The sequence below is a fragment of the Leclercia sp. LTM14 genome, from assembly GCF_023736175.1.
GTDB classification, from domain to species: domain Bacteria; phylum Pseudomonadota; class Gammaproteobacteria; order Enterobacterales; family Enterobacteriaceae; genus Enterobacter; species Enterobacter barmai.
The window spans coordinates 288,358-335,024 of the sequence record NZ_JAIKTT010000004.1 but is presented as its reverse complement, the minus strand read 5'-3'; the positions used below and the strand labels follow the sequence as shown (position 1 = coordinate 335,024).

The following is a 46,667-nucleotide window of genomic DNA, read 5'->3' as shown; positions in this document are numbered from 1 at the left end:
TCAGAGACTTGGTATTCATTTATTGTCTTTCGACATTAAGAATCCATGTCACTTTGAGTGCCCACACAGATTGTCTGATAAATTGTTAAAGAGCAGTGCAACGCGGCTTTCGCTCACCGTTGCGAGGTGGCGTATATTACGCTTTCCTCTTTCAGAGTCAAGCGATTATTTCACGCTTTTCTCCTCAACCGGCCCGGCTGTTTGTGTGAAGTGATTCACATCCGCCGTGTCGATGGAGGCGCATTATAGGGAGTTCTCTTCAGGCCGCAACCCTTAAATGACAGAAAAATGACTGACTGCTGCATTCCCCAGCAAAACCCCGCCTTATACCTGATTACACACAGACTTATCCACAATCACCGTGATATTAGCCGCTGCGCAGGCGGTGAGACGGGGTTCTGAATCATTCGGCGGCTTGCTCTTTTCCTACCAGAACTGTGGTCAGCATAAAGGACAACACCAGTGATATCGCCACGCCTGCCAGGGCGAAGACAAAGTACGGGCCTATATAAGCAGGCAAGCTGAAGATGCTCGACAAGATATAGCCATAAAGACGCACGCCGAAGAAGGCGATGAAGGCAGACGCGAGGGAGCTGGCTACCGTCGCCGCAATGAACGCTTTTTTGTAGCGCGTCAGTACCCCAAAGAGTGCCGGCTCGGTAATGCCCAGCAGCGCAGAGATGGCCGCCGACAGCGTGACGGTCTTCTCCTGACGATTACGGCTCAGGCGCCAGATAGCAAACGTCGCCCCCGCAATCGCCATATTGGCCATAAACATCATCGGCATCAGCATGTCGTAGCCACGGTCGCTGAAGTTCTGCAGGGCGATGGGCGTCATCGCGTGGTGCATCCCGGTCAGGATCGCCACTGGACGGATGGCCCCAACAATGAGCCCGGCAAAACTGGCCGACACACCAAACAGCCCTTCTATAAAGAAGGCGAGTACTTTACCCAGCCAGATGCCGATGGGGCCGATCACCACCAGCGCCGCCAGCGCACCTATAAAGAGGGTGAGCGTGGGCGTAAATACGGTTTTGAGCACATCCGGCATAATGCTGTCGACCCAGCGATGGATATAGCTCAGTGCCAGCACCGAGAAAATCACCGGAATCACGCTCGAAGCATAGTTAAAGACGGATACCGGGATCGCATTCATTAACCAGAGGGCACTCACCGCACCTTCCTGATGTGTCGCCAGCGCTTTCGCCGCTTCTATTAAGGAGGGATACATCAGACAGGCAGCAACCGCTGCGGCGAGATACTCATTCGTTTTAAAAATCTTCGCCGCCGACACCGCAAGAAAGAACGGCAGGAAATAAAAGACGCCGCTGGCGATAAGGTCTATCACCATAACGGTATCGCTTTTTGCCGACACCACCTTAAGCGCGATGAGCCCAGCCAGCAGGCCCTTGATCATCCCAGCCCCGGCAATGGCCGGTACAATCGGACCAAATACGCCCGATACGGTATCCATAAAGAGAGAGACCAGGCTTTTACGCCCCTTTTTTGCCGTTGGTGCATTACTGGCATCCTGACCTAGCACGCTGAGCATTTGATCGTACCAGCTGTTAACCTTGGGGCCGATAATCACCTGAAACTGATCGCTCTGGAGTTGTGCCCCCAGCACACCGGGCACATTTTTGATCGCGTTTTGATCCACTTTATTATCGTCGATTAAATCAAACCGTAGCCGCGTCATGCAGTGCCAGACCTTATTAATATTCCCCTGCCCGCCAACCAGACGAATAATATTATTGATGGCTTCTTGCGTCCCCATAAAGACTCCTGCCGCTATTGTTGTCGTTTTATTGATGCAGTGAGCATAAATAAACCACAACAACAAAACAAACCAATAAAATTTGAAGTCGCTCACAATCAGCCTGCATAAGAGAAACAAAACTGTAGATAATGCAAAATTGGTACGGTTTTTAATTAAAATAAAACCAAATAACTGACCAAAATAAATAATAAAAAAACCATTTACCCGCCAACATTTTTGGGGTGATGATATTCCCATTCTGTATTTCCACAGCGCAGCAAAGGAGTTTCTCGTGACGCCTGTGATTATCAAAAATATCGAGTGTTTTATTATCCGCCCGGACCGACATAACCTGGTAACCGTGCGCGTCACAACGGAGCAAGGGCCTGTCGGACACGGCTGTGCCACCTTCCAGCAGCGTCCTCTGGCAGTTAAAACACTTGTTGATGAGTACCTTAAACCGCTGCTGATCGGCCGGGATGCTAACAACATCGAAGATCTGTGGCAGATGATGAACGTCAACGCCTACTGGCGTAACGGTCCGGTGATGAATAATGCCATCTCCGGCGTAGATATGGCCCTGTGGGATATCAAAGGAAAACTGGCTGGTATGCCGCTGTATCAGCTGCTGGGCGGGAAATCCCGTGATGCGATCCCGGCTTACAGCCACGCCAGCGGCGAGACGCTGGAAGAGCTGTTTGCCTCGGTCGATAAACTGGTGGCGCAGGGTTATCGACATATCCGCTGCCAGCTCGGTTTTTACGGCGGCACACCGTCAGCCCTGCACGCCCCGGAAAATCCAACGGCAGGTGCGTGGTTCGATCAGCATGAATATATGAGCAATACCGTGGAGATGTTCCGCGCCCTGCGCGAGAAATATGGCTGGAAGCTCCAGCTCTTACACGATGTGCACGAGCGCCTGTTCCCCCAGCAGGCGGTGCTGCTGGCCAAACAGCTGGAGCCTTATCAGCCCTATTTTATCGAAGATATTTTGCCGCCCCAGCAGAGCGCCTGGCTGGAACAGGTTCGTCAGCAAAGCTGCGTACCGCTGGCGATGGGGGAGTTATTCAATAATCCGGCGGAGTGGCACGACTTGATCGTAAATCGTCGTATCGACTTTATTCGCTGTCATGTTTCGCAGATCGGCGGTATTACCCCCGCGCTTAAGCTGGCGCATTTATGCCAGGCCTTTGGCGTGCGCCTTGCCTGGCATGGCCCCGGCGATATGACCCCGATCGGCGTGGCGGTAAATACGCACCTGAATATTCATCTGCACAATGCCGCCATTCAGGAGTTTATCCCCCGCTCAGCCACGACCGACAGCGTGTTTCCCGGCGCGCCTGAGGTGAAGGACGGGTTTGTCTACCCGCCGGCCGCACCAGGCATCGGCACCGGCTTTAATGAAGAGCAGGCCCTGGCGTATCCGGTGGTTTATCGCCCGCACGAGTGGACGCAAAGCCGCCTGCCGGACGGCACCATTCATACGCCCTGATTTTGCCGCCAGGCTAAATTATCGCGATTCCAGGGGCTGACGTAAGTGCAGGTGTAGTTGATATCAATGATGTCGCTCACCTCAAATACCCGGCCCCCCTCCAGTATTCCCCGGTTATTGATATGCATTGCCGGCCCGCCTTTTTTGCAGCCCAGCAGCACCGCCTGTTCACGGCTGACGCTGACCGCCCGGTAGGTGGTGAGCATATGGGAAATTACCAGCCCCTTACTTAATAAGTACTGCTGAATAGAGCGCTCAATGACCTGTTGATTAAGATCGGGGAAATCGGCGGCGGGCATGCTGGAAACCTCCAGCTGTACGGGCTGGTCATCGACATAGCGCAGACGACAAAAGTGCCAGATAAAACTCTCTTCATCGATACCGAAGATCTGCTGTACCGCGCGGTCGGGCCGCGTTTTATGCAGGCTGATCATCCGGTAGCGCATCTGGTCGAATCGCTTTTCCGTGATCGAGTTGTAGATCAGCGGGTTATTGCGGGCGTGCTCGTTGATCCAGATACCCGACCCCTGAACTATCCGCACCACGCCAATGCTCACCAGCTTCTCCAGCGCCTGGCGGATAGTGAAACGTGACACGCCATACTCTTCGGCAAGCTGCCTTTCAGGGGGAAGTTTGCGTGGCCCCGCCGTGGTGTCCTGATAGATTTTGCTCAGCAGATCCTGAGTCACAAACTCTTTCTTTTTCATTATTCGGTCCTGAAATCCTTCAACCGTCGCCGGGGTGCGTAAGGGTAACATTTTGCGATCGGTTTATTCAGCATCCCGGCAAACCTTGCGCCAGCAGTTGCGGCCAGACGTTAGCCCAGTCCGAGCCATGTGCCATCCCACCAATCGTTTCTACCCGTGTGCAATTCTCCCCCACCGCCTGCTGAAACCGCCTGGCAACGGCGGGCGGCACGGTAGTGTCATCCCCACCGCTGAAGTGGATCTGCGGCAGACTGCGAAGCGCCGGGGCACTTTCAATGGCGCTCTTAGCCGCGGGCATCGGAGTGACATGATGCAGGGCGTTCACATACGCAACGTCGAGATTCCCCGCCACCGTGCGCAGGGAGCGCACATCGCTCCGCCGTGCCGCCAGCAGCGCGGCAATATTTCCGCCCCCGGAGTAGCCAATCAGATCGATTTTCACCCCGGGATAACGCTGTACAGCCCGGTTAAGCGCCGCGTTCATGGCGTCGATAACCGCAGGTGAGAAGCGCTCCTGAGTCCAGATATTGGCACTGCAACGGGCCGGCAAAGGCGGTCCTATAAACTGACAGGGCCGGGCCAGATAAAGCACGCTGGCGTGTTTATCCGCTGCCGCCAGCTTCAGGCCGACGGGATTACGCGGCGTAGGGTTATCGGATGGCGTGGTGCGGTTTTTCCAGGCAAAGCCATCCCCCTCGATGTAGACATGCAGCGTCTTAACCGGCGGCACGATCCGATGCCAGCCGACAATCGGGTAGGGATCTGAGTCAAATTTTTCACTGGTAAGACCACTATGAGCGGCGATCTGCTGCGCGGCGGTGTTGGGATCGACGGAAATACACCCGCTCAATAATAAAGACAAACTAATCAATAAGGTTCCCTGCAAAAGGTGAGGATATATCCTCATGCCGCCACCAGCCTTAACTCAAATTATAAACATTACAAAAAATGTGGAATTAATTCAGCCTGAAATAATTAAGCATCCCTTATTGTTTTCGGCAACAAATTGTATATTCTGCGCCCGAAGATATCGGATTAATCCGAAGAAATCGCCCCAGCATTTTGCACAACATCGCAACTTATGACGGAATACCATGGAAAAGAAACGCCTTAGCCAGCTGATCTCCCTGCTGGTTGCCTCAAGCGCTGCGCAAGCCTTCGCAACGTCTCCCGAGTTAATTATCGACACGCCGACGAGTAATGTTCAGATCACCGATTCAAAAGAGCTGGTGCACATCACGCAGGCGGGAAGCATTACAGGTACACCTACCACCGCATTAACCCTGAACGCGGACGTTACTGTAACCACACTTACCAATGACGGGATCATTAACGGTAGCGTTGATAACCCATTCTCAGGAAACGACAATATTGTTCAGATTAATGGAACAGTAGGAACGCTTAACAATAACGGCACCATCTCCAGCCTGCGCCAGTACCAAAACGGCAGCGTCGTGGCGGTGGGTGCAACGGGCGTGGTTGATACCTTCACCAACAGCGGCACCCTTGAGAGCATGCCGGGCTCTTACAGCATCTTCGGGTTTAATAACACCGGGACGCTGAGCAATGCCGGGACTATCGGCACCCTGACCAATACCGCAGATGGCAAGATTGTGGGCTATCGCGGCATCAACAATCTGGGCACCATTGATAACCTGACCAACGCTGGCCTGATCTCTTCCGTGAACAATGAGAACGGCATGTACGTTGGGCAGAAAAGCGCCATTTTTAACAGCGGCACGATTGGCACGCTGCATAACACCGGAACCATTGAAGGCGGCACGACCGACTATTACGGCACCTCCGCTATCATTAACCAGGGCGTCATCAACACCCTCGTCAATGACGATAAAATCAACGGCAGCTCCTACGGCATTATCAACTCCGGCACCCTCGGCACCCTTGAAAATAACGGTACCATCACCGCCAATGACACCGCTGTGTACAACAACAGCAGCAATAGCAAGATTGGCACCATCGAGAATAATGGTGAAATCTCAGGTAACTGGAGCGGGATCTACATCTGGAATTACAACAACCAGGGCAACACCGAGATCGTCAACAACGGTCAACTAAGCGGTGGCGGCTATGCCCTGTTTGTAAACGGCAATAACAGCGACACGGTGACCCTCAATAATACCGGCACCGTGACCGGTGATATCTACTCCACCAGCGCGACGCCATTAACCATTAACGGCGGCGCCAACATGGGTACCCTGACCGGCCTCGACGGCGCGACGGGCACTATTACCGCCTCCAACGTGACATTCGGCAGCGGCGCCCTGCTGCTCAACGACAACATCAGTACCTTTAGCAGCATCCCCGAGTATGGCCTGATGTCAGTGCAGATGAGCGACGAAGTGGAAGTGACGCCCGGCATCGTGCTGAACGAAGCCGCGTCCCTGCAGGTGAATAACAGCCTCAACATCCTGGGCGATTACCACCAGAAAGCGGCCGCCACGCTGATCTCCGGCGTCTCCGATCTGGCCGTGGCTGGCGGCGATCTGCTTGCCGACGCGGGCTATGGTCGTCTGAACGTCAGCGGCAACGCCACTATCGACGCGGGCTCCAGCATCAACCTGCTGCGTACCGGCAACACCTATCAGTTCGCCGAAGGGCAGCGTTACGTGGTGATCAATGCCGCAGGCGCCCAGACCGACTATCACGCTGACCAGCTGAACTACAAAGCGCTCGGCTACCGTGGCACTGTTAACGGCACCGTCTATGAAGACGCCCAGAGCAAAGCGCTGGTGTTAACCCTGGGCGCAGAGCCGGTCACTCCCGATCCGGTAGAGCCGCAGCCTGAACCTCAGCCTGAGCCGACACCAGAAGTCACTCCGCCGGTGGTCACAGAGCCGGAAGTCACCCCGCCGGTGGTGACAACGCCAGTGCAGCCGACGCAGCCTGCACCATCACAGCCAGCCCCTGCCCAGCCGGGCAAGCAGGGTTATGCCACTATCCCAAGCGCCACCGCTTCACTCGGCGGCCTGGCGAGCTATTCCGGTATCGCCTCTCCGGAGCTGCTGAACCTGTATAACGCCTCGCTGGCGATTGAAGGTAAAAAAGAGGCGAACCGCGTTGGCGAGCGTCTCTCTACCAGCCAGAACCTCAACACCAGTTCAGCGGCAACCGTTGCCACCTCTACTGCTCAGGCCGTAGTGGGTGCTCACATCGATGCCGTTCGTAACCCGCAAGCCTCCGGCGTCAGCGGGGTAGCAACCGGTGACGACTACGCGAATAACTGGATCGTCTGGGGACAGCCGTTCGGCGGCTATGCCCGTCAGGACAGCAGCGACGACGTGAGCGGTTACTCAGCGAAATTTGGCGGCCTGATCATCGGTGCCGACCGCGCGCTGGGCGACGACTGGCGTCTGGGTGCGGCGCTGAACTACAGCAACACCTCCGTGCACGGTAAAGACAACCTGAGCGGCAACAACTCCACCGCCGACAACTACGGGGTGATTGGTTACGCGGGCTACACCGGAAATCCGTGGTACCTGAACCTTTCCGCGGGCCTGAACCGTCAGAACTACAGCTCGGTTCGCCGGGCAGATTTCACCGGCTTCTCCGGCGCGGCCCACGGCAAGTTCAACGGTCAGTCCGTTACCCTGCAAGGTGAGTTTGGCTACCCGATCGCGCTGCCAGCCGACGTGGTCCTGACTCCGCTGGCGGGCCTGACCTACGGCTATCAGCATGTTGATGGCTACAGCGAAACCGGCGGCAACGGTATGGCGCTGGATGTGAGCAGCACCCACAGCCAGTCGGTCGTGAGCGATATCGGTGCCCGCATCGAGAAGACCTTCGCCACCGGTCTGGGTAACCTGACGCCGTTCGCCCAGGTCTCGTGGATCCACCAGTACGATAACCGTCAGGTCAGCAGCCATGCGACCTACGCCGCCGACGCCATCGGTGAAACCAGCTTTATCACCAAAGGTGCCTCACCGGTGGAAGATATGGCTGGCATCGCCATCGGCAGCACGCTTTACGACGCCAACGACCTGAGCTTCGACGCACGTTACGATCTGCAGGCCGGCGACCGTTACCAGGCGCACACCTTCAGCCTGCGTTTACGCAAGTCGTTCTGATTGTTATAAACGATCAACGGGGCCCACAGCGGCCCCGTTTTTTATGCCCGGCGTAAAATGTTGTGTTTTTCGCCGGGCAGATCGATAGTGTCTGTTTTACTAAACACTTAAATAACATGACACAATCCGCTCTCTCCTCTGCATTAAAGGTCGGCGCGCTGCTTCTGCTGCTGATCCTCATTTATACCGGCCTGTATACCCAGGACCGCATCACCTGGCTAATGGAAGTGACCCCCGTCATCATCATCGTGCCGCTGCTGCTGGCCACTCAACGCCGCTACCCGCTGACGCCCCTGCTCTACTTCCTGATTTTCTGGCACGCCATCATCCTGATGGTGGGCGGAATGTACACCTACGCCAAAGTGCCCGTGGGCTTTGCCGTGCAGGATATGTTCCACCTGAGCCGTAACCCCTACGACAAGCTGGGGCACTTTTTCCAGGGGCTGGTCCCGGCGCTGGCGGCACGGGAGATCCTGGTGCGCGGCGGCTACGTCAGGGGCAATAAGATGACGGGCTTTCTGGTGTGCTGCGTGGCGCTGGCGATCAGTGCCACCTACGAGCTAATCGAATGGTGGGCGGCGCTGGCGATGGGGCAAGGCGCGGATGATTTCCTCGGCACCCAGGGCGATCAGTGGGACACCCAGTCGGATATGTTCTGCGCCCTGCTCGGCGCGCTCACCACGGTGCTGCTGCTGGGAAGATGGCATCAGCGCCAGCTTACGCCTTCAGGCTGATCCCACTCTCTGCCAGCACGCCCATTTCGCAATACATGGCCCCGGCGGCGCTGACGATCGACATCGCCAGCGCTGCCCCGCTTCCCTCGCCGAGACGCAGATCCAGGTAGAGATAGGGGGTTAACCCGAGGTGTTCCAGCGCCCGCTGGGATCCTTTTTCCGCCGAGAAATGCGACGGAATGCAGTAGTTTTTCACCTCGGGCGCAATCTGGCAGGCGGCTATTGCCGCTGCATAGGAGAGAAAACCGTCCAGCACCACCGGCAGACCACAGGATCCGGCCCCGAGGATCACGCCGGTCATCCCCACCAGGTCGTAGCCGCCCACTTTCGCCAGCACGTCGATGCCATCGGCGGAGTTGGGCTGATTGACTTCAATGGCCTGACGCACCATCGCCTCTTTATGCGCCATCCGCTCCGCCGGCAGGTTCGCGCCGATACCCACGACCTCATGGGGATCGCAGCCGCACAGCACGCTGATAATGGCCGACGCGGGCGTGGTGTTGGCCATACCGAGCTCGCCGGTGCCAAATACCGCAATACCCTCTGCCGCACGCGTTGGCACCAGCTGTGCGCTACGCAGCAGCAGGTGCTCCGCCTCAGAGCGGCTCATCGCCGGGCCACGGGCGATGTTGCCGCTCTTGCGCCCCACCTTCAGGCTCAGCATCCCGTCGATGGGCTCGCAGTCGATGCCGATATCTACCGGCAGTACCGAGGCACCGTTACTTTTCGCCAGCACGCAGACCCCGGAGGTGCCTTTGAGCATGTTCAGCGCCTGCAGATGGGTGACCTGCTGCGGGCTGATAGCCACCCCCTCGTCGTAAACGCCATGATCGGCGCACATCACCACGATCTCTTTTTGCAGGTTGTCGAGCCGGGTTAACCCCGGCATCCCCGCCAGCTGGATCGCCAGCGTCTCGAGGCGGCCCAGGCTGTTGAGCGGCTTCACTAAACCATCGATATGCGCCGCTGCCAGCGCCTGCTTGTGCTGATCCAACGGCCGAATGGCGGCCACCAGGTCCTGTATTGTCTGCATGCTTGTTCTCATTCTTCTGCCCGGAAAGGGCTGCGGTCGTTAAAAACGCGTAACACCATAAACCCGTCGCGATTTTCTACCATCGTGTACGCATCCTGCTTAAACGGGAAATGCCATAACGATTCTGTCGGCATGCGCAACCAGTGGGCCAGCAGCAGGCTGAGCACCCCCTGATGCGCCACGATCAGCATATCGCCCGGCTCCTTGCGCAGGGCTAACTCTTCCGCCACCGCCTTCACCCGTTCGGCAAAGTGGGTAAACGGCTCGCCGTCGGTCGGGGTGGCGTTTTGCCAGTCATCTATCCAGCGCTGCCAGGCTTCCGGCTCCTCTTCGGCGATGTCGCTGAAATGGCGCATCTCCCAGCGGCCAAAATCCATCTCGTTCAGCCGGGGGTCGAACCCGGTGATGGGGACGATTAGCTCGGCGGTCTGCTGGGCGCGCGTGAGCTGGCTGGAAAGCACCTGGCTGAAAGCGACTTCCGCCAGCAAACCGGCCACGCGGGTGCTCTGCTCAATGCCGAGCGGGGTCAGGGGAACATCGGTGCTGCCGTAGAACAGGCCGCTTGCGTTAGCGGCGGTCTGCCCGTGACGAACCAGAAAAATTCGCATGCGTTACACCCACAGTAAGGCCAGCAGAAACACCATCTCGGCGGTCTCTGCCAGCGCACCCAGCGTGTCGCCGGTCTGCCCGCCCAGACGACGGCGGATAGAGTGCACCAGCGCGTAGCTCACGACGTAAGTGACCAGGATGGCCGCCAGCCCGTGGATGCCGGCGATCAGCCCCACGGCGATCGCCCCGGCCAGCAGCGTGAGCGCCGTTTTCCGCAAGCCCACCTGGCCGATATAGAGACTGCCCATCCCTTCCCCCTCGCGGGCGTAGCGCTGGCCGTACATCCCCAGCACCAGCACGGCGCGCCCGGCAATGGGGGCGCACACCAGCAGCGAGAACCACTCCTTCAGCGGAAGCTGCGCCAGGGTAAAGACCGCGCAGACCTTAATCAGAATGGAGAAGACCAGCGCCAGGCCGCCAAAGGTGCCGAGCCGACTGTCCTTCATGATCTCGAGCATCCGCTCCCGGGTGCGGGCGGAGAAGATGCCGTCGCAGGTATCGGCCAGCCCGTCCAGATGGAACCCGCCGGTCAGCAGCACCAGCGCCAGCACGTATGCCGCGGCAGCGATGTAGATGCCGCCCCCGGTCTGGTTCACCACCACCGCCACCAGCCCGGCCAGCACGCCAATGATGGCGCCAATCAGCACAAACCACGGCACCCCACGGGCAAGCTGGCGAAACTCCACCCCGTCGGACCATTTTCCGGCACCGGAATACGTGACATCAGGCGCAGCGTCGCCCATAACATCGCTAAGTTCATTTGATTTTCACTCCAATCCCTGAGACCACCAGCCAGACCTCTTCTGCCGCCCGGGCCAGTTTTTGATTCGCTCGTCCGGCGATGTCGACAAAATGCCGCGCCAGACGGTTTTCCGGGGTAATGCTCATCCCCAGTTCGTTAGTGACGATATACACCGGGGCGCGGGTTTGCTGGCAGGCGGCAATCAGGGCGTCGATCTGCTGCTGCAACCCCTTCTCCAGCGCGTCAAAATCCAGCGTATCGGGATCGGCTCCGCCCGAAGCGTCGTACAGCAGGTTCGCCAGCAGAGTGGTGATGCACTCGATCACCACCGCTTCGCCCGGCTGCACCTGCTGGCGGATAACCGCATCCAGATCGCGATAACACTCCAGCGTGCGCCAGTGAGCTGGCCGTTGGGCGCGATGCCGGGCGATACGCGCCGCCATTTCATCATCGGTAACGGTGGAGGTGGCGATATATAACACCTGTGAATACTGGCGGGCGACCAGCCCCTCAACGTGGGCGCTCTTACCGCTGCGCGCCCCACCGGTCACAACAATCATTCCCTGCACTCCTGATGCTCACGCATGATCTGATAAATCTTCGCCATATCAATGTGCTGGCGCATGGTCTGCGCCAGCCGGTCAAACTGCTGTGCTTTATAGCTGGCGTATTGTGGCGCGGATCCGAGAGGAAGTAACCCCTTCCGTGCCCGCAGGCTGTCCACCAGCACGCGGGTGAACGTATCGTTGTCGAACAGGCCGTGCAGATAGGTGCCCCACACCAGCCCGTCGTCGCTCACGGTGCCGTCGGCCACCGCCCCCTCTTTTTGCAGCCACAGCGCCGGTTGCGCGCCCTCGGCTAGCGTGGTTTGCCCCATGTGGATCTCGTAACCCTGAAGCGTCATCCCGGCAAGCGGTGCCAGCCAGCCCGGCAGCGTTGCGGCCATTTGCGCGCTGACCTGGGTGGTGGTTTTATGCGGGGCAAACCGGGTGACGGTATTGAGCAGCCCCAGCCCCGGCATGCGCCCGAGGCCGGATTCGATTTCGTCAATCAGGGTATCGCCCAGCATCTGATACCCGCCGCAGATACCCAGCAGCGGCACGCCGTCGCGGTGTCGTTGCAGCAGGGCGTGGGCCATGGCGCTTTCGCGCAGCCAGTTCAGATCGTGAAGGGTGTTTTTGCTCCCGGGCAGGATCAGCAGGTCGGCGCCCGCCAGTTCTTCAGGCTGGCTGACGTAGCGCACCCGCACATCCGGCTGCGCTGACAGCGCATTAAAATCGGTGAAGTTGGCGATATGGGGTAAGTGCACCACCACGATGTCGATATCGCGATCCTGGGACTGGCGCGCGCTGCCCCGCTGGAGAGCCACGCCGTCCTCCTCTTCCAGGTCGAGATCCAGCCACGGCATCACCCCCAGCACCGGTACGCCGGTGAGGGACTCAATCTGCTGTAACCCGGAATAAAGGAGCGCCACATCGCCGCGAAATTTGTTGATGATGACCCCTTTGACCCGCCAGCGCTCGTGATCCTGCAACAGCGCCAGGGTGCCGTAGATGGCGGCAAACACCCCGCCGCGATCGATATCGGCCACCAGGATCACCGGGCATCCGGCGAGCTCCGCCATTCCCATGTTAGCGATATCCCGATCGCGCAGGTTGATCTCCGCCGGGCTCCCGGCCCCTTCCAGCACCAGGATGTCATACTCCTGCGCCAGGCTCTGATACACCCCGGCGATCTGCTCGCGCAGACGCGGCTTGAAGTCGTGATAGCGGGCGGCATCCATATTGCTTGCCACCTCGCCCATCAGCACCACCTGGGCCTGACTGCCCGCGGCGGGTTTGAGCAGAACGGGGTTCATGCGCACATCCGGCACAATCCCGGCGGCTTCGGCCTGCATGATCTGCGCCCGGCCCATCTCTTTGCCGTCCGGGGTGATCCCGGAGTTGAGCGCCATGTTTTGCGATTTAAAGGGGGCAGTGCGCCAGCCATCCTGATAAAAAATGCGGCACAGGCCCGCGGCCAGCACGCTTTTACCTACGTCGGACGCGGTTCCCTGCAGCATTATTGCCTGGGTCATGCACTCTCCTGTTTATAAAGCCCCGATAGCGCGACGCGTGCGCATCGGCATACTGTTTCACGGCGCGGGCTCACACCTTAAACAACCAACAGGCCGCGAAATGGCCGGGGGCGATCTCCTGCATCGCAGGCACTTCGCGGCGACATACCGGCATCACGTGCGGGCATCGGCTGCAAAACTTACATCCGGGGAGCACCGAGGTTGGGCCTGGGATCTCCCCGCGCAACGTCGCCTGCTCAAGGTTACGAATGCGGGGATCGGGCTGCGGCACCGAGGCCAGCAGCGCCCGGGTATAGGGGTGCGCCGGATGTTGATACAACGCGTTCGCGGGTGCCACCTCCACCAGCTTGCCGAGATACATCACCCCGATGCGGGTCGAGATATGCCGCACCATCGACAGGTCGTGGGCGATAAACAGGTAGGTCAGCCCCAGCTCCTGCTGCAGATCCTGCAAAATGTTCACCACCTGGGCCTGCACGGAAACATCCAGCGCCGACAGCGGCTCATCGCATAATACAAACTCCGGGCGCACCGACAGGGCGCGGGCGATGCTGATCCGCTGGCGCTGGCCGCCGCTGAACTCGTGCGGGAAACGCTGCAAATGTTCCTGCTTGAGCCCCACTTTATAGAGCAGGGTTTCGGTACGCTCCCGCTGCTCCTCCCGGCTGTAGCCGTGGATCTGCATCGGCTCCGCCACCAGCTGCTGCACCGTCATCCCCGGGTTCAGCGAGGAGTAAGGATCCTGGAAGATCGCCTGCATCCGCTTGCGCAGCGGCTTGAGCTGCTTTTCGCTGGCCCTGGCAATCTCCTGCCCGGCAAAGTGGATCTCGCCGGAGGTGATATCAAACAGCCGCAGAATGGCGCGCCCGAGGGTCGATTTACCGCAGCCGGACTCCCCCACCAGGCCAAAGGTCTCGCCCGGCTGGATATCAAAGCTGACGCCATCCACCGCTTTCACCGCCACCCCTTTGCGCAGCAGACCGCCGTTGAGGGTGAAGTGTTTATGCAGATCCCGCACGCTTACCAGCGGGGCGTGTTGTTCACTCATGGCTGAACCTCCTTATCGGCCAGCAGCCAGCAGGCGGCGCGATGCCCCGGATCGGGGCGATAAAACGGGGGCTGACGCTCGCACTGGGGCATCCGCTTCGGACAGCGTTCGGCAAACGGGCAGCCGGGAGGCGGATCCAGCAGCCCCGGCGGCGAGCCTTCAATGGGCGACAGGCGATGGCTGGTCTGCTCCGGGTGCGGCAGCGATGCCAGCAAACCCTGAGTATAGGGATGCGCCGGGCGATAAAAGATATCCTCCACGCTGCCCTCCTCCATCACCAGCCCGCCGTACATTACCACTACGCGGCTGCACACCTGCGCCACCACGCCCAGATCGTGGGTGATCAGCAGGATAGCGGTGTGGGTTTTCTGCTGCAGGCTCTTCAGCAGACGCAGGATCTGCGCCTGAATGGTGACATCCAGCGCAGTGGTGGGCTCATCGGCGATCAGCAGCTGCGGATCGCACGAGAGCGCGATAGCGATCATCACCCGCTGGCGCATGCCGCCGCTGAACTCGTGGGGATATTGTCCGTAGCGGCGCTCCGCTTCGGCGATGCCCACCTGCTCCAGCATGGCGATACTCGCCGCCTTCGCCGCTCTCTTATTTAAGCCTTTATTGCGCATCAGGATCTCGGACATCTGCCTGCCGATGGTCACCACCGGGTTAAGGGCGGTCATCGGATCCTGGAAAATCATCGCGATCTGGTTCCCACGGATCGCACGCATTTGCTCCGGGGTTTTCTGCGCCAGATCGTCATTGTTAAAGCGGATCTGCCCGCCGGTGATGCGCCCGTTGCTGCCCAGAAGCTGAATGATCGACTTGCAGGTGACGCTTTTGCCGCAGCCGGATTCGCCGACAATGCCCACCAGCTCGCCCGGCTTCACGTGGAAGCTCACCCCGCGCACCGCGTGGACATCGCCATCGCGGGTGCGGAAGGTGGTTTGCAGGTTATCGAGTTCGAGTAAGTTACTCATCACGGTTCGCTCCCGGCTCAAAGGCGGTGCGGAACACGTCGCCCAACACGTTAAAGCTGAACATCGTCAGCAGGATCAGAATGCCCGGGAACATCGCCAGCCAGGAGGCCTCGCCGATATACGACTGGGCGTTGTTAAGCATGCTGCCCCAGGACGCGGCAGGCGCCTGCACGCCAAGGCCGAGAAAGCTGAGGGTCGACTCCATCAGAATTGCCGAGGCGATATTCAGCGTAGCGGCGACGATAATGGTCGGCAGCACGCCGGGGATGATGTGGCGCAGGATGATCCGCAGCGGGTGTTCCCCCGAGGCGCGGGCGTAGAGCACATACTCGCGCTCCTTAACCGACAGGGTTTCGGCCCGCACCAGCCGGGACATGTTCATCCACGTCAGCAGGCTGATGATCATGATGATGTTATCCACGCCGGGCTTCAGGTAGGCGTTGAGCACCAGCAGCAGAAAGAAGGCCGGGATCGCCATCAGGATATCCACCGCGCGCATCATCAGGTTATCCAGCCAGCCGCCGAAGTAGCCGCTCAGGGTGCCAACAAGCGTGCCGATCAGGGTGGAGAAGACCATCGCCAGACAGCCCACCATCAGCGAAATCTGCCCGCCGTAGAGGGCGCGGGTGAAGTAGTCGCGTCCGTACTCGTCGGTGCCGAACCAGTGGGCACCATCCGGTGGCAGCGTTCGTGCGCCGAGCGCCATCTGGTCCGGATCGTAAGGACTTAAGCCCGCACAGAGCGCGGCGACGATAAAAATAAAGAGTACAAACAGAGAGAACTGCGCCGGACGATTGCGGCGCAGCTGGTGTCGAACCTGTTGCCAGCGTCTGCTCATCCGGGGTTACCTCAGGGTGCGAATACGGGGATCGGCGAAGCGATAGAGCACATCGGCGATCAGGTTACCGACGATCAGCATCAGCGACGACAGCATGATGATGGCCATGATCAGCGGGTAGTCGAGGGAGGTGATCGACTGGATCCCCAGCAGCCCCATGCCCGGCCACGAGAAGACGCTTTCGGTGACGTAGGCTCCCACCACCAGCTCGCCAAACGACAGGCCGAACAGGGTGATCACCGGCAGCAGCACGTTTTTCAGCACGTGGCGGAACAGGATGCTGGTGCGCGTGGCCCCATAGGCCAGCTGGGTCTGCACGTAGTCGGCGGAGAGCTGGGAGATGGTGTTGGAGCGGATGTAGCGCACGTAGCTGGAGAGGTTATAGAAGGTGAGCGCGATGCACGGCAGCACGCCGTGGCGCACCACGTCCAGCCAGTTATCCTCCATGCCGATGGTGCGCATCCCCATGCTGGGGAACCAGTTGAGCTGCACGGCAAAGACGGTGATCAGCAGAATGCCAAACCAGAAGATCGGCACCGAGATACCAATATAGGCGAACAGGTTCAGAACATGATCCAGCCAGCGGTGCTTAAAGGCTCCGGCCAGCAGCCCCAGCGGAATAGCGAGGATTATCGCCATCAGCAGCGAGGCCCCCATCAGCCCAAGGGTCGCCGGAATACGCTCGGCAATCATCGTCAGCACCGGGCGGTGGTAGATCAGCGAATAGCCGAGATCGCCCTGCAGAATGTTTTTCAGCCACAGAAAATATTGCGTCACCAGCGGCTTATCCAGCCCCAGACTCTGGCGGATTCGCTCGATATCTTCGGGTGCCATGCGCGGTGTGATATAAGCCGCGACCGGATCGCCGGGGGCGAGCTTGACCAGCAGGAACGCCACCAGCGAGATAAAGAACAGCATCGGCACAAGTTGCAGCAACCGACGCGTGAGTAATGTGTTCACGACATGCCCTTACAACGACTTACCCAACAAAAAGCCCCGATCTTCCGACCGGGGCAACAGCTTATTTTTGATAGATTTTCGACAGATCCTGGAACATATACACCGGCTTCGGCTCCGCCTCTTTGGTCCCGCCGAAGCGTTTATCCACCGCGACGGTGGCGTTGGTGTAGGCGATCGGGTAGTAGGTCATGTCGTTGGCCACGGTCTGCTGGATCTGCTCGTAGATCGCCGCCCGTTTGCCGCTGTCGGTTTCCACCGCCCCTTTATCCCACAGGGCATCGAACTGCGGGTTCTTGTAGTGGGCGTAGTTGTAGGCTTCGTTGCTCATAAACAGCGATTTGTAGCCATCCGGCTCGGCACCCATGATGTAGCCGCCGAGGTTCAGCTCCCAGGCGGTGTTGTTCATATCCAGGCTGCGCTGGGACATGGCGTTGGAGTCCAGCGGCATCAGCTCGACGTTAACCCCAATCCCCTTCAGCGCCTGCTGAATATAGAGCGCCTGGCTCTCCTGGGTTTTGTTGGTGTTCACATAGGCCAGACGCAGCTTGAGGTTTTCCGGCGCGCCGGAGGCTTTCAGCAGATCTTTGGCTTTTTGCTGATCGAATTTGTACTGCTCGACGTCGTCAGTCTGGTAAAGCGTATCCGGGGTCAGGAACGAGGTGGCCGGTTTAGCATAGTCCAGCGAGGTGAACGCGGTCTGGGTCAGCTCATCTTTATTAATGGCGTAAGCAATGGCCTGGCGCAGCTCCTTGCTCTTCATCACCGGCACGTTCTGGTTGAAGGTCATATAGGCCAGACGCCCTTCCGGGTAGACCACGAAGTCAAACTTGCCGGTGTTCTTCAGGCGCGACACGTCCTGCGGATCGACCATCTTGAGGTTGATCTCGCCGTTCTGCAGGGCGAGGTTGGCGGAGTTGCTGTCTTTGGCGAAACGATAGGTCACGGAGTCGAGCTTCGCTTTACCGTTCCAGTAATCGTCGAAGCGGGTCAGGGCGTAGTACTGCCCGGCGCGGTACTCTTTAAACTTGAACGGACCGGAACCGACCGGCGCATCGTTTTTGGTGCTCTTTTCCAGATCCGCTTCATTAGCAAAAACGTGCTGCGGGATCGGGTAGATCTGCACCAGGGTGCCGGTAAAGGCGGCGCTCACCTGCGGCAGGGTGAATTTCACGGTGCGATCGTCCACCTTGCTCACCGCCACCGGCTTGCCGCCGAAGGTGAACATGCTGCGGAAGAAGCTATGCTGCTTCTCTTCCAGCAGCTTATTAAAGGTGAATACCACGTCGTCGGCGGTCAGCGGCTGGCCGTCCTGCCACTTCAGATTCGGTTTTAAGGTCAGGGTATAGCTGAGGTTATCGGCGGATGGCGTCAGGCTTTCGGCGAGACCCCATTCGATTTTGCCATCGTTAAAGCTGTAGAGCGGGGAGTATAGCGCCTGCATGATCGTCAGGGTGGTACGGTCGCTGGCATACAGCGGGTTCACCGCTAACGGGTCGCCGGAGGTGATGCCGATAATCAGGGAACCGCCCTCTTTCGGCGCATCGCTTTTGGCGGCTGGCGCCGACGCGGTCTCTTTATTTTTGGCATCATCACAGCCTGCGGCGACCAGCGCCAGGGCGACCAGAACAGCAGATACTAATGGCTTACGCATATCTCACTAACTCCTTGCCTTGAAAGTTTTTTTAACTGCTCATTTTTATTTTTCACAGATATCTGTTTGCGCATCATATTCAGCTTCCGCCGCTTTCGCATTAACAATGAAAATGCGATTTTCGATTAAGCTTATGCGGAATTTATATATATAAGCGCCAGAAGGAATAGTGCATATGCTTATGCGCTCAGTTCGTTAAACCGTTCACGGAACTCCTGCTAAAATGCCTCAACACATCCGCAAAAAGGCAGGTCAACATGTCCGACAATAACTACCAGCCAGCGAAAGTCTGGGAATGGAAGCAGAACCCCAACGGCGGCGCGTTCGCCAGCATCAACCGCCCCATCTCGGGCGCCACGCATGACAAAGAGCTGCCGGTCGGTTCGCATCCGCTGCAGCTTTACTCCCTGGGCACGCCGAACGGCCAGAAGGTAACCATTCTGCTGGAAGAGCTGCTGGCGGCGGGCGTCACCGGCGCAGAATACGACGCATGGCTGATCCGTATCGGCGAGGGGGATCAGTTCTCCAGCGGGTTTGTTGACGTGAACCCGAACTCCAAAATTCCGGCCCTGCGCGACCACTCCACCACGCCGCCAACCCGCGTGTTTGAGTCCGGCAATATCCTGCTCTATCTGGCGGAGAAATTCGGTCACTTCCTGCCAAAAGATCCGGCTGGACGAGTTGAAACCCTGAACTGGCTGTTCTGGCTGCAGGGCTCCGCCCCGTTCCTCGGCGGCGGTTTCGGCCACTTCTATCATTATGCGCCGGTGAAAATTGAGTACGCGATTGACCGCTTCACCATGGAAGCCAAACGCCTGTTCGACGTGCTGGATAAACAGCTGGCGCGGGGTCGTTACGTGGCGGGCGAGGAGTACACTATCGCCGATATCGCCATCTGGCCGTGGTTTGGCAGCGTGGCGCTGGGACAGGTCTACGGCGCGGCGGAGTTCCTGGATGCAGAGAGCTACAAGAACGTTCAGCGCTGGGCGAAGGATATCGCCAGCCGTCCGGCGGTGAAGCGCGGGCGTATCGTCAACCGCACCAACGGGGAGCTGAACGAGCAGCTGCACGAGCGCCACTCGGCGAGCGATTTTGAGACCAGTACCGAGGATAAACGACAGGGTTAAGATGTTTGCAAATGCCCGGTGGCGCTGCGCTTACCGGGCCTACGAGTCAGGTTTTGTAGGCCGGGTAAGCGCAGCGCCACCCGGCAGAATTACCCACCGAACCCCGCCTGATGCAGTATCGCTTTTGACTCATCCGACTGTAAAAAACCCGCCAGCCCCTGCCCCTGCGGCGTTATCACTGCGCACGCATACTCCGCACGCGGATTAAAGAGGGCCGGGATGTCGAGGACCGTCAGCCCTGCGACCTTCCGCAATGCTGCCGCGTAGCTGGCGTAGCCGATAAATATCTCCGCCTGCGCGCCCAGGATAATCCACTCTGCCGCCAGCCTGCCCGCCGGAACAGGTGTCGAGTCTCGTCCCCCCACCAGCGCCCTCGCCCTTCGCCTTACCGCCTCGCCCGCGTCACCCATCCGGGTAAAGAGCGTCTGGGTGTAATCCCCGGAGGGATCGGCTCCCGCCGTCGAGGTGGCAATACGCAGGTCATCCCGGGATAACACCGAGCGCCAGTCATCGCTGTCGCGCAGCACATCGCTACGCACGGTCAGGCAGAGCATATTGCTGGCAAACGGCACCACGGACTGCGCCAACCCGGCCGCCAGCAGCGCCTGCGGGTGGGCCAGATTGGCCGAGGCAAAGAGATCGCAGGCCTCGCCTGCTTCTATACGCTCCCGTAACAGCCGGCCGGGCCGAACTGCGTTTCCACCGGTTGCGGGAAGTGCGCCATTAGCTGCGGCCATACCATCCGCAGGCTGCCCGCCGCCAGGACCCGCATCAGTCGATCCCCTGATAACTGGTGCGATAGAAACGCTGATACCAGTCGTTGGCGACCTTGCGCATATCCACGTCCTTAAATTTCTCCGGGTAGAGCTTTTTCGCCATCCACAGCTCGCCAATGCCCATCGCCTCCGGCATCGGATAGCCCCAGGCTTTGGCGTAGTCCGGCATCAGGTAGACGCGCTGATTTTTCACCGCGTCGATGGTCCGCCATTGGGCACCGGTTTTGATCTCATTGACCACCGAAGGGTAGCGGTCCTGAACGAAGATCACCTGCGGATTCCAGGCGATCACCTGCTCCATCGCCACGGTTTTGAATCCCTGAATGGTCGCCGCCGCCACGTTAACCGCCCCCGCGTGGGCCATCATCAGCCCGGTGTATTTCCCGGAGCCGTAGGTGGTGAGTTCCGGGTTAGCCATGTACGCGCGAACGCGTTTTTCCGCCGGGATATCTTTCAGGCGGTCGCTGACCATGTCGCGGCCTTTGTCCGTGGCCTCGATCAGCGCTTTCGCTTCCGGTTGTTTATTGACGATCTCGCCGATCAGGGTGATCCCTTCGCGCAGCCCCAGATCGTACGCCTGCTCTTCGTCGGCCATCGTCGGGTTCATCTTCGCTTTTTCACCCGCGGCATCGTGACGCAGGGAGATGGCAACCACCGGAATGCCAAGGCTGCTGATCTTGTCGATCATCTCCTGCGGCGCGTAGTTTGTGACAAACACCACGTCCGGCTTCAGGGCCACCAGCTTTTCCGGGTCGACGTGGGTGAGATCCCCAAGCGCCGCTTTCTGGCTCAGCTCCGGGGCCAGACGGGCGTACCCCTCGCCCAGCTGCTGTTTCCAGTTCGCCATCACGCCGACGATTTTGTCGGTGGCGTTCATTTGCACCAGCAAGTTCAGGGTCTGATGCTGGAGCACCACTACCCTGGAGACGGCGTCCGGGACGGTCACCTGACGGCCAATCTGGTCGGTAATCAGGCGGGAAGCCCGGGAAGAGAGAGGGAGTAAAGCCACTGCACACAGGGTTAATACTTGCCAGAATCGTTGTTTCATCATGTCCTCACATTCGTTATATACATTATTATACAGCGATGAGGTTATGACGTCGCGCCTCCTTTATGGGTAAAAATCCTTAACGCAAATCCTCCTCTTTTTTCAACATCATATTTACAAGCGCCGGGTAAATGGCAAGAATCGTTCTTATTTCCTGAAGAATCCGGGTATGTCAGAAAAGGCGCTGAAACAGCAGATTCAGAATCTCAAAAAGCATAATGCCCGGCTTGCCAGGCTGGCGCGTGACGCCCGCAACAAGCTCAGTGCTGCGCTCGACGGAACCGGTCTCTGTTTATGGCAGCTCGACGTCCCTACCGGGAAGCTGATCATCTATAACCGCCGCTGGGGTTCGATGCTGGGCTATCAGCCCAAGGAGCTGAACGCGCAGTTTGAGATCTGGCGTGAGCATCTGCATCCGGATGACAGGCAGAACGTGCTGGATGCGTTCTACGATCACCTGCACGGCAAAACCCCCTTCTATGAAGCGCTGCACCGCATGCAGCACAAAAACGGCACCGTCACCTGGGTGCTGGACCGGGGTCGGGTCACCGACCGGGACGAACACGGCAACCCCCTGAAGGTGACCGGCACCCATATTGACATGACCAAAGAGAAGCAGTACGAGGAGCAGCTGGCCCAGCTGGCGAATCACGATCCGCTCACCGGCCTTGCCAACCGCCACGCCCTGATCAAGCACTTCGCCCAGCTCAAAGCCCAGGGGCCGCTCTGCATCGCCTTTATCGATCTGGATGACTTTAAAACGGTTAACGACACCTTTGGGCACCGCAGCGGCGACGAGCTGCTGATCCAGCTTAGCCAGCGTCTGCGCGAGGCCTGCCCGCCGGGGGCGGTTGTCGGGCGTCTGGGGGGGGATGAGTTTGTGCTCCTGCTGCCCTTCCCGCTCAGCAGTTTGCTGGTGAACAGCACCGCCCACAGCTGCCTGAAGGCGGCGCTGACCCCATTCGAGCTGGATAACGGCCAGGCGCAGGTCGGCGCCTCGGTAGGGATCGACGACGTGCAGGAGGAGGATGATTTCGTCAATGCCCTGCGCCGCGCCGACCGTTCGATGTATCAGATTAAGCACACCGGCAAGAACGGCGTGGCGATCGGCCAGACGTTGCTCTCCATCACCCGCAGCGGAACAGACGCATGAAAAGCACCCGCCATCAGGATCTCCTTCGCCTGCTGGCGGCCTCCGACTGGCTGTCGACAAAGGCGCTGGCCGCCGGGCTTGGGGTGAGTAAAGAGACGATTCGCCGCGATCTGAACCAGCTCCAGCAGCAGGGGAAGATCGTACGGCATCACGGGCGGGCGCGGGCGATCCACCCGGATCACCGCGACGGCGGCGAGCCCTTCGGCGCGCGGCTGAAGAGCCACTACGCCGATAAAGCCGATATCGCCCGTCACGCGCTGGACTGGGTCAGCGAAGGGATGACCCTGGCGCTGGATGCCAGCTCCACCTGCTTTCACCTCGCGCGACAGCTGCCAGATATCGCCCTGACGGTGTTCACCAACAGCCTGCCCATCTGCCATGAAATGGCGAAGCGCGAGCGCATCACCCTGATCTGCTCGGGCGGAACGCTGGAGCGCAAATACCGCTGCTATGTGAATCCGGCGCTGGTCACGCAGCTGAAATCCCTGGAGATCGACCTGTTTATCTTCTCCTGTGAAGGGGTGGATGAGCAGGGTGTGATGTGGGATCCCACCCCGCACAGCGCCGGGTTTAAGTCGCAGCTGCTGAGCCGCGCCAGCCAGTCGCTGCTGCTGATCGACAAAAGCAAGTTCCGGCGCTCCAGCGAAGTGAAAATTGGTCACCTGTCGCAGGTGACGCAGTTGATCAGCGACGCGCAGCTCGCCCGGCGTTAGCCCGCCAGACGGAACTTCTGCACCGAGCGTTGCAGCTCTTCGGTCTGGCGCTCCAGCGCGGAAGCCGCCGCCGACACCTGCTCCACCAGCGAGGCGTTCTGCTGGGTCACGCCGTCCATCTGGGTAATCGCCACCCCAACCTGGGAAATGCCCTTGCTCTGCTCTTCCGAGGCGCTGGCAATCTGCTTCATGATGGTGGTGACGCCGGTGATGTCGCGCAGCACCGCTTCCATGGTGGTGCCGGTATCGTTCACCAGCTTTGCCCCCTCCTCCACACGGGAGACGGAGTCGGCGATCAGCCCTTCGATCTCTTTTGCCGCGTTGGCGCTGCGGCTGGCGAGATTACGCACCTCTCCGGCCACCACCGCAAAACCACGCCCCTGCTCACCGGCCCGCGCCGCTTCTACCGCCGCGTTGAGGGCCAGGATATTGGTCTGGAAGGCGATGCTGTTAATAACGCTGGTGATCTCGGCAATCTTCTTCGAGCTGACGGAGATGCCGGTCATGGTGTTGACCACGTTGTCCACCAGCGCGCCGCCGCGACTGGCGCTGGCCGAGGCCACGTCCGCCAGCTCGCTGGCCTGACGGGCGTTGTCCGCGTTGAGCTTCACCGTGGCGGTGAGCTGCTCCATGCTGGCGGCGGTCTCTTCCAGCGCCGCCGCCTGCTCCTCGGTACGGGAGGAGAGATCGTTGTTACCGCTGGAGATCTCCGTCGCCCCGCGCCAGATGTTCTCGCTGCCGTTACGGATGGTGCTTACCGCGTCGCGCAGGCTGTCCTGCATCGCCGTCAGCAGCGGCACCAACTGGCCCACGCAGTTACGACCAAAAGGCGTGATGGGCTGGCTGAGATCGCCCTGCGCAATCTGGCGGAAATGGTGGCGCAGCTGCTCAAGGGGTTTCACCAGCATGGCGACCAGGTAGCGGTCGGCGAACAGCAGGATCAGCAGGCCGACGATCGTCGCGGTGATGATCACCGTGCGGGTGACGCTGGTGAAGCCGTCCACCGTGACGCGGGTCCGGTCGAGAAGGGTATCGGCGGCCTTATTGAACTGCCCGGCACTCTCGCCAAAGGCGCGGCTTAGCGCTGGGGTGACGTTGTTCGCCTGCTGGCGATAGCCTTCGATGTTGCCCTGCTCTGCCAGCTGCATCTGCGGTTTGACGCCGTTATCCAGCAGCGCCTGCCAGCTGGCGATCACCCGGGAGGAGATCTCTGCATCCATTGGCCCCGGCGACATGGCTTTCAGCTCATCTAGCCTGTTGCTCATGGTCTGTAGCGCCTGCTGTACGGAGGTGAGATCCGCCGTACCGCCCGCCGCCTGCGTCTCCATCGCACGGCTCAGCCGGGTGACAAAACGGAAGTACTGATCGTTGCCCTGACTGAGCACCGTCATCTGTTTGACCAGCTGGCGATCGACCTCGTTGCCATCCGCCACGCGGGAAAGCGCCCTGGAGCCATACAGCCCCACGCCCGCCCACATTAAACAGAAAATACCCAGAATCGTCAGCATGACGAAGCGGATCGTGAAATTACGAAATACGCGCATAACTCTTTCCTTGCCTGAGGGAGATGTCGCCCGGAGGCGAGTAATATCCTCGTTATCGGCAACAAAATGCGAAGCAATACCTTTTCTTGTTTAATTTTATAAAACTTTTCATTTCGGTTTACCGGGCCGGAAAAGGATAATCACGCCCGGGCAAATAACCCTTCAAATAACGTGATATTAGATTTCATACAGCTTACAAATGTAAATCAGGCTCTCCGTTCATTACCCACATAACCCTGAAGGATTAGTCCTCGATTCTTGTTTGACGCACAATTTTCCTTCCTCCTGCCAAAAAACTTATTTTTTGTACGTTAATAAAACTGCAACATTCACAAGCCGAATATATTTTAGATAATTAATCATTTAATTTTATAAAACTGATTACTTAATGACTTGATATCATTTCAAATTTCATTACATCCTTTTCACCCCAGAAAGTTCTTAATTACGCATATGTGGTTTAAAAAGAGTGCACTTTGATCCGCTTATAAGAGATGAACAAATGCGTATTTCTATGAAAAGAACTCTGTTGTCACAGTGTGTGTTACTGTCACTTGCCTCGTTTGCTGCTCAGGCAGGCGAGACCCCTGCTACACCTTGCCAGAATGGCGACACCACCCAGACCTGCGGCCTGAAAGAATATAAAGATGGTAATTTCTATCAGGACCCGGGCGTCACTGATGCCGTTATGGCGAATGAAACGGCAACCAATATTTATATGGATGGCCACCGTGAAGCCGGAGATACGCAGACCTTAACGGTGACAGGCACTGACATGTCAGGTCATTATATTCAGGGAAGCAATGGCGGCACCGTGAATATTAACGTCACCAATAATGCCAAAGTGGATATGATCGAAGCAGGTGCTGCATTAAAGACCACTAATACCACGATCAATGTCAACGACTCCACCCTGAACGGCCAGAACAGCGACGGGACGTATGAGCGAGACAAAGATTATATGATGGGCGCCGCCATTTATCTCGATCCGCTCGATGCGGGCTACCACAATGTGGATATCAGCAACGGCAGCGCACTGCATGGCAGTATTATCAGCGCTGGCCAGGGCTCCCAAACCATCGCCATGAGCGACAGCATCATGGATAATGGCGGCATCTACGTCGGCAGTGACAAATCAGACACTTCCCTTACCCTGACTAACGCCACCCTGGACGCAACGAACAGTCAGGTGGCGCAAAAGCTCGATACCATCGTAGAAACACTGAGCCAGTACCAGCCCTTCCAGAATATCAACGTTGATGCCTTTGGCGACCTGGCAGTGGCAATGTACGGTACTACTCAGGATACGCTGGCACTGAATAACAGTACCGTAACCGGTGACATCGGCATCATTAACGAAAAAGGCCAGACCAATCTGTCGTTCACCAATAACAGCGTCGTGAACGGCAATGTTACGCTGGACGGGAACTCCACCAATACCCTGCTGGTGGATAACAGCACCATTAATGGCGACCTGAACACCAGCCAGAATAGCGGCGATACCACCATCACCCTGCAAAACGGTGCTAACGTTGACGGCAATATTACGACCGGCGCAGGAAATGACACCGTGGTCCTGGTGAATGATTCACACGTCACCGGCAATGTCACCGGCGGGGATGGCGACGATACCCTGTCGATGGATGCCGGTAGCTCTATTTCCGGGCAAATTAATCAGTTTGAAACGGTGAATACCACCAGCGACAACAGCATCACTCTCGACAACATTAACGATTCAACCACATGGAGTCTGCAAAACGGCTCCACCCTGACCGCCGACACGACGGGTAGCAATGCCGAAGTGAACATGAGCACCGATAGCCGGGTTAACTTCGGCCAGATCACCGGATCCCGTAACGCTGTAGTGGTAAATAACATCACCTCTTCGGCGATCAATCAGCAAAATATCGTGCTGGGAACCTTTACCACCACGACGGCAACCACCACGCCGCAAACGGCCGCCAATGCAACCTTCAGCAACGGTCAACAGCAGGTTGAAAACCGCAGCGCCGCTTACAACTACAACAATGACCTGAGCATTGTGGCCGCTGATTCTGCGCCGCAGGGCCTGCTCACCGCTGACAGTAGCCAGAACTGGAATATTGTCTTTAGTAGCTCACGCGGCGCCCTGGCCAGCGATGTCCAGGGGTTAGTCGCCGGGCTGGATGCGGCCGAACAGGCGGGCCATCAGGTCACCGATGACATCGCCAGCCATCTGGATCGCCTGCACTTTGCTGGCCTGACGGGTGAACAGCAGGAAGGGGCCCAGCTGTGGGGAGATTTCCTCTATCAGAACGGTAACTTCAGCAACGATGTGGATTACAAGAGCATCACTCAGGGTGCGCAGGGCGGCGTTGACTGGACGGCATACCTCGCTAACGGGGACAGTGTAACCGGAGGCGTGGCGCTGGCCTGGACCCGCAGCCGCGTTGAAGATACTGCCAACGGCCCGGACAGCTTCAAGGACACCGTCTATGGTAACTACTACAGCCTGTACGGCGGCTGGCAGCAGGCCTTGAATGGTCGTCAGTGGGGACTGTTCGCCGATGCCAGCTTCAGCTATGGCGATATGCGCTATTCCCTCTCTGCGCAGAACGTCACCGGCGACACCAGCGGAATGACCGAAGCGCTGCACGGCTCCACCGATGGTAGCCTGTATATGGCTCAGGCTCGTACCGGGGTGAACGTGCTGTTGCCAGGCGAAACCGTGCTGCAACCGTATGCCATCCTCGGCTGGGATCAGACCAAAGCTAACGGCTTCTCCGACAGAGAAGTGACCTTTGCCGACAGCCAGGTCTCTTCCTGGAACGGCGGCGCGGGTTTGCGTCTGACCACCACCCTGACCGATCTGAACAAAAACGTGCAGATCATGCCTTGGGTGGATGCCCGAGTGCAGAAAGAGTTCAGCGATGATACCGATATCCAGGCCGCGGATTATCACAATACCCAAGGCCATAACAACAGTATGGGAATGTTTGGGGCGGGCGTGAATGCCACTATCGCACACAACTTCTCGTTGAATACCGGCATTTACTATGGCACGGGCGATGTTGATAACGACGCCAGCGTTCAGGCAGGTATGAGCTACAGCTTCTGATGACCACGCATACCCGGTAGCCTGAGGCTGCCGGGTATTTTCACGCGGGTTAACTCAAATACTTTTCAAACCATCCCAACGTCCGTTTCCAGGCTAACTCTGCGGCAGGCTCGTCGTAGCGCGGAGTGGAGTCATTGTGGAACCCGTGATTCACCCCGGGATAGATGTACGCCTCATACACTTTACCGTTCGCTTTCAGCGCGGCCTCATAAGCCGGCCAGCCTTCATTCACATTTTTGTCGAGCTCGGCGTAGTGCAGCAGCAACGGCGCCTTAATTTTGGCGACATCCGCCGCAGGTGCCTGTCGGCCATAGAACGGCACGGCGCAGGCCAGTTCCGGCCAGGCCACCGCTGCGGCATTAGAGACCCCGCCGCCATAGCAGAAGCCAGTGATCCCCACCTTACCGGTGGCGTCCGGGTGTTTTTGCATAAACCCGACCGCGGCAAAGAAGTCGTTCATCAGCTTCGTCGGATCGACCTTCTGCTGCAGGATCTTCCCCTCTTCGTCGTTACCGGGATAACCGCCCACCGAGCTTAAGCCATCCGGCGCCAGGGCGATGTAGCCCGCTTTTGCCACCCGGCGGGCCACGTCCTCGATGTACGGATTAAGGCCGCGGTTTTCATGGACCACCACCACCGCCGGGACTTTGCCCGTGGCTTTAGCCGGTTTCACCAGATAGCCGCGCACCTGGCCATGCCCGTCCGGTGAGGGATAGGTGATGTACTCCGGCAGAATATCGGGATCGGTGAATTTTACCTGCTCTGCGAGGGCGTAATTGGGCTTGAGCATATTAAACAGCGCCAGCGCCGTGACGCCGCCAACCGCATAGCGGGCCGCCAGATTGAGGAACTCACGTTTGTTGATTTTGCCGTGAGCGTAATAATCGTAGTAGTCGAGCAATTCCTGAGGAAAGTCTTTGGCGGTCATACGCGTCATCGCATATCTCCATGAATTGTGAACGAACTAAGGATAGAATAGAAACGCTGTTTCGAAAATCAATCACTAAGAAAGGAGACATCATGCCCTGGAACGCCTCCCCTGACCGCTACGAGACGATGCAGTACCGCTACTGCGGTAAAAGCGGCCTGCGCTTACCCGCCCTGTCACTCGGCCTGTGGCACAGCTTCGGCCACGTCCACGCCCTCGATTCACAGCGCGCCCTGCTGCGAAAAGCCTTCGATTGCGGCATCACCCACTTTGATCTCGCCAATAACTATGGCCCACCGCCGGGCAGCGCGGAGGAAAATTTTGGCCGCCTGCTGCGCGACGATTTCGCGGCCTATCGCGACGAGCTGATTATCTCCACCAAAGCGGGCTACGACATGTGGCCTGGCCCTTACGGTGCGGGCGGTTCACGCAAGTACCTGCTCGCCAGCCTCGATCAGAGCCTGAAGCGGATGGGGCTGGAGTACGTGGATATCTTCTATTCACACCGGGTAGATGAAAACACCCCAATGGAGGAGACCGCCTCGGCGCTGGCGCAGGCGGTGCAGAGCGGCAAAGCGCTCTACGTCGGTATTTCATCCTATTCGCCGGAGCGGACGCAGAAAATGGCGGAGCTGCTGCGCGAGTGGAAGATCCCGCTGCTTATCCATCAGCCTTCCTACAACCTGCTTAACCGCTGGGTGGACAAGAGCGGCCTGCTGGACACCCTGGCCGCCAACGGTACGGGCTGCATCGCCTTTACGCCGCTGGCCCAGGGGCTGCTGACCGGAAAATATCTGAACGGCATTCCTGACGGCTCCCGCATGCAGCGCGAGGGCAAAAAGGTGCGCGGCCTGACGGAGAACATGCTCACCGAAGCCAACCTGAACAGCCTGCGTTTGCTGAACGAGATGGCCCAGGCGCGCGGGCAGACGATGGCGCAGATGGCGCTGAGCTGGCTGCTGAAGGATGAACGCGTGACGTCGGTGCTGATTGGTGCCAGCCGGACGGAGCAGCTGGAGGAGAACGTGCAGGCGCTGAATAATCTGCACTTTAGCGACGAAGAGCTGCAGCGGATTGACCAGCACGTGGCCGACGGGCAGCTGAATTTGTGGCAGGCGTCGTCGGATAAGTAAGTTTTTCCTCTCTCCCCGATGGGGAGAGAGGCCCGTAGGCCTGATAAGCGCAGCGCCATCAGGCGTTTTTAACTTATTTGCGGCTCAGCTTATCCAGATACCCCATCACAAACGCCGACAGCACAAAGGTCAGGTGAATAATCACGTACCACATCAGCTTGTTGTCCGGGATATTTTTGGCATCCATAAACACCCGCAACAGGTGAATGGAAGAGATTGCCACAATCGACGCCGCCACTTTGTTTTTCAGCGACGAGGCATCCATTTTACCCAGCCAGCTCAGCTTCTCTTTATCCGAGGAGATATCCAGCTGCGAGACGAAATTCTCATAACCCGAGAACATCACCATCACCAGCAGGCCACCCACCAGGGTCATATCCACCAGCGACAGCAACAGCAGGATCAGGTCGGATTCTGCGATGCTGAAAATATGCGGCAGGACGTGAAAAATTTCCTGGAAGAATTTAATACAGAGGGCCACCAGCGCCAGCGAGAGGCCAAAATAGACCGGGGCTAACAGCCAGCGGGAGGCATACATTGCGTTTTCAAAAAAGCGTTCCATAAAGTCCTGTCTGCAAACGAAACCAGCGCGCAGTATATCGCAAGGGTCCAAACTGTTTGCAACAACTAAACAAAGACCCTATACCTGATCGGGCTTTATTACCGGGCGCTGATATTCCGGCCACACCAGCACCACCAGCGACGGATAGGCCTCAAGGCTGAATTCGCGAAAACACTGGCGCAGGTTCATTACCTCCAGATCCGAGTGCGACACTTTTTCACCGTTCAGGCAGCGCTTCTTGATATTGTCGTAATATTTATACACCGCAGAGTTAAGATCGCTGCAACGACGCTGAGCTTCAAACAGGTCAGGAATGCTATTTATTTCCACCATATTCATTCGTTTAATTGTGGCATGGAGGAAATCAATATATTCATGATTAACGCGCCAGTACCAGACTGGCGTAATCGCATTCATTAACACTGAAAAATGGTCTTCGCCCTCTTCTTTTGACAACCGCTCCGGCGGGGCCGGGACATGCGCGCTCTCTGCATCGCTGCTTTTATTGAACTCGCGCATCAATAAAAGAACCACGGCAGTAAGCAATAACAAAGTAATGACAGTATAAAAAATGCTGTTCATATAGGCAGGCTCCATTTTTTTGATTTTAAATTTGCCTCATGTTATTGTCAACGAATCTCACACTCCAGACAACCCTACCCCGTTGAAATTAAAGGAAATATAAAATGTTGCCCGACAATCTGGTCCCGGCCAAGTTTCACATTTCTTCCGTGGAACCGAAACCGCCAGAAGCAGAAAGCAATGCCAATTTCACTAAGGGGAAAAGAACACTCGCTGATTACGCGCCGGATATATTAATTGGTGTTACCCGTACCGGTAACTCCCGCAATATGTTGCTCGAAGAGCACGATCGGCATATTAAAGACCGGTTATTTCGCGTCATTAAAATCGAGGTGTTTGCCCGCCTGTTGAATGATTTGCAGGCGGAGGGGGAAATAGACACGCAGGCACTAAGTCAAATATTGGCGGAAAAAACCGATGAGATTAACGAGGCCGGTAATGAAATCTGGTTGAACCTAATTACCTGCGAGAAAAATACGCCCGTATTTTATAAGCTAGAGGATGAATAACGTGAAGGATGTTGATAACAACAACGTTTATTTAGCTTTAGATGACAAAAAAAGCGATGAATTTATCTTAGAGCAAAACCTTACCGCGCTAAAAGAGATTAAAAACGCGGAAATACAACGTATTGCAAAAGATTTGCTCTCCATTCCGGCCGGTCTGGTACGCCTGAAATGGCAGAATCGCCGGGAAATTTATCCGTTGCAGGTAAAAGAAGAGATCTACGGCGCGGCAATAAACGTCATCATGGAACAGCGTCCCGACTTAAAAGAGAAAATACTGGCGCGGCTGGAAACCAATTATCAATATTTGCTGGCACGCGAAACCGCGACCCTGCGCGTCACACGCAAGCTGGCCGATGAAGGCTATCGCACCTCCAGCGTGACGACCGTGGCGTTGAATGAAGACGTGCTGGCCGCCAAAGCTGACGTTCCCCCGCAAAAGCCGTAATCCTCGACAAACCTGCCGCACCGCCTGTTTCCGCTCCGCCCGATTCATTTAAGGATTATCCTGAATGATCCTCACAGCCCAGTTGATTCTCCTAAACTTAAGGTCTGATTAACCCCTCAAGGAGAACCTCAATGGCAAATTCTCAGAGCAAAATTCAGGATCCGACCACCCAGTACTACACCGGTGAGTATCCGCAGCAGAAACAGCCTGCGCCCGGCGTACAGAGCAAAATGGACCCGGTGCCGGATTGCGGCGAAAAAACCTATAAAGGCCGCGGCAGACTACAGGATCGTAAGGCACTGGTGACAGGGGGCGACTCCGGGATTGGGCGCGCTGCCGCCATCGCTTACGCGCGTGAAGGCGCAGACGTTGCCATCAACTACCTGCCCGCCGAGGAAGAGGACGCTCAACAGGTTAAGAAGCTTATTGAAGAGGCCGGACGCAAGGCGGTGCTCATTCCCGGCGATCTGAGTGATGAAAAATTTGCCCGCTCGCTGGTGCATAAAGCCCATCAGGAACTAGGCGGACTGGACGTGCTGGCGCTGGTGGCCGGTAAGCAGGTGGCGGTGGAGAAGATTGCCGATCTGACCACCGAGCAGTTTAAGCAGACCTATGCCGTGAACGTGCTGGCACTGTTCTGGATAACCCAGGAGGCGCTGCCGCTGCTGCCTGCCGGGTCGAGCATCATCACCACCTCGTCGATTCAGGCCTATCAGCCGAGCCCGCACCTGCTGGACTACGCCTCAACCAAAGCGGCGATCCTCAACTTCAGCCGCGGGCTGGCAAAACAGGTGGCGGAGACCGGCGTGCGCGTCAACGTGGTGGCACCGGGGCCTATCTGGACGGCGCTGCAAATCTCCGGCGGCCAGACCCAGGAGAAGATCCCGCAGTTTGGTCAGCAGACCCCGATGAAGCGCGCAGGGCAGCCTGCGGAGCTGGCGCCGGTGTACGTCTATCTGGCGAGTCAGGAATCAAGCTACGTGACGGCAGAAGTGCACGGCGTGTGCGGTGGGGAACATCTGGGATAGTTGTTCGTTGCCGGATGGCGGCTTCGCCTTACCCGGCCTACGTTTCGCATGTAGGCCGGGTAAGCGTAGCGCCACCCGGCAAAAACAATTACGGCAACCCAAGGGTTGCCGTAATTGTTTATTTAGCCACTGTCTTCTCTTCGCCGACTAAACCTATCTTCAGGTAACCCGCCTGATGCAGCGTGTCCATTACCTTCATCATGGTTTCGTAGTCGACCGTTTTATCGGCACGGAAGAAGACCGTCGTGTCTTTCTTGCCTTCGGTCAGGACGTTCAGCGCCGAGATCACCGACTCATCAGTCACCGGATCGTTACCCAGGAACATGGATTTATCGGCTTTAACGGACAGATAAATCGGTTTTTCCGGGCGCGGCTGCGGCTGACTGGATGACGCAGGCAGATTCACCTTCACGTCCACGGTCGCCAGCGGCGCCGCAACCATGAAGATAATCAGCAGAACCAGCATGACGTCGATAAACGGCGTCACGTTGATTTCGTGCATTTCGCCGTTATCGTCCAGATTTTCATTAAGACGCATTGCCATGGCGAATCAACCTACGTGAAATTTCTGAGCAGAACGGACCGGCTTCGCAGCGCTGGCGCTGAGATCCAGATCGCGGCTTTGCAGCAGCAGAACCTGAGCGGCAACGTCGCCGAGGGTCGCTTTGTAGCTGCCGATCATACGGGCGAAGATGTTATAGATAACCACCGCCGGGATGGCCGCAACCAGACCAATGGCCGTCGCCAGCAGCGCTTCGGCGATGCCGGGTGCCACAACCGCGAGGTTGGTGGTTTGCGTCTGGGCAATGCCGATGAAGCTGTTCATGATGCCCCAGACGGTACCGAACAGACCGACGAACGGTGAAATAGCACCGATGGTCGCCAGGTAGCCGTTGCCGCGTCCCATATGACGGCCAATAGCCGCAACGCGACGCTCCAGGCGGAAGCCGGTACGCTCTTTAATACCTTCGTTGTCTTCACTGCCTGCGGAAAGTTCCAGCTCGTTCTGTGCTTCGTTGATTAACTGGGTGGTCAGGCTCTTCGCCTGGAAGGAAGAAGCCATGTCGCTCGCCTGATTCAGGGTGCGGGCTTCGGCCAGCTGCTGCTGCTCGCGCTTAAGACGACGCTTATGCGAAATAAGCTCAGCGCTCTTACTAAAGAAAATAGCCCAGGTGACGACAGACGCCAGAATCAGGCCGATCATGACAATCTTCACCACGATGTCGGCATGATGATACATGCCCAAGACGGAGAGATCCGTCTGCATCAAATTATTACCCACTCGGTATCTCCAGGACACAAATCACAAAATCTGAGCATAATAATATCAAAACAGCGTCGAATTGATAGTAGTTCTCATTAGTATTTACATAGTGCCGTAAATTCGTTTCATTTTCCTTGCGCTTACGCAGGAAAAATTTCCCGGAAACAAATTTTAAAAAATTTTCCGCTGAACCAGTGAGCGTTGACGTGACCATTTTTACTTTCGTGATAGTGTGGACGTCCAGACGTATAAAAACAGGTTGCGCAGATATGAAAGAGAAGCATCTTGATACTACCCTCGTCCAGGCGGGACGCAGTAAGAAATATACCCTTGGCTCGGTGAACAGCGTCATCCAGCGCGCCTCGTCGCTGGTGTTTGATACCGTCGAAGCGAAAAAGCACGCCACCCGCAACCGGGCCAACGGCGAGCTGTTCTACGGACGTCGCGGGACGCTAACCCATTTCTCGTTACAGGAAGCGATGTGCGAGCTGGAAGGCGGCGCGGGCTGCGCGCTGTTCCCCTGCGGCGCGGCAGCGGTGGCGAATACCATTCTGGCGTTCGTCGAGCAGGGCGACCATATCCTGATGACCAACACCGCCTACGAGCCAAGCCAGGACTTCTGCACCAAAATCCTCAGCAAGCTGGGCGTCACCACCGGCTGGTTCGACCCGCAGATTGGCGCCGGGATCGCCGAACTGATCCAGCCTAATACCCGAATTGTGTTCCTGGAATCTCCGGGCTCCATCACCATGGAAGTGCATGACGTGCCTGCCATCGTAGAGGCGGTACGCAGCAAAGCGCCGGACGCCATCATCATGATCGATAACACCTGGGCGGCGGGCGTGCTGTTTAAGGCGCTCGATTTTGGTATCGATATTTCTATTCAGGCGGCGACCAAATACCTGATTGGCCACTCTGACGGCATGATCGGCACTGCGGTCTCTAACGCCCGCTGCTGGGAGCAATTGCGTGAGAATGCCTATCTGATGGGCCAGATGGTGGATGCCGATACCGCCTACATGACCAGCCGCGGCCTGCGCACCCTTAGCGTGCGCCTGCGTCAGCATCATGAAAGCAGCCTGCAGGTTGCCCGCTGGCTGGCGCAGCATCCGCAGGTGGCGCGCGTTAACCATCCGGCGCTGCCGGGCAGCATCGGGCATGAATTCTGGCAACGTGACTTTACGGGCAGCAGCGGTCTGTTCTCGTTTGTGCTGAATAAGCGCCTGAGCAACGACGAACTCTCCGCGTATCTGGACAACTTCTCGCTGTTCAGCATGGCCTATTCGTGGGGCGGCTTTGAATCGCTGATCCTGCCGAACCAGCCAGAGCAGATTGCGGCCCTGCGTCCGGGTGGTGAAGTGGACTTTACCGGCACCCTGATCCGCCTGCATATCGGCCTGGAAAACGTCGACGATTTAATCGCCGATCTGGAAGCCGGGTTTGCGCGAATCGAATAGCGCAGGGCGATAAAAACACTCCGCGGACACTTTTCTCCACAATCCCTGCAGAAAAGTCTGATTGTTGCGCCTGCGATCAAAGCCCGCAGGCGAAATAGGGAGTACAATAGCCTTATAAATGCTGTTCCACAGGAAAGCCCATGGCTGTTATTCAAGATATTATCGCTGCACTCTGGCAACACGATTTTGCAGCACTGGCGGACCCGCACGTGGTTGGGATTGTCTATTTCGTCATGTTCGCGACGCTGTTTCTGGAAAATGGGTTACTGCCCGCCTCCTTTTTACCGGGCGACAGCCTGCTGCTGCTGGCAGGCGCGTTAATCGGTAAAGGGGTCATGGACTTCACTCCCACCATGGTGATCCTCACCTCGGCCGCCAGCCTGGGCTGCTGGCTCAGCTATCTGCAGGGCCGCTGGCTCGGCAATACGCGGGTGGTGAAAAGCTGGCTGGCGCAGCTGCCGCATAAATACCACCAGCGGGCGACCTGCATGTTCGATCGCCACGGCCTGCTGGCGCTGCTGGCCGGGCGTTTCCTGGCGTTTGTCCGCACCTTGCTGCCCACCATGGCGGGCATTTCCGGGCTCTCTAACCGCCGCTTCCAGTTCTTTAACTGGCTGAGCGCCCTGCTGTGGGTCGGCGTGGTGACCACGCTCGGCTACGCGTTAAATATGATCCCCTTTGTGAAACATCATGAAGATCAGGTCATGACCTTCCTGATGATCCTGCCGATTTTCCTGCTGGTGGCGGGCCTGTTGGGGACGATTGTGGTGGTGATCCGCAAGAAGTACTGCAGCGCCTGAAAAAATCCCCTCACCCTGACCCTCTCCCCCCAGGGGAGAGGGAATTTGACCCCCACCCTACCCCTGCATTGTTCTGATCCGCGCCGCATCTTCCCCTGGCGTTACGCCAAAGTAGCGCTTGAACTCACGGCTGAACTGCGAGGCGCTCTCATACCCCACCCGCAGCGCGGCGGCGCTGGCCTTCATGCCGTCGTGGATCATTAACATGCGCGCCTTGTGCAGGCGGTAGCTCTTGAGATACTGCAGCGGCGAGGTGCTGGTCACCGATTTGAAGTTATGGTGGAACGCCGACACGCTCATGTTGGCCTCGGCCGCCAGCTGGTCCACGCTCAGGTTTTCGGTGTACTGGCTCTCGATGCGCTTTAGCACCCGGCCGATGAGGCTAAAGTGGGTCTGACGGCTGACCAGCGCCAGCAGCGCCCCGCCGCCCGGCCCGAGCAGGACGTGATAGAGGATCTCGCGCACAATCTGCTTGCCCAAAATTCGCGCATCCAGCGGGCGCTCCATTACATCCAGCAGCCGTTCAATGGCGCAGAGGATCTCATCGGTCAGGGTGGCGGAGTTGATGCCGCTCGCCGCCATCGACGGGCGAAACAGTTCATCCTCGCCAATGTCCATCAGCAGCTCCTGGAGCTGCAGAATGTCAATATTTAAGCGCATCCCTGCCAGCGGAACCCTCTCTGTCGCGAAGGTTTCACATTCGAAGGGTAAAGGTACTGTCAGGAGCAGATATTCGTTGGTGTCGTAACGGAAGACGCGTTCGTTGATATAGCCAATTTTGTGGCCGGAAAAGAGAAAAATGATACCCGGCTGGTACATCACCGGGGTGCGGGCGTAGGGCTGGGTGCCGTACAAAAGGCGAACGTCCGGCAGCAGGGTATCGAGATGATTTTCATTATCTTTCAGCTTGTTAATTTGTTCCGTTAGCTGCTGGCAGATCGCGTCACGTTTCATCTTCTCTCGCTCAGGGGTTGTTTTCCGACACCTGCAGTGTGCGCATTTTTACTTATTTTCTCCAGTACTGTGTAGAAATGGGCAAGACAACGGCAGGAATGTGCATTGAGAGAAACCTGTGCGCTCGCCACAATGAGCACCATCAGGCAGCCCCGTGGCCGCCCCGTTTTTTCACCCACCAAAGGGAACGAACAATGAACAATTTCAATCTGCATACCCCGACCCGCATCCTGTTTGGTAAAGGCGCTATCGCCGACCTGCGCGAGCAGATCCCGGCCGATGCCCGCGTACTGATCACCTACGGCGGCGGCAGCGTGAAGAAAAATGGCGTGCTGGATCAGGTCTACTCCGCGCTGGAAGGTCTGGACGTGCGTGAGTTTGGCGGCATCGAGCCAAACCCGTCTTACGAAACGCTGATGAACGCGGTGAAAATCGCCCGTGAAGAGCAGATCACCTTCCTGCTGGCGGTAGGCGGTGGTTCCGTACTGGACGGCACCAAGTTTATCGCCGCAGCGGCCCGTTACGATGAAAACATCGACCCGTGGCACATCCTGCAAACCGGCGGCAGCGACATTAAAAGCGCCATCCCGATGGGCTCCGTGCTGACCCTCCCGGCCACCGGCTCCGAGTCCAACAAAGGCGCGGTGATCTCCCGTAAAACCACCGGCGACAAGCAGGCCTTTATGAACGAGCACGTGCAGCCGGTATTTGCGGTGCTGGATCCGGTTTACACCTACACCCTGCCGCCGCGCCAGGTGGCGAACGGCGTGGTGGATGCCTTTGTTCATACCGTCGAGCAGTACGTCACTTATCCGGTGAATGCCAAAATTCAGGATCGCTTCGCCGAGGGCATTCTGCTGACCCTGATCGAAGACGGCCCGCTGGCGCTGCAGGAGCCAGAAAACTACGAGGTGCGTGCCAACGTGATGTGGGCCGCGACTCAGGCGCTGAACGGCCTGATTGGTGCCGGCGTGCCGCAGGACTGGGCGACCCATATGCTGGGCCACGAGCTGACGGCGATGCACGGCCTCGATCATGCCCAGACCCTGGCGGTGGTACTGCCTGCGCTGTGGAATGAAAAACGCGACACCAAACGCGGCAAACTGCTGCAGTACGCTGAGCGCGTCTGGGGTATTACCGCCGGTTCTGAAGATGAGCGCATCGATGCCGCCATTGCCGCTACCCGCAACTTCTTCGAGCAGCTGGGCGTGCCAACGCGTCTCTCCGGCTACGGCCTGGACGGCAGCTCCATCCCTGCCCTGCTGGCAAAACTCGAAGAGCACGGCATGACGCAAATCGGCGAACATCGCGACATTACCCTCGACGTCAGCCGCCGTATTTACGAGGCCGCGCGCTAAGCGATTTTACGCGATTGCCTTTCGTTTTTCGGCATTTAGGCCAGGCTTAATGCACATACGCCACCGGGGGATTACCCCTGGTGGATGTCCAATGAAGGAGGAAAAATGGCAAACCAAACCGTAATCAAGCTTCAGGACGGCAACGTAATGCCCCAGTTGGGGCTCGGCGTATGGAAAGCCGGTAACGACGAGGTCGTCTCCGCCATTCACAAAGCACTGGAAGTCGGCTATCGCTCCATTGATACCGCCGCCGCCTACAAAAATGAAGACGGCGTCGGCAAGGCTCTTGCCAGCGCTGGCCTGCCCCGCGATGAGTTATTCATTACCACCAAGCTGTGGAACGACGACCAGAAGCGTCCGGCAGAAGCCCTGCAGGAGAGTCTGGACAAGCTGCAGCTCGACTTTGTCGATCTCTACCTGATGCACTGGCCGGTTCCGGCTATCGATCACTATGTCGAGGCCTGGCAAGGGATGCTCGACCTGCAAAAAGCCGGGCTGGTGAAGAGCGTCGGGGTCTGTAACTTCCAGGTCCACCATCTGCAACGACTGATTGATGAGACGGGCGTCGCCCCGGTAATCAACCAGATTGAACTGCACCCGCTGATGCAGCAGCGTCAGCTGCACTCCTGGAATGCGACCCACAAGATCCAGACTGAATCCTGGAGCCCACTGGCGCAGGGCGGCGAAGGGGTGTTCGATCAGAAGATCATCCGCGACCTGGCCGACAAGTACGGCAAAACCCCGGCACAGATTGTCATTCGCTGGCATCTGGACTGCGGACTGGTGGTGATCCCGAAATCCGTTACGCCGTCGCGCATCGCGGAAAACTTCAACGTCTGGGATTTCCGTCTGGATAAAGACGAACTGGGTGAAATTGCGAAGCTGGATAAAGGCAAGCGTTTAGGCCCGGATCCGACCAGTTTGGCGGGTAATCCCCTCACCCTGCCCTCTCCCCATAGGGGAGAGGGTATTCAATTATGTAGGCCCGGTAAGCGCTAGCGCCACCGGGCATTTTTTCAGGCTTAACCGGCCTTGCGTTTTACACTCTTCTTCGCCGTTGCCCCACCGTTCGAACGCTGGTGCACAATCGGCGTGTGCTTGGTCAGGGCCGGACGCGTGTTGCGGTTCTGGCGACGCGCTTCGCGCATCTCTTCAACCGTTGGCGCAGGCACCAGGCAGTCGCGGCGGGAACCGATCAGGTGTTTTTTACCCATCTCTTCCAGCGCCTGACGGATCAGCGGCCAGTTTTTCGGATCGTGATAACGCAGCAGGGCTTTGTGCAGACGACGCTGCTTGTCACCCTTCGGCACCACCACATCCTCGCTCTTATAACCAATCTTACTCAGCGGGTTCTTGCCGGTGTAATACATGGTTGTCGAGTTCGCCAGCGGCGACGGATAGAAGTTCTGCACCTGATCCAGACGGAAGCGGCGCTGCTTGAGCCACAGGGCGAGGTTGACCATGTCTTCGTCACGCGTCCCCGGGTGCGCGGAGATGAAGTACGGGATCAGATACTGCTCTTTCCCGGCCTGTTTCGAGTAGGTGTCGAACAGCTCTTTGAAGCGGTCGTAGCTGCCCATCCCCGGCTTCATCATCTTCGACAGCGGCCCCTCTTCAGTATGCTCCGGGGCAATCTTCAGGTAGCCGCCCACGTGGTGGGTCGCCAGCTCTTTAATGTAGCGCGGATCTTCCACGGCGATGTCGTAACGCACGCCGGAAGCGATGAGGATCTTCTTGATGCCCTTCAGGTCGCGGGCGCGACGGTAGAGGTTGATCGTCGGCTCGTGGTTGGTGTCCATGTGTTCGCAAATGCTCGGATAGACGCACGACAAACGACGGCAGGTCTGCTCCGCACGCGGCGACTTACAGCGCAGCATGTACATGTTGGCCGTCGGGCCACCCAGATCGGAGATCACGCCGGTAAAGCCCGGGACCGTGTCGCGAATGGCTTCGATCTCGTTGACGATGGAGTCTTCAGAGCGGCTCTGAATAATGCGCCCTTCGTGCTCGGTGATCGAACAGAAAGAGCAGCCGCCGAAGCAGCCGCGCATGATGTTGATCGAGAAGCGGATCATCTCATACGCCGGGATGCGCGCGTTGCCGTATGACGGGTGCGGCACACGCTTGTACGGCAGGGCAAACACGCTGTCCATCTCTTCGGTAGAGAGCGGGATCGCCGGGGGGTTAACCCAGATGTAGCGCTCGCCGTGCTTTTGCATCAGAGCACGCGCACAGCCCGGGTTGGTTTCGTGGTGCAGAATACGCGACGCGTGCGCATAAAGGACCTTGTCGCCTTTCACCTTCTCAAAGGAGGGCAGCAGCACGTAGGTCTTTTCCCACGGCTTTGGACGCGGTGGCTGCACGACGATGGCTTTCGCTTCGGCCTTCTTCGGCGCTACGGGTTTGTTATCCGCACACGGCAGATCTTCGCCGTACGGATGCGGGATCGGGTCGATTTTACCCGGCATGTCGATGATACGGGAATCCACCCCTTTCCAGCCCGGCAGCGCCTCTTTCACCATGATGGCGGTATTGCGCACGTCGCGGATGTCGCCCACCGGCTCGCCCTGGGCCAGACGGTGCGCCACTTCCACCAGCGGACGTTCGCCGTTACCGAAGATCAGCATGTCGGCTTTGGAGTCCACCAGCACCGAACGGCGCACGGTATCAGACCAGTAGTCATAATGCGCGGTACGGCGCAGGCTCGCTTCGATACCCCCGAGGATGACCGGCACGTCTTTCCATGCTTCTTTGCATCGTTGGGTGTAGACGAGGGTGGCGCGATCCGGGCGCTTGCCCGCCACGTTATCCGCGGTGTAGGCGTCGTCGTGACGCAGTTTGCGGTCGGCGGTGTAGCGGTTGATCATCGAGTCCATGTTGCCGGCGGTGACGCCGAAGAAGAGGTTCGGTTTACCCAGACGCATAAAGTCGTCTTTGCTGTTCCAGTCCGGCTGGGCAATGATCCCGACGCGGAAGCCCTGGGCTTCAAGCATACGACCGCAGATCGCCATGCCAAAGCTCGGGTGATCGACATAGGCATCGCCCGTCACCAGGATAATGTCGCAGCTGTCCCAGCCAAGTTGATCCATCTCTTCACGAGACATCGGCAGGAAAGGTGCCGGTCCAAAGCAGGCCGCCCAGTACTGGGGCCAGGAGAAGAGGTCACGATCCGGCTGGATCAGGGAAATGGCGCTCATAATGCTTCCGAAGAAAAAATAATCAAAGGGCGGCGATTATACGCTGTTCTTCTGCCATAAATGAAGGGGGGAAATGCGCCAAACTGGCGCCAGGTTAACGAAACTTTTACAAACCCTGTAAACAACCTGCCATAATGCCGCCTGCTGGCGAATTACCCTGACAATACTCAGGTCTTTGCCAGTTTATGCACAGCAAAAAAAGGCTATAACGGGGAATTTCACTTTGCGACGCAACCGCTCTTCTCAGGTTTCTCAGCTACAGGTCGTACTGCATCTGTGCGGATTTTTAGTATTGCTTTACAGCTTCTCGATGCTGCCGCCGATGGCCATCGCGCTGGCAAATAAAGAGCGCAGCTATCTGGCCTTTTTGAGCACCTTTGTGACCTTTTTCACCCTCGGTGGCGGCACCTGGTTGATGACCCGCCATGCCGGGATCCAGCTGCGCACCCGCGACGGGTTTGTCATTATCGTCCTGTTCTGGTTTCTCTTCTCAATAATTAGCGCCATGCCGCTGTGGATGGATGACGTTCAGGAACTGTCGCTGGCGGATGCGCTGTTTGAAGGGGTATCGGGGATCACCACCACCGGGGCGACGGTGATTGGCGACGTCAGCGCTCTGCCCAAATCGTACCTCTACTATCGCGCCCAGCTTAACTTTATCGGCGGCCTCGGAGTCATCGTGCTGGCGGTGGCGGTACTGCCGTTCCTCGGCATCGGCGGCATGAAGCTTTATCAGTCTGAAATGCCGGGGCCGTTTAAAGAGGAGCGGCTCACGCCCAGGCTGGCGGATACCTCGCGCACCCTGTGGCTCACCTATCTGCTGCTGGGGCTGACCTGCACCCTGGCCTACTGGCTGGCCGGAATGTCGTTTTTCGACGCGCTGTGTCATGGACTTTCTACCGTCTCCCTCGGCGGTTTTTCCACCCGTAGCGAAAGTATCGGCTTTTACGACAGCCATGCGGTAGAGCTGGTCGCCGGGCTGTTCTCCCTGCTCTCCGCCTTCAACTTTACCCTCTGGTATGTGGCCATTGCCCGCCGCACGCTGAAACCTTTTCGCCGCAACCTGGAGCTGAAGTTCTTTCTGGCCGCCGCCGCCATCATCACTCTGATCACCGCCTGGCAGGTGTGGCACGCAGGCATGTACAACATTCCTGACAGTCTGGTGCATGCCTTTTTCCTCGCCAGCTCGATGATGACCGATAACGGCCTGTCTACCGGTGACTATGCCCAGTGGCCCGCGCACACCATTTTTCTGCTGCTGCTGGCCAGCTTCTTCGGCGGCTGTGTCGGCTCAACCTGCGGCGGCATCAAGGCGCTGCGCTTTCTGATCATGTTCAAACAGTGCCGTCAGGAGCTGCATCAGCTCGGCCATCCGCGCGCCCTTCTGCCGGTGCGCATCGGCAAAAGCGTGGTAAACGAGCGCGTGCTACGGTCGGTCTGGAGCTTCTTCTTTCTCTACGTGCTGTTCACCGCCTTTTTTATCTGGGCGCTGAATCTGATGGGGTACGATCTGTTCACCTCCTTCGCCACGGTCGCTGCCTGCATCAACAACATGGGGCTGGGGTTCGGTGAAACCGCGTCGACGTTCGGCACGCTGACGGAAGGGGCAAAATACCTGATGTGTATGGCGATGATTCTGGGGCGTCTGGAGATCTATCCGATTCTGATCCTCTGCTCGCGCTTCTTCTGGCGAGCATAGAAACAGTACGCCCGGCAGGGATGCCGGGCGGAAAGAATTACGGGGCCGGGTTCACCAGCAGCTGTCCCACCGAGCCTCGATCCGCCATCTCAAGCGTCTGGCTGTGGAACAGGAATGGGAAGTGCGGCCACGAAGGCTGCCCGTAATAGACCAGCAGCTCCACCTGCCCGTCGACCCAGACGGTATCTTTCCAGCCGCGATCTTCCGGGAACGGCATGGCGCCGTTGACGTTGCGGATCAGGAAACTCACTCCTTCGATGTGGAACGACTGCGGCATGTCGGCGCGCACCGTCCAGCGCTCCCAGGAGCCCTGCTGGGCGGTGATATCGATGCGATTAACGTCCCACAGCTGGCCGTTAATGCCCGGATCGTCGCCGAGGCTGATATCCCGGCTGCGCACCGGCGTGCCGCCGAGGATCTCTTCCGGCAGCAGGCGCATCGGCAGGGTATCGGTGACCAGTGGCAGCAGGCCGGTTGGACGCAGGGTTAACACCAGGGTGGAGACCAGAATGCTCGACGGCTCAAAGAAGCCGCGCAGGCGGTCAACGATGCCTGCCGCCTCACCACAGGTAACCGACACCTCTTCCCCGTTGGTCATATCCACGAGGATTTCGCGCCGCTCGCCCGGGGCCAGCGCCAGCTGCTTAACCGACACCGGTGCCGGTAAAAAGCCCTGATCCCCGGCGATCACGTGCAGCGGGCGGCCATCGCTCATCTGCAGCTGATAGCGACGGGAGTTGGAGGCATTGAGCAGACGCAGGCGCACCCAGCCGCGGGATACCTCGACATAGGGGCTTTGCGCGCCGTTAACCAGCAGCGTATCGCCAACAAAACCGCCGCTGCCCGGCTCGCTGTACTCCGGCGTGCCAAAGTTATCCAGACGCTTATCCTGAATAATGAGCGGGAAGTCATCGACCCCGTAATGATTGGGGATCGGCAGAGATTTGCTGACCTCATCCTCTATCAGCCACATCCCGGCCAGGCCGTTGTAGACCTGCTGCGCGGTGCGGTTCGGGGTATTGGCGTGATACCAGAGGGTGGAGGCGCGCTGGCGGACCGGCAGAACCGGCGCCCAGTCGGCGCTTGCGGACATCATGCGTGGGGCGCCGCCCAGCAGCGGACCCGGCACCTGCATACCGCTGATGGTCATGGCGACGTTATCCGCCAGGCGGTTGCTGTAGATCAGTTTGACGTCATCGCCGCTCCAGACGCGCACCGTCGGGCCCAGGTAGCGCCCGTTGATGCCCCAGACCGAGGCCCGCGTGCCCTGAGTGAATGACCAGTGGGCGCGCTGCAGCGTCAGGAACAAAGGCTGTCCGCGGCGGGATTCGAGTAACGGCGGGATGGGCAGCTGCGGCTGCTGCCCGGCGGCGTTTGCCCTCAGCGGAACCGCGCCTGCACAAAGGGCGATCCCTGATGCCTGAATAAACTGACGGCGACTGAGTGACATATTGGCTCCATGTATAAACGTGCTAACAACACGGGAATTCGTTTTCCCTTTAAGCCGGCTTAAACCTTGCCAGCGGCTTCGCGCTCGGCGACTTCTTTATCGAGCTCAGCGATTTTATTCAGCATTAATTCGCGGCAATGTGCCGCCAGCTCGCGCACCTGATCTTTGCCATATTTACTGACATCCACTGGCGGCAGCATCTCGACAATCACCAGACCGTTACGCAGACGGTTGAGGTTTATCTTATTCGATGTATTGGAAACACACACTGGAATAATCGGAACGCCTGCCGCAATTGCGGCATGAAACGCGCCAGTTTTGAACGGCAGCAGGCCGCGACCCCGGCTGCGGGTCCCTTCCGGGAACATCCAGATGGAGATTTTGCGCTTTTTGAAGTGGTTCACCACTTCGGCAATGGTGCCATGCGCTTTGGCGCGGTTGTTACGGTCAATCAGCAGGTTGCCGGTCAGCCAGTAGAGCTGGCCAAAGAACGGGATCCACAGCAGGCTTTTTTTGCCCACGGTAACGGTTGGCGGCTGCACGATTTTCGCCGCGGTGACCATGTCGTAGTTATTCTGATGGTTACCGATATAGATAGCGTTGCCATAGCTCTCTGCCCCTTCCGGCAGACGGGTCTCGACTTTCAGGCCAAACAGCGGCCCCAGACGGGCAAACATGTGGCCAAAGGTGGCAACGTGCTTTGGATTACGCGGGCTGAACAGGCAGTAAACAGAGCCGAAGATACAGACCAGAATGCAGTAGATAACGGCAATAATGGCACGAACAATTAATAGCATAGCGACCTCAAAAACCCCTGACAGCTGACAATTATACTGCAACTGGAAGCGGGTAACTCTTTTGTTTTTATAACGGATATTTTTCGCAAGCCCCCTCCTGAACGGAGGGGGAGAGACGCTGTTACTCTGCGGTGTCGTCCGCGTTACCACGGTTCGGAGAGTCGATCTCCACGCGGTCAATACGCTGCAGGCCACGCATCAGCGATCCCCTGCGTCCACGTTCGCCCACCACTTTCTGCAGCTCTTCCGGACGCAGTTTGATTTTGCGTTTACCCACATGGATGGTCAACGTGCTCTGCGGTGGCAGAATAAAGAGGTGCGCCAGGCTGTCCTCCCC

General features: G+C 57.9%; 41 protein-coding genes and 2 pseudogenes (1 of these 43 running past the window's edge). 16 read left to right on the top strand and 27 right to left on the bottom strand.

Features of this window, described 5'->3' with window-relative positions:
- Positions 1-403: 403 nt before the first annotated feature.
- Positions 404-1,777, bottom strand: a complete 1,374-nt coding sequence (locus K5I40_RS12325) for a PTS transporter subunit EIIC (RefSeq protein ID WP_223074635.1) — start codon at positions 1,775-1,777, stop codon at positions 404-406.
- 274 nt (positions 1,778-2,051) lie between these two features.
- On the opposite strand from K5I40_RS12325, the gene K5I40_RS12320 reads away from it, so the two are divergent.
- Positions 2,052-3,251 (top strand): enolase C-terminal domain-like protein, encoded by a 1,200-nt coding sequence (locus K5I40_RS12320; protein ID WP_223074634.1) that lies wholly within the window; start codon positions 2,052-2,054, stop codon positions 3,249-3,251.
- Here K5I40_RS12320 and K5I40_RS12315 read toward each other — a convergent pair.
- Together K5I40_RS12315 and K5I40_RS12310 are read right to left on the bottom strand one after the other, a co-directional pair.
- The gene (locus K5I40_RS12315; RefSeq protein ID WP_223074633.1) at positions 3,239-3,958 is read right to left on the bottom strand and encodes a GntR family transcriptional regulator; all 720 of its coding nucleotides are present in this window, start codon (positions 3,956-3,958) and stop codon (positions 3,239-3,241) included. The two genes, K5I40_RS12320 and K5I40_RS12315, sit on opposite strands and share 13 nt — an antisense overlap.
- A 67-nt stretch (positions 3,959-4,025) precedes the next feature.
- The gene (locus tag K5I40_RS12310) at positions 4,026-4,865 is read right to left on the bottom strand and encodes an alpha/beta hydrolase (RefSeq protein ID WP_223074632.1); all 840 of its coding nucleotides are present in this window, start codon (positions 4,863-4,865) and stop codon (positions 4,026-4,028) included.
- 187 nt (positions 4,866-5,052) lie between these two features.
- Between K5I40_RS12310 and K5I40_RS12305 the strand changes: the two genes are divergently transcribed.
- Positions 5,053-8,043: an autotransporter domain-containing protein gene (locus K5I40_RS12305; protein ID WP_223074631.1), complete on the top strand. Its 2,991-nt coding sequence runs from the start codon at positions 5,053-5,055 to the stop codon at positions 8,041-8,043.
- Between the two features lie 116 nt (positions 8,044-8,159).
- The gene (locus tag K5I40_RS12300; RefSeq protein ID WP_138370207.1) at positions 8,160-8,777 is read left to right on the top strand and encodes a DUF2238 domain-containing protein; all 618 of its coding nucleotides are present in this window, start codon (positions 8,160-8,162) and stop codon (positions 8,775-8,777) included.
- Here the strand turns inward: K5I40_RS12300 and cobT are convergent.
- From cobT to K5I40_RS12250, 10 genes are all read right to left on the bottom strand, one after another.
- Positions 8,761-9,810 carry a nicotinate-nucleotide--dimethylbenzimidazole phosphoribosyltransferase gene (gene cobT, locus K5I40_RS12295; protein WP_223074630.1) on the bottom strand — a complete coding sequence of 350 codons (1,050 nt, stop codon included), beginning with the start codon at positions 9,808-9,810 and terminating at the stop codon, positions 8,761-8,763. The genes K5I40_RS12300 and cobT overlap by 17 nt on opposite strands.
- Before the next feature lie 8 nt (positions 9,811-9,818).
- Positions 9,819-10,418 carry an adenosylcobalamin/alpha-ribazole phosphatase gene (locus tag K5I40_RS12290; protein WP_223074629.1) on the bottom strand — a complete coding sequence of 200 codons (600 nt, stop codon included), beginning with the start codon at positions 10,416-10,418 and terminating at the stop codon, positions 9,819-9,821.
- A 3-nt stretch (positions 10,419-10,421) separates the two neighbouring features.
- Complete coding sequence (gene cobS / locus K5I40_RS12285; RefSeq protein WP_309487358.1) at positions 10,422-11,162, bottom strand: adenosylcobinamide-GDP ribazoletransferase; 741 nt, start codon at positions 11,160-11,162, stop codon at positions 10,422-10,424.
- Positions 11,163-11,175: 13 nt separating this feature from the next.
- A complete protein-coding gene (cobU, locus tag K5I40_RS12280) occupies positions 11,176-11,721 on the bottom strand; it encodes a bifunctional adenosylcobinamide kinase/adenosylcobinamide-phosphate guanylyltransferase (RefSeq protein ID WP_223074627.1) in 546 nt (181 codons plus the stop codon).
- Positions 11,718-13,238 (bottom strand): cobyric acid synthase, encoded by a 1,521-nt coding sequence (locus K5I40_RS12275; RefSeq protein WP_223074626.1) that lies wholly within the window; start codon positions 13,236-13,238, stop codon positions 11,718-11,720. The genes cobU and K5I40_RS12275 overlap by 4 nt, the downstream gene beginning before the upstream one ends.
- Before the next feature lie 70 nt (positions 13,239-13,308).
- Positions 13,309-14,286: an ABC transporter ATP-binding protein gene (locus tag K5I40_RS12270; protein WP_039031820.1), complete on the bottom strand. Its 978-nt coding sequence runs from the start codon at positions 14,284-14,286 to the stop codon at positions 13,309-13,311.
- On the bottom strand, positions 14,283-15,260 hold the full coding sequence (locus tag K5I40_RS12265) for an ABC transporter ATP-binding protein (RefSeq protein WP_039031819.1): 978 nt from the start codon (positions 15,258-15,260) through the stop codon (positions 14,283-14,285). Before K5I40_RS12265 ends, K5I40_RS12270 begins: the two co-directional genes overlap by 4 nt.
- Positions 15,253-16,098: an ABC transporter permease gene (locus K5I40_RS12260; RefSeq protein WP_223074625.1), complete on the bottom strand. Its 846-nt coding sequence runs from the start codon at positions 16,096-16,098 to the stop codon at positions 15,253-15,255. The genes K5I40_RS12265 and K5I40_RS12260 overlap by 8 nt, the downstream gene beginning before the upstream one ends.
- A gap of 6 nt (positions 16,099-16,104) precedes the next feature.
- The gene (locus K5I40_RS12255; protein WP_039031817.1) at positions 16,105-17,058 is read right to left on the bottom strand and encodes an ABC transporter permease; all 954 of its coding nucleotides are present in this window, start codon (positions 17,056-17,058) and stop codon (positions 16,105-16,107) included.
- 61 nt (positions 17,059-17,119) lie between these two features.
- Positions 17,120-18,709, bottom strand: a complete 1,590-nt coding sequence (locus K5I40_RS12250; protein WP_223074624.1) for an ABC transporter substrate-binding protein — start codon at positions 18,707-18,709, stop codon at positions 17,120-17,122.
- Positions 18,710-18,966: 257 nt separating this feature from the next.
- Between K5I40_RS12250 and yghU the strand changes: the two genes are divergently transcribed.
- Positions 18,967-19,836 carry a glutathione-dependent disulfide-bond oxidoreductase gene (gene yghU, locus K5I40_RS12245; RefSeq protein ID WP_039031813.1) on the top strand — a complete coding sequence of 290 codons (870 nt, stop codon included), beginning with the start codon at positions 18,967-18,969 and terminating at the stop codon, positions 19,834-19,836.
- An 89-nt stretch (positions 19,837-19,925) separates the two neighbouring features.
- Here yghU and K5I40_RS12240 read toward each other — a convergent pair.
- Together K5I40_RS12240 and K5I40_RS12235 are read right to left on the bottom strand one after the other, a co-directional pair.
- Positions 19,926-20,608 (bottom strand): annotated as a pseudogene (locus K5I40_RS12240) (molybdate ABC transporter substrate-binding protein).
- Positions 20,608-21,660, bottom strand: coding sequence for an ABC transporter substrate-binding protein (locus K5I40_RS12235; protein WP_223074639.1), 1,053 nt, complete (start codon positions 21,658-21,660; stop codon positions 20,608-20,610). The pseudogene K5I40_RS12240 and the gene K5I40_RS12235 overlap by 1 nt, the downstream one beginning before the upstream one ends.
- Positions 21,661-21,829: 169 nt before the next feature.
- On the opposite strand from K5I40_RS12235, the gene K5I40_RS12230 reads away from it, so the two are divergent.
- Both K5I40_RS12230 and fucR read left to right on the top strand, forming a co-directional pair.
- Positions 21,830-22,813, top strand: a complete 984-nt coding sequence (locus K5I40_RS12230) for a sensor domain-containing diguanylate cyclase (protein ID WP_039031811.1) — start codon at positions 21,830-21,832, stop codon at positions 22,811-22,813.
- Positions 22,810-23,526, top strand: coding sequence for an L-fucose operon activator (gene fucR, locus K5I40_RS12225; protein WP_138370216.1), 717 nt, complete (start codon positions 22,810-22,812; stop codon positions 23,524-23,526). The genes K5I40_RS12230 and fucR overlap by 4 nt, the downstream gene beginning before the upstream one ends.
- Here the strand turns inward: fucR and K5I40_RS12220 are convergent.
- The gene (locus K5I40_RS12220; RefSeq protein ID WP_223074623.1) at positions 23,523-25,070 is read right to left on the bottom strand and encodes a methyl-accepting chemotaxis protein; all 1,548 of its coding nucleotides are present in this window, start codon (positions 25,068-25,070) and stop codon (positions 23,523-23,525) included. The genes fucR and K5I40_RS12220 overlap by 4 nt on opposite strands.
- Positions 25,028-25,132, bottom strand: a complete 105-nt coding sequence (locus tag K5I40_RS24140; RefSeq protein WP_375540639.1) for a hypothetical protein — start codon at positions 25,130-25,132, stop codon at positions 25,028-25,030. The genes K5I40_RS12220 and K5I40_RS24140 overlap by 43 nt, the downstream gene beginning before the upstream one ends.
- Before the next feature lie 452 nt (positions 25,133-25,584).
- Here K5I40_RS24140 and K5I40_RS12215 point away from each other — a divergent pair, with 452 nt between their 5' ends.
- Positions 25,585-28,167: an autotransporter outer membrane beta-barrel domain-containing protein gene (locus tag K5I40_RS12215; RefSeq protein ID WP_251929703.1), complete on the top strand. Its 2,583-nt coding sequence runs from the start codon at positions 25,585-25,587 to the stop codon at positions 28,165-28,167.
- A gap of 49 nt (positions 28,168-28,216) precedes the next feature.
- On the opposite strand, the gene yghX is transcribed toward K5I40_RS12215, so the two are convergent.
- Complete coding sequence (gene yghX, locus K5I40_RS12210; protein WP_139563610.1) at positions 28,217-29,104, bottom strand: YghX family hydrolase; 888 nt, start codon at positions 29,102-29,104, stop codon at positions 28,217-28,219.
- A gap of 83 nt (positions 29,105-29,187) precedes the next feature.
- Here yghX and K5I40_RS12205 point away from each other — a divergent pair, with 83 nt between their 5' ends.
- The gene (locus tag K5I40_RS12205) at positions 29,188-30,228 is read left to right on the top strand and encodes an aldo/keto reductase (RefSeq protein WP_223074621.1); all 1,041 of its coding nucleotides are present in this window, start codon (positions 29,188-29,190) and stop codon (positions 30,226-30,228) included.
- A 73-nt stretch (positions 30,229-30,301) separates the two neighbouring features.
- Here K5I40_RS12205 and K5I40_RS12200 read toward each other — a convergent pair whose 3' ends face one another.
- Together K5I40_RS12200 and K5I40_RS12195 are read right to left on the bottom strand one after the other, a co-directional pair.
- Positions 30,302-30,790 carry a TIGR00645 family protein gene (locus K5I40_RS12200; RefSeq protein ID WP_039031805.1) on the bottom strand — a complete coding sequence of 163 codons (489 nt, stop codon included), beginning with the start codon at positions 30,788-30,790 and terminating at the stop codon, positions 30,302-30,304.
- Positions 30,791-30,868: 78 nt separating this feature from the next.
- The gene (locus tag K5I40_RS12195) at positions 30,869-31,372 is read right to left on the bottom strand and encodes an ESA_00282 family adhesion-associated protein (protein WP_039031804.1); all 504 of its coding nucleotides are present in this window, start codon (positions 31,370-31,372) and stop codon (positions 30,869-30,871) included.
- Positions 31,373-31,476: 104 nt separating this feature from the next.
- Here K5I40_RS12195 and K5I40_RS12190 point away from each other — a divergent pair, with 104 nt between their 5' ends.
- The 3 genes from K5I40_RS12190 (at position 31,477) to K5I40_RS12180 (ending at position 33,354) form a co-directional block, all read left to right on the top strand.
- Positions 31,477-31,881: a hypothetical protein gene (locus K5I40_RS12190; protein ID WP_223074620.1), complete on the top strand. Its 405-nt coding sequence runs from the start codon at positions 31,477-31,479 to the stop codon at positions 31,879-31,881.
- Positions 31,874-32,326 (top strand): cytoplasmic protein, encoded by a 453-nt coding sequence (locus K5I40_RS12185; protein ID WP_138370220.1) that lies wholly within the window; start codon positions 31,874-31,876, stop codon positions 32,324-32,326. The genes K5I40_RS12190 and K5I40_RS12185 overlap by 8 nt, the downstream gene beginning before the upstream one ends.
- A gap of 131 nt (positions 32,327-32,457) precedes the next feature.
- Complete coding sequence (locus tag K5I40_RS12180) at positions 32,458-33,354, top strand: SDR family oxidoreductase (protein ID WP_223074619.1); 897 nt, start codon at positions 32,458-32,460, stop codon at positions 33,352-33,354.
- Between the two features lie 118 nt (positions 33,355-33,472).
- Here K5I40_RS12180 and exbD read toward each other — a convergent pair whose 3' ends face one another.
- Positions 33,473-33,898, bottom strand: a complete 426-nt coding sequence (gene exbD / locus K5I40_RS12175; RefSeq protein WP_223074618.1) for a TonB system transport protein ExbD — start codon at positions 33,896-33,898, stop codon at positions 33,473-33,475.
- Positions 33,899-33,904: 6 nt separating this feature from the next.
- Positions 33,905-34,636, bottom strand: a complete 732-nt coding sequence (exbB, locus tag K5I40_RS12170) for a tol-pal system-associated acyl-CoA thioesterase (protein WP_039031799.1) — start codon at positions 34,634-34,636, stop codon at positions 33,905-33,907.
- A gap of 251 nt (positions 34,637-34,887) precedes the next feature.
- On the opposite strand from exbB, the gene metC reads away from it, so the two are divergent.
- Positions 34,888-36,075 carry a cystathionine beta-lyase gene (metC, locus tag K5I40_RS12165; protein WP_039031798.1) on the top strand — a complete coding sequence of 396 codons (1,188 nt, stop codon included), beginning with the start codon at positions 34,888-34,890 and terminating at the stop codon, positions 36,073-36,075.
- Positions 36,076-36,215: 140 nt separating this feature from the next.
- A complete protein-coding gene (yghB, locus tag K5I40_RS12160) occupies positions 36,216-36,875 on the top strand; it encodes a DedA family general envelope maintenance protein YghB (protein WP_139563614.1) in 660 nt (219 codons plus the stop codon).
- A gap of 57 nt (positions 36,876-36,932) precedes the next feature.
- Here yghB and K5I40_RS12155 read toward each other — a convergent pair whose 3' ends face one another.
- Entirely contained in the window at positions 36,933-37,829 is an 897-nt protein-coding gene (locus tag K5I40_RS12155; RefSeq protein ID WP_223074617.1) for an AraC family transcriptional regulator, read from the bottom strand.
- A 194-nt stretch (positions 37,830-38,023) separates the two neighbouring features.
- Here K5I40_RS12155 and yqhD point away from each other — a divergent pair, with 194 nt between their 5' ends.
- Complete coding sequence (gene yqhD / locus K5I40_RS12150) at positions 38,024-39,187, top strand: alcohol dehydrogenase (protein WP_223074616.1); 1,164 nt, start codon at positions 38,024-38,026, stop codon at positions 39,185-39,187.
- Positions 39,188-39,292: 105 nt separating this feature from the next.
- Positions 39,293-40,117, top strand: a pseudogene (dkgA, locus tag K5I40_RS12145) (2,5-didehydrogluconate reductase DkgA); the annotation flags it as partial.
- A 92-nt stretch (positions 40,118-40,209) separates the two neighbouring features.
- Here dkgA and K5I40_RS12140 read toward each other — a convergent pair.
- The gene (locus K5I40_RS12140; protein WP_039031793.1) at positions 40,210-42,384 is read right to left on the bottom strand and encodes a YgiQ family radical SAM protein; all 2,175 of its coding nucleotides are present in this window, start codon (positions 42,382-42,384) and stop codon (positions 40,210-40,212) included.
- Positions 42,385-42,607: 223 nt separating this feature from the next.
- Here K5I40_RS12140 and K5I40_RS12135 point away from each other — a divergent pair, with 223 nt between their 5' ends.
- Complete coding sequence (locus K5I40_RS12135) at positions 42,608-44,083, top strand: TrkH family potassium uptake protein (RefSeq protein WP_039031792.1); 1,476 nt, start codon at positions 42,608-42,610, stop codon at positions 44,081-44,083.
- A 37-nt stretch (positions 44,084-44,120) separates the two neighbouring features.
- Here the strand turns inward: K5I40_RS12135 and ftsP are convergent, their stop codons facing one another.
- The 3 genes from ftsP to parC form a co-directional block, all read right to left on the bottom strand.
- Complete coding sequence (ftsP, locus tag K5I40_RS12130; protein WP_039031791.1) at positions 44,121-45,533, bottom strand: cell division protein FtsP; 1,413 nt, start codon at positions 45,531-45,533, stop codon at positions 44,121-44,123.
- A 59-nt stretch (positions 45,534-45,592) separates the two neighbouring features.
- The gene (gene plsC / locus K5I40_RS12125) at positions 45,593-46,330 is read right to left on the bottom strand and encodes a 1-acylglycerol-3-phosphate O-acyltransferase (RefSeq protein ID WP_039031790.1); all 738 of its coding nucleotides are present in this window, start codon (positions 46,328-46,330) and stop codon (positions 45,593-45,595) included.
- A gap of 121 nt (positions 46,331-46,451) precedes the next feature.
- Positions 46,452-46,667: the final stretch of a DNA topoisomerase IV subunit A gene (parC, locus tag K5I40_RS12120; RefSeq protein WP_223074615.1), read on the bottom strand. It continues 2,043 nt past the right edge of the window; the window shows 216 of its 2,259 coding nt (coding positions 2,044-2,259); the start codon falls outside the window, past its right edge; the stop codon is at positions 46,452-46,454.

Coding starts and splice junctions, on each gene's coding strand:
- yghU (WP_039031813.1), top strand. CDS start 18,967: ATGTCCGACAATAACTACCAGCCAGCGAAAGTCTGGGAATGGAAGCAG.
- K5I40_RS12235 (WP_223074639.1), bottom strand. CDS start 21,660: ATGAAACAACGATTCTGGCAAGTATTAACCCTGTGTGCAGTGGCTTTA.
- K5I40_RS12260 (WP_223074625.1), bottom strand. CDS start 16,098: ATGAGCAGACGCTGGCAACAGGTTCGACACCAGCTGCGCCGCAATCGT.
- K5I40_RS12230 (WP_039031811.1), top strand. CDS start 21,830: ATGTCAGAAAAGGCGCTGAAACAGCAGATTCAGAATCTCAAAAAGCAT.
- K5I40_RS12275 (WP_223074626.1), bottom strand. CDS start 13,238: ATGACCCAGGCAATAATGCTGCAGGGAACCGCGTCCGACGTAGGTAAA.
- K5I40_RS12305 (WP_223074631.1), top strand. CDS start 5,053: ATGGAAAAGAAACGCCTTAGCCAGCTGATCTCCCTGCTGGTTGCCTCA.
- plsC (WP_039031790.1), bottom strand. CDS start 46,330: ATGCTATTAATTGTTCGTGCCATTATTGCCGTTATCTACTGCATTCTG.
- yqhD (WP_223074616.1), top strand. CDS start 38,024: ATGAACAATTTCAATCTGCATACCCCGACCCGCATCCTGTTTGGTAAA.
- K5I40_RS12270 (WP_039031820.1), bottom strand. CDS start 14,286: ATGAGTGAACAACACGCCCCGCTGGTAAGCGTGCGGGATCTGCATAAA.
- ftsP (WP_039031791.1), bottom strand. CDS start 45,533: ATGTCACTCAGTCGCCGTCAGTTTATTCAGGCATCAGGGATCGCCCTT.
- K5I40_RS12205 (WP_223074621.1), top strand. CDS start 29,188: ATGCCCTGGAACGCCTCCCCTGACCGCTACGAGACGATGCAGTACCGC.
- K5I40_RS12195 (WP_039031804.1), bottom strand. CDS start 31,372: ATGAACAGCATTTTTTATACTGTCATTACTTTGTTATTGCTTACTGCC.
- exbD (WP_223074618.1), bottom strand. CDS start 33,898: ATGGCAATGCGTCTTAATGAAAATCTGGACGATAACGGCGAAATGCAC.
- K5I40_RS12215 (WP_251929703.1), top strand. CDS start 25,585: ATGAAAAGAACTCTGTTGTCACAGTGTGTGTTACTGTCACTTGCCTCG.
- yghB (WP_139563614.1), top strand. CDS start 36,216: ATGGCTGTTATTCAAGATATTATCGCTGCACTCTGGCAACACGATTTT.
- K5I40_RS12180 (WP_223074619.1), top strand. CDS start 32,458: ATGGCAAATTCTCAGAGCAAAATTCAGGATCCGACCACCCAGTACTAC.
- metC (WP_039031798.1), top strand. CDS start 34,888: ATGAAAGAGAAGCATCTTGATACTACCCTCGTCCAGGCGGGACGCAGT.
- K5I40_RS12250 (WP_223074624.1), bottom strand. CDS start 18,709: ATGCGTAAGCCATTAGTATCTGCTGTTCTGGTCGCCCTGGCGCTGGTC.
- K5I40_RS12185 (WP_138370220.1), top strand. CDS start 31,874: ATGAATAACGTGAAGGATGTTGATAACAACAACGTTTATTTAGCTTTA.
- cobU (WP_223074627.1), bottom strand. CDS start 11,721: ATGATTGTTGTGACCGGTGGGGCGCGCAGCGGTAAGAGCGCCCACGTT.
- K5I40_RS12265 (WP_039031819.1), bottom strand. CDS start 15,260: ATGAGTAACTTACTCGAACTCGATAACCTGCAAACCACCTTCCGCACC.
- K5I40_RS12325 (WP_223074635.1), bottom strand. CDS start 1,777: ATGGGGACGCAAGAAGCCATCAATAATATTATTCGTCTGGTTGGCGGG.
- fucR (WP_138370216.1), top strand. CDS start 22,810: ATGAAAAGCACCCGCCATCAGGATCTCCTTCGCCTGCTGGCGGCCTCC.
- K5I40_RS12155 (WP_223074617.1), bottom strand. CDS start 37,829: ATGAAACGTGACGCGATCTGCCAGCAGCTAACGGAACAAATTAACAAG.
- K5I40_RS12190 (WP_223074620.1), top strand. CDS start 31,477: ATGTTGCCCGACAATCTGGTCCCGGCCAAGTTTCACATTTCTTCCGTG.
- K5I40_RS12310 (WP_223074632.1), bottom strand. CDS start 4,865: ATGAGGATATATCCTCACCTTTTGCAGGGAACCTTATTGATTAGTTTG.
- K5I40_RS12140 (WP_039031793.1), bottom strand. CDS start 42,384: ATGAGCGCCATTTCCCTGATCCAGCCGGATCGTGACCTCTTCTCCTGG.
- K5I40_RS12300 (WP_138370207.1), top strand. CDS start 8,160: ATGACACAATCCGCTCTCTCCTCTGCATTAAAGGTCGGCGCGCTGCTT.
- K5I40_RS12290 (WP_223074629.1), bottom strand. CDS start 10,418: ATGCGAATTTTTCTGGTTCGTCACGGGCAGACCGCCGCTAACGCAAGC.
- K5I40_RS12200 (WP_039031805.1), bottom strand. CDS start 30,790: ATGGAACGCTTTTTTGAAAACGCAATGTATGCCTCCCGCTGGCTGTTA.
- yghX (WP_139563610.1), bottom strand. CDS start 29,104: ATGACGCGTATGACCGCCAAAGACTTTCCTCAGGAATTGCTCGACTAC.
- cobT (WP_223074630.1), bottom strand. CDS start 9,810: ATGCAGACAATACAGGACCTGGTGGCCGCCATTCGGCCGTTGGATCAG.
- cobS (WP_309487358.1), bottom strand. CDS start 11,162: ATGGGCGACGCTGCGCCTGATGTCACGTATTCCGGTGCCGGAAAATGG.
- K5I40_RS12315 (WP_223074633.1), bottom strand. CDS start 3,958: ATGAAAAAGAAAGAGTTTGTGACTCAGGATCTGCTGAGCAAAATCTAT.
- K5I40_RS12220 (WP_223074623.1), bottom strand. CDS start 25,070: ATGCGCGTATTTCGTAATTTCACGATCCGCTTCGTCATGCTGACGATT.